Genomic DNA, 55871 nt, shown 5'->3' on the forward strand with positions numbered 1-55871 from the left:
AAATGCGCTCGACCTATCGCGCACTGGTCAGCGAAGGAAGGTTCAAGGCATGAACGCACCGACTGTGACGCTGGACGCCACCGCCACCCTACGCCGTGATTTGGCAGATGCGTTTCGTATCTGCCACATGCTGGGGTGGAGCGAGAGCGTCGGGAACCATTTCAGCGCGGCGGTTTCTGCCGATGGGCAAGAGTTCCTGTTGAACGCTAAATGGCAGCATTTTGCGACGATCAAGCCCGAAGACCTCTTGTTGCTCGACAGTCGGGATGAAGGGATCATGGAGCGCCCCAATGCCCCTGATGCATCGGCGTGGTGCGTTCATGGCACCTTGCATCGCCGTTTACCCAACGCCCGCGTGATCCTGCATGCCCATTCGCCCTACGCCACGGCCTTGGCCTGTTTGAAGGACCCTACGGTTGTTCCAATCGACAACAACACGGCGCGGTTCTACGGGCGCACCGCTTATGATTTGTCCTTCGGCGGTATTGCGGACGCAGAAGAAGAGGGGGAGCGGTTGGCAGAGTCCATCGGCGACAAATCGGTCCTCGTCATGGGGAACCACGGTGTGACCATCGTCGGCGAAACGGTGGCTGACGCGTTTGAGGACCTTTATTTCTTTGAAAAGGCCGCGCAGACGATCATCCTTGCACGGTCCAGCGGCCAGCCATTGGCTGTTTTGTCGGATGCGGTAGCCCAGAATACCGCGGACGGATGGAAGCCGTATCGCGGCATGGCGCAGAAGCACTTTGACTATCTGCGCAGCACCTTGCCGCCTTTATAAAAGGGTAGGGGCGCCTCAGGTTTTTGAGGGCGCCCCACCTTCGAACACGTTCTCTTCGTGATAGCTGATTGGCGCTTCCTGCATTTGAAGATGCAAGCCGTCACCGTCGTAGGCATTGGCACGAGCGAGGTCTTCATCCACGTCGATACCCAAGCCTGCGCCGTCCGGAACGGTCACAAAACCGTCCTCGACCGAGAGCGTGTTTCTAATCAGCGCCGCATGGAACGGGGTCTCAATCGTCTCTGCCATAAGAATATTCGGGATCGTCGCGGCGAGCTGGATATTCGCGGCCCATTCAATCGGCCCCGCATAGAGGTGTGGCGCCACTTGGGCGTTCCAAGCCTCGGCCAGCACAGCAATTTTGCGCGTTTCCCAAATCCCGCCAGATCGCCCAAGGGCAGGCTGCAGAATTTGAACGCCCGCGCGCAGTGCCTCCGCAAACTCACGGGTTGTCGTGAGGCGTTCGCCTGTCGCCACTGGGATGTTCACGGCCTCGGCCACCTTTTGCATTTCGCGCAGGGTGTCGGGCGGAATTGGTTCTTCGTACCAGAGCGGCGAATAGGCTTCGATTGCGGCCCCCATGCGGATCGCACCCCCCGTCGAAAACTGGCCGTGCGTGCCGAACAAAAGGTCAGCACGGTCACCAACGGCCTCTCGGATTGCGGCGCAAAACTCAATGGATCGACTGATGTCCCGCATCGCAGGCATGTGACCCGACCGAATGGTGTAGGGGCCTGCCGGATCGAATTTGACGGCAGTGTAGCCTTTGTTCACCATATCCAGCGCACTTTCAGCGGCCATCGCGGCATCAACCCAAAAGTCGGGCAAAGTGTGCGTGTCGCGGGTCGGGTAAAGGTAAGTGTAGGCGCGAATACGGTCGTTGAGTTTGCCGCCGATCAGGGCATGAACAGGGCGATCGCGATCTTTGCCAAGGATGTCCCAGCACGCGATTTCCAAACCAGACCACGCGCCCATGACCGTCAGATCAGGGCGCTGCGTGAACCCAGACGAATAAATGCGGCGGAACATCAGTTCGATATTTTCAGGATTTTCGCCCGCCATATGTCGTTCGAACACATCGCGGATGACGTGACGCATGGCCTCTGGTCCCACGGTGGAGGCATAACATTCGCCCCAGCCCACGATGCCTGTGTCGGTCGTGACCTTCACCAAAATCCAATAGCGCCCTCCCCAACCTGGCGCGGTTGGAGAGGTGACAATGATATCCAAATCGGCCAGTTTCATATCAGGCCCTCCAGTTTGTGGCTGGGATTAAAAGACGATGACGTTCCGTTTTGCGGTGCCCGTTTTCGTGGACTCGATCGCTTCGTTGATTTGATCCAAGCTGTATTTCTCAGAGATCAATTCATCTAGCTTTAGACGTCCTTGGCCATAGAGGTCGATCATCCATGGAATGTCGCGCTTTATCACCGCATCGCCCATTTTCGATCCGATCAACGACTGACCCGCAGCGGCAAAGTTGCCCGGCTCATATTGGCTCATGGCACCTGATGGCGGCATGCCGACCATCACGACCTTGCCGCCTTTTGCGATATAGCGGGGCGCATCGTTGTATGCGCCCGCAGCACCCACGGTGACAAAGACCGCGTCCGCGCCACGGCCCAATGCCTCTTTTGCGGCGCGCCATGGGTTCTCTTGGGTGCCGAGAACGGTATCGGTGGCGCCGAAATCCTTCGCGATTTCGAGTTTTTCGTCGGACATGTCGACAGCAACGATCCGACGGGCACCTGCGATCCGTGCGCCTTGGATTGCGTTCAGGCCCACGCCGCCAGCGCCGATCACGACGACATCTTGGCCCGCGCGAAGTTGCGCTGCGTTCACCACAGCACCGACGCCTGTGATTACGCCGCAAGCGAGCAGAGAGGCGGCCGCGAGGTCCATGTTTTCGGGGATACGAACGACCTGACTGTGGTCCACAACGACCTTTTCAGCAAAGCCGCCCGTCGCCATCGCCTGATGCAACTTGCCTCCATCCACCGTTTTCAGTGGCCCATGATCCCCGTCATAAGACGTGTCGCAAATCGTTGGCTTGCCCGAAGAGCAGGGCGCACAAGTCCCGCATGACCGGATCAGCGTAACGACAACGGGGTCGCCGACCTTGACCCCGTGGACACCGTCGCCAACCGCGGTGATGTGGCCAGCGGCCTCGTGCCCATACACAGCGGGGAGCGATCCACCCCAAGCGCCTGACGCGTATGTGATATCGGAATGGCAAATCGCACAGGCAGCAAGTGTCACCTCAACTTCGCCACTGATTGGGGCGCGGAGTTCAACTTTTTCGACTACCAGTGGTTTCCCAAACTCGTGACAAACGGCGGCTTTAATTTGTGGCATTTATTCGGCTCTCCTCATTCCTCCGACGCAGGGTTGCGCGGATTGTTTGAGTCGAACAAGGAAAAACTTGATCAAATTTTGATGTTGGTTCGAATTAGAATGAGGTCACGCCAAAAGAACTGTGATCTCACGCGGAAAAAGGTGTGAACTACCTGATTTTGCTGATGGTATATCGAAAGTTCGGCGCGCTTTCCAAAGGTAGATATCCCTTCGAAATAAACTGACAGATCAAAATAACTGTGAAACGCTGGCGCCAAAGAACCACCCTGCCATGCCAGAGGTGAAAACACCAAAATATGAGGGTGACGCAATGAAAGTCGGTTTTATCGGTTTAGGAAATGTTGGTGGAAAACTAGCGGGGAGTTTGATCCGCAACGGGTTTGATACCGTCGTTCATGACCTCAATAGCGATCTGAAAGAGGCGTATGAACAGCGTGGCGCATCGTGGGCCGATAGTCCGAAAGAGATGGCCGAAATCTGCGACGTGGTGATCACCTGTTTGCCGTCGCCTAAAGCCTGTTCCGTCGTGATGGAGGCCGACAATGGCGTGATTGCGGGGCTGTCTGCGGGCAAGGTTTGGATGGAAATGTCCACGACCGATGCGGATGAACTCAAACGGATTGCCCAGATCGTTCAGTCAAAGGACGCCTATGCGGTCGAATGTCCCGTGTCGGGCGGGTGCCATCGCGCGGATACCGGCAACATCTCGATCTTTGTGGGCGGGGATCGCGCCGCCTTTGACAAGGTTCTCCCGCTGACCACCACATTGGGTCGTCGGGTGCTGCACACGGGCGAATTGGGGTCCGCGTCGTTGTTGAAAGTGATGACGAACTACCTCGCCACGGCGAACCTTTTGACCTGCTGTGAGGCGTTGATCACAATGAAGGCCGCTGGGCTGGATATGGCGACGACCTATGAGGCGATTAAGATTTCGTCAGGCACCAGCTTTGTCCATGAAACGGAAAGCCAGCTGATCTTGTCGGGATCGCGGGATGTGAACTTCACTATGGACCTCGTCCAAAAGGACATCGGCTTGTTCCAGAAAATAGCGGACGACCACGGTGTGCCGCTCGAAATTTCACCACTGATGATCGACATTATGAGCGACGGTCAGCGACGGTTTGGCGATCGCGCTCAATCGGATCGGATCATTGAACGTCTAGAAGAGGCCACGGGGCTGAGCGTTCTGGCTGATGGGTTCCCACGCGAACTCATCGACGACGAACCCGAAGAAGCAGGCTACGAGGTTTTCCCTAGGGGACGATAACAATGCTGGGGAAAAGTGGCAGCCCGTAGGGGAATCGAACCCCTCTTTCCAGGTTGAAAACCTGGCGTCCTAACCGATAGACGAACGGGCCACTCTGTGCGTGAGGCGGCTTTTACGTATTGTGTGAACCGCCCGCAAGAGGCTTTTGTAAAAAATTATTTCCCAGCGGGTGCAGCGTCTTCGAGACGGAGCTGAACGCTCTGTCTGCCTTGCCAAATATTGATTTCTAACCGCCCAGCAAGGTGGAACCGCGCGCCGTTGTGGGCCTCGATCATCGGTCCGATCGGGCCATCAAACGCGCCAAAGGCAATCGCATCGATTCGTGCGCCAAGCCCGTCGCCGAATGTGGCCTTTAGGTGATTTGCGCCGACTCGTTTCGCGAAATGGATTTGCACGTCCGGGAAAACGAACCGAGGGGCAGAGGCCGATGCGCCGAACGGTCCAGCCTTTTCGATCTGTTCAACCAATTCAACCGTGGCAGCACCGGGCATGAGGATGCCATCGAGCCGTAGGTCAGCGGGTCCCAAGCGATCAGCACCTTGGCGCGCCATAAGTTCGGCCAGCCGTTCCATCGCAGCATCGAGTTTATCCCGATGCACCGTCAGGCCCGCCGCCATTTTGTGGCCGCCGCCCTTGATCAGTAGCCCTTCCATGGCAAGCTTTTGGATCGACGCACCGAGGTCGATACCCGTCACCGAACGGCCAGAACCTTTGCCAATGTCGCCGTCAAAACCAATCACGATGGACGGGCGGTTGGTGGCTTCTTTGAGACGGCTTGCCACGATGCCGACGACGCCCGGATGCCAGCCTTCGCCCGCGGCCCAAACCAGAGGGCTATCAAACCCTCGCTCTTCGGCCTGCAACAGCGCCAGATCACGCACTTCGTTTTCGATTTCGCGGCGTTCTCGGTTCAGCTGGTCCAGTTGTTTGGCAAGGCTTTCCGCCTCACGCGGGTCATCTGTCGCCAAAAGGCGCGCGCCCAGATCAGCAGCGCCAATGCGACCGCCCGCGTTGACGCGAGGGCCAAGGAGAAAACCGAGGTGATAGGACGTCGGTGCGCTGTCCATACCAGCGACATCCGCCAATGCTGTTAGGCCGATGCGATCGCGTTGCGCCATAACGGCGAGGCCTTGACGAACAAACGCACGGTTCACGCCGATCAGCGGGGCCACGTCCGCAACCGTCGCCAATGCGACGAGGTCTAGGAATGACATCAGGTTCGGCCCTGTAATGCCCTTTGCCCGCAGGCGGCGGTTTACATCGACAAGCATCATGAACACGACACCCGCAGCACAGAGATGCGCCAGTTCGCCCGTTTCATCTTGGCGGTTGGGGTTCACGACGGCGACACAGTCGGGCAGGGTTTCCGCGCCCAAGTGGTGGTCGAGGACCATCACATCCGCGCCCTTTGCGGCGGCAATTGGACCATGCGAGAGGGTGCCGCAGTCAACGCAAATGATCAGGTCGTGATCCTTGGCGAGCGCTTCCATCGCGGGCTCATTTGGGCCATAGCCCTCATCAATGCGGTCGGGAATATAGAGCGTCGCTCGGTGTCCCATAGCCTTTAACCACGTCAGAAGGAGCGCGGCAGAGGTGCCGCCATCCACGTCGTAATCAGCAAAAACGGCAATCTTTTCTCGGCGGTCGAGCGCAGCGATAAAGCGTTCGGACGCCTTTTCCATGTCGAGCAAGGTCAGCGGATCGGGGAGAAGATCGCGCAACGTCGGCGCCAGAAAACTGTCAGCTTCATGCGGTTCAACGCCACGGCGCGCCAATGTCCGACAAACCGGAGCGGGCAGGCCTGTCGCCTGTTCCATCGCTTCGGCAAGGCGGTCTTCTTGGATGCTGGGGCCAATCCAGCGGCGACCCGTTGCGGACTGTTCGACGTTGAGAAATGCTTTCATGCCTCGCTTATCGCCCAGAGAGCAAAGCGGCGCAATGATATGAAAAGGGCCAGAGCGATGCTCTGGCCGGATCAAGGTTTAGATGGGGTTGGTGTAGGTCATCCGACGGACCGAGCCCGTTTTGGAGCGCATCAGGATTGTTTCAGCGGTCAAATATCCCGGTTCGCGTTTGATCCCAGCCAAGAGGCTGCCGTCGGTCACGCCCGTCGCTGCAAAGATCACGTCGCCTTTGACCAGATCATCGCGGGTGTAGACGCGGTCAAAGTTGGTGATGCCTGCTTTGGCGGCGCGGCCACGTTCATCGTCATTGCGGAACAACAGTTTACCAAAGAACTGGCCGCCCATGCATTTCAGTGCCGCAGCAGCGAGAACTCCCTCGGGTGCGCCGCCAGAACCCATATACATGTCGATCCCTGTCTTTTCGGGTTCCGCGCAGTGCATAACGCCTGCAACGTCGCCGTCCGTGATCAGGCGAATTGCTGCGCCAGTGGTGCGCAGTTCTGCGATCATTTCGTCATGGCGCGGACGTTCGAGAACGCAAACGGTGATGTCTTCGGTCGAACAGCCTTTGGCGGCGGCCAGTGCAGAAACGCGCTCGGATGGGGACATGTCCATGGTCACGACGCCCGCTTTGAAACCCGGTCCAATGGCGAGCTTTTCCATGTAAACGTCAGGGGCGTGCAACATCGAGCCGCGCGGACCCATCGCAATGACGGTCAGGGCGTTGGGCATATCTTTTGCCGTAAGGGTCGTGCCTTCGAGTGGGTCAAGCGCGATATCTACCGCGGGGCCTTCGCCCGTGCCCACTTCTTCACCGATGTAGAGCATCGGAGCTTCGTCACGCTCGCCTTCACCGATAACGACGACGCCTTTGATGTCCAGTTTATTCAACTGATCACGCATCGCGTTTACAGCGGCTTGGTCCGCAGCTTTTTCGTCACCACGCCCGATCAGTTTCGCCGATGCGAGAGCCGCAGCCTCAGATACGCGGGCAAGCCCGAGCGACAGCATACGGTCGTGGAATTCAGTGGTCTGCGACATGTCAAAAGTCCTCAAGTAACATTCGGGTGCATCTACGCAGGGCAAGCCTATGGGGGCAAGGCTGTCGGCGCTAACAGTCAGTCGCTAAAATCGCTTTGGTTCAAAATTTCTTTTTTCTGATACAAAAAAGGCAGGGTTTTCACCCTGCCTTTGACATTTTGAACTGAAATTTGGGGTCAGACCTGTTCGATCCGCAGGGCGACGGGTGCCCCCGAAACGACACCCGTCGCAGCAAAGCCTTCGATCGCCTGATCGACAGCCTGACGGGTGGTTTTGTGGGTGACAATCACGACAGGAGCGTGGGTGCCATCATGGTCATGTTGGCGCATACGGTGAATTGATACGCCCGCATCGCCCAAAACGCTCGCCACTTTTGCCATCGCGCCGGGTTTGTCCAAGAGCGACAGGCGGAGGTAGTAGGGAGCAGGGATCGCGGCGCGTGCAGATTTCGCACACCGCAGCGTATTCGCGGGCTGCCCAAAGGTCGGGAGGCGCAGACCACGTGCAATATCACAAACATCACCCATTACCGCGCTCGCCGTTGGGCCTTCGCCAGCACCAGCGCCGCGAAGGACGATTTGTCCTACGGCGTCGCCTTCAAGGACGACCATATTCGTGCCGCCAACCAATTGGCCCAACGGCGAGGTTGCGGGCACGAGGCACGGGGACATGCGTTGTTCAAGCCCACGGCCTGTCATCTGCGTCACGCCGAGCAGTTTGATCTTATAGCCCATGTCGGCAGCGTTGCGGATGTCTTCGATGGTGATCGCGCCGATCCCTTCGAGTTCGACACCGTCAAAATCAACCTGTGTTCCAAAGGCGATGGCCGAGAGGATCGACAGTTTGTGACCCGCATCAATGCCGCCAACGTCCAAGTTCGGATCGGCTTCGAGGTAACCCAAACCATCCGCTTCGGCAAAGGCCTCTTCGTACGAGAGGCCGGCGTCTTCCATGCGGGTAAGAATGTAGTTGCAGGTGCCGTTCATGACCCCCATCACGCGGGTGATGCCGTTCGCAGCCAACCCTTCGGTCAGGGCTTTAATCACAGGGATGCCGCCTGCGACGGCGGCCTCATAGCGCACGACGCAGCCATTGGCTTCGGCTTGTTCTGCGATGGACTGGCCGTGATGTGCCAGCAACGCCTTGTTGGCGGTGACGACATCTTTGCCAGCGGCAATTGCTGCCTCGATGGATGCTTTTGCGGGGCCATTTTCACCGCCCATAAGCTCGACATAAACGTCGACGTCGTCGCGAGTAGCGAGAGCGACAGGATCGTCTTCCCATGCGTAGCCAGACAGATCGACGCCGCGATCTTTGTCTTTTGACCTTGCGCTTACAGCGCTGACGACGATCGATTTTCCAGTGCGCTGGGCCAGAAGTGCCGCCTGTTTTTCGACGATGCGGATGACGCCAACACCGACCGTTCCGAGACCGGCAATACCAAGGCGAAGGGTGTCAGACATATGGGATTCCGCTTTTTGTATTTTGAACACCCCGCTGTTACCGCGTCCTTGCGGTCACTGCAACGCGCAGGTGCTATTGAACTGCGCTGTTACGCAATTGTTCGGCCCGATTTTGCAGAACGGTTGCGCGAAGGGCTAGGTCATCGGCCATTTCTGCGGCGGTTTGGTCATCGCGCGTGGTGCCAAATGTCTCGAACGGAACAAAGTCGGGGAAAGCCGCTTTGGCCGCGGCGGGATCGATGGCCTTATCCAGCGCGGGAAAGGTTGCGCAGGCAGGCAAAAGCACCAAAAGCGAAAGGAGTACGAGGCGCATGGCCAATCCAATGGTTTGTGATCAGCGAACCTTACCTCTGGTTGCATTTGAGGGGCAAGGTCAGATCAGGCTTTTCAAATGAACATTTGTTCAGTTAATGTTGGCGAATGGCGCGCAAACAAGGCTCACATTCAGACATTACTGGACCCAAGGTTCGGGAGGCGGCGCTCAAGCTGATTGCGCAGCATGGCTATGCGGCTGTGTCGATGCGCCAGATTGCAGCTGAGGTCGGTGTGCAAGCTGGCGCACTGTATAATTACACCGCCGACAAACAGAGCCTCTTGTTTGATATCGTGCTGGATCATATGGACGATCTGGTGGAGTCACTGAAAGACGTCGATCTTTCTGGCCCGCCTTGGTCCGCGCTCGAGGCGTTTATTCGCTTTCACATCCTGTTCCACGTTCCGCGTGTTGAGCAGGTTTTCATTTCTTACATGGAATTGCGGAACCTCGATCCTGACAACTTTGCCGTGATTGAAGGTCGTCGCCGGGATTACGAGCAGATCCTTGCGGGTATCCTGAAGGCGGGCAAGGAAAGCGGCGATTTTACGATCACCGACCCGCGTATTACCTCTATCGCGTTGATCGGCATGTTGACCGCAATCCCGCAATGGTATCGCGAAGGCGGGCGTTTGCCGCTGAGCGAGATCGAAGAGATTTATTGGGGTATTGTGCGTCGGTCAGTAACGGCCTGACCGACGCATCCCCGCATCAGTGGGCGGGTTTGATGAAGGTGCCATTGCGCAAATCTGCCATGGCCTGACGGATTTCTTCTTTGGTGTTCATCACGATCGGGCCGTGCCATGCGACAGGTTCCTCGATCGGTGCGCCAGAGATCAGAAGGAAACGAATGCCTTCTTCGCCCGCCTGCACAGTCACTTCGTCACCAGTGCCAAAGCGGATCAAGGTGCGGTTGCCTGACATGTCGCGGATGTTCACCTCTTCGCCCATCACCTCTTTTTCGAGGAGGACCCCTTCGGGTTTTGACGCATCCGCAAAGGCGCCAGCACCTTGGAATACATAGGCAAATGCGCGGCGATAGGTGTCGACCTTAAACGTTTTGCGGACACCTGCGGGCACGAAAATATCCAGATACTGCGGGTCAGCCGCGATGCCATCAACAGGGCCGCGTTTGCCCCAGAATTCACCGATGATGACTTTGACGCGGGTGCCGTCGTCGTCGATGATTTCGGGGATTTCTTTGCCTTTAACGTCCTGATAGCGGGGCGCGGTCATCTTGAGGTGACTCGGCAAGTTCGCCCAAAGCTGGAAGCCATGCATTTGGCCCGCGATGTTCCCCTTCGGCATCTCTTGGTGGAGGATGCCCGATCCAGCGGTCATCCACTGAACGTCACCCGCGCCCAAAGTGCCCGTGTTCCCGAGGCTGTCGCCATGTTCGACGGTGCCGTTCAGAACGTAAGTGATCGTTTCGATACCGCGGTGGGGGTGCCAGGGAAAACCTCGGATGTAATCATCCGGATGATCGCCACGAAAATCATCGAACATCAAAAACGGGTCGAGCTCGCTCGGGTCGTGGAAACCAAAGGCACGGTGAAGGCGCACGCCCGCACCTTCCATATGGGGTGTCGCGCGACGGGCTTCTAGAGTGGGTCTGATGGACATGATGTATCTCCTTTGAGCAAGAGATAGTCCCGCTCAAAGCATCCATCAATCTGTCAGAGCCAATCCGCTTTGCACAGGACCCCTGCGCCAATTAGCAGGTCGCAGTCGTCACGCCGCCGTTCTCTTGGGAATTCCAGCAAAGCTGAGCTGAGTTAAAACGGGGACGGGTCACGATCAGGTTCTCGAACTCAAATGCGCTGAGGCCAACGCTGAACATCGGCTCGTAACTAAGCCAGTTCTGCAGGACGATGATAACCTCGTTGTTCGGCATCACGGGCAGTTTGTCCAGAATGTCAGCCAGACCCGCATTGGTGAGCGTGCCTGCACCACCGCGACCTTGGGACCACCGGACGTCATAGCCGTTGTCGTCGGTATACCGAACAACGCTCAACCGTAGCTTTGACGGGTGGTTGGACGAGGTTAAGAACTCGTGCAGATTATACAACGAAGTCATGTAGTTGGGGGTGATATAGCCCGTCTCACGGCTTACTTGATCGCTGATCGTGTAAGCGGCCTTGTTCGTTGTGCTCTGAATGCGGAAGGCATCGAAATACACGAACGTTGCAAGGTAAGCCCAGCACAGGATCGGAAAGATCAGGACGGTCTCGATCGCCATGCTGCCACGTTCGTCATCGCTGAACCGACGGAAAATATGGGACATGTTCATGGTTCCCTCACGAATGCAGAGCGCGACACGAGTGCGTATTCATTGCCAGTTTCGCGTGGGATTTGTGCGCCCAGACCAAGTGTCGGGAATACCGGATCAAACAGAGCGCAGGCCCGAACGACGACCATTTGGTTGGCGCCACCTTGTTGGAAGGCAACCAGAGGCGCGGCTGGGTCATTACGGTCGATACAATCCGCAGCGGCAGGAATGTTGGTCCAATTCAGCAGATCAACGCGACGCATCTCGATCTTCAACGCATCGGCGCAGTTCGGAATAATGCCCGCGTTGTTGCAAATCGCGTTCTTTAGCGTGTTGTGGGTGACAGGCGACATAGCCCCGATCCGCACGTCACGCATGGCCATTTCTAGCCCACGTTCAAGCATGACTTGGCGGGTCATCAACATGCCGGATTCAAACGCTGATAACAAAAGGACGATATAGACAGGAAAAATAAGCGCGAATTCAACTGTAGCTGTCCCACGGTCATCCCGTGCGAACCGCGAAAGCGGGCGCATCAGGCCAGACCAGAGATTTTGAAGCAGTCGTTTCATTAGTGTGTAAGCTTTAGATTGTTAATTTGGGTCGCGATTGCAGAGAACGCGTGCGAAATTTCGATGCCGTCCACGTCAAAGAAGTGGCTGGGTGAGGTCGCACAATCGGCCAAAACCTGATTGCCGACGGGGTCTGGGATCTCAAAGCCGATGGTCCAGATCACGATGCCTTGGGCTTTGGCGGCGTCGCAGATGTCGTCCATCAACTCGTTGCCGAGCGAACGGTTGTATTTAAGATAGGAATATTGATTGTGTTTCCAGCTCGACACGTAGTTGTCGAGATACCAGTTAAAGTTATAGCGGCTCCAGTGTGCGTAATCGCTGTCAGAGTCATAGGCCCAGCTTTGGATACGGCTGGATGTTGAGTTTTCGCCGTCGGTCATCAGAATGATGAACTTAACCGTTTCGGTGTCGGTGTAAGACGCTGGGCGACCGGCAAAATTGCTGTCTACTTTGTTGCTGCCCACCAAGCTGGTCAGCATAGGCCGGGTCGATGGGTCGAGCAGGGCAGCGCCCCATTTCAGGCCCAAAAAGATCGACGTACCAGCGCGGCCTCTGAGGTTGTTAATCTGCGTCACCAACTCGGTGCGGTTGGATTCCCATGGGTTGATCCGTTCGTAGTCCCAGCGAGGGCAAACAGTTTCCGATAGATCGTTCCCGTAGTAGTAGCTACCGTTATAGTTCCATTGGAAATATTGCATCTGTTGGTACTGGTGCGTCATGCTCAGCGTTGTGCTGCTGAACGCGCTATTGTCGAATTCGATGCAGTGCGAATAGTTGTGAACCTTGCGGACGTTCAGCAAGTTGAACAGGTCTGGCCCAGGATTCACATGTTCGGAATAGGGGATCAGCGACACGGATACGAGGTCTTCGTTTCCGTCCTTTAGAACGGTGTTTACGAACTCAGTCGCCGCCGTGTGCAAGTTGGTCATGCGGTTGTTGCTCTCCATCGAACCCGAGATGTCGAGGACGAGCGAAATTTCTACTTTGGACACACGTTCTTCGGCGACAGAAGAGGCAGGAACGGTCATCGATTCATGCACGGTCGCGTCGGCATCCAGAATCTTAGCAAGGCCAGAGAACATCATCGGGACCGTCGCTTGCGCAACGGCGGACACTTCGCGGAAGTTCAGTCCCTCGGTCACGGTTGGCGTGCCTTGAAGGGCGTCACCCAGACCTGCCTTGTCCATGTAGTCTTGGACAACTTGTTCACGCGGCAGAGTTTGGCCGAGGTCAGCAGCGGCCAGAACCGCGCGGTCAAGCGTGCCCTGCATGCGGGTGCGCGTCGATTCAATACGCATAAAGTCTACGGCCATGCCAGTCACGAGAAGCATCAAGATCAGCATGAAAACCGCGAAAATGACCATGGTGCCATCTTCACGGGTTTGGAATTTACGCAGGTGGCGGGCGATGCGAGATGCAATCGTCTGCGTCTGTGTTTCCAATGTCTTCATTATTGACCGACCTTTCGGGGGCTTCACTGCTTTTTGGTGGGATTACCACCTCTGTTGGCTTTCTTTATATCCTTTAGAGAGTGGCAGAATTTGGGCAGCAACTGGCCACTTTTGGTCCTATTGTGTGGTCAGGGTGGACGGTTGGGTCTCTGAACGCCCTTTGTTTCCTGATAATCGATGGAAATGTGGCGGTCGGCGGGCAAACCGACGTGCTACGCGCTAGGTGCAGGCGCGTTTGGTCGATAATTCATATGAGTGAGTCGCAATAAATGAGTCGCGTCACCGGGTCGGTGAGTGCGATCCCCGTCAAAAGCGGGCATTTACGGCGACCAGATTGGCGCAAATTTGTAAACAAACGGATAACGCCGTCGGAAAACTTACCCCCAACCTTCTGCGTCCGACCGCTGGACTTGCGCGGGTCCAGCGCCGATATTGGCATTATGAGTCTGCCCCCTGGTTTTTTGGATGAATTGCGCACACGCCTGTCGCTGACCCAAGTGGTTGGCCGCAAAGTGATGTGGGACAATAAGAAGTCCAACCCAGGCAAGGGTGACATGTGGGCGCCCTGTCCGTTTCACCAAGAAAAGAGCGCGTCGTTTCACGTCGATGACCGCAAGGGTTATTACTACTGCTTCGGATGCCACGCCAAAGGCGACGCGATTTCGTTTGTTCGAGAAACGGAAAACGTCAGTTTCATGGAGGCGATCGAGATTTTGGCCCGTGAAGCTGGGTTGCCGATGCCAGAACGAGACCCGCGTGCTCAGGTAAAGGCGGATCATCGGACCCAACTGGCCGAGGTCATGGAAGAAGCGGTAAAGTTCTACCGCCTTCAATTGCGCACAGGCGCTGCGGCCGAGGCGCGCGCCTATTTGACGAAACGTGGACTGTCCGAGGCGGCGCAGGAACGCTGGGAAATTGGTTTTGCACCGCAAGGGTGGCAAAACTTATTCGATGCGATGTCCGCCAAAGGGATTTCGCCCGATTTGCTGATCGGTGCGGGGCTCGCCAAACCCTCCGACAAAGGCAAAGCGCCGTATGACGTTTTCCGTCATCGGATCATGTTCCCGATCCGCGATGTGCGCGGGCGGGCAATTGCCTTTGGTGGTCGTGCGATGGACCCCAACGACAACGCCAAATACCTCAACAGTCCAGAGACGGATTTGTTCGACAAAGGGCGCAATCTGTTTAACCACAAGAACGCCCGCGAGGCTTCTGGCAAGGGGCAGCCGCTGATCGTTGCCGAAGGCTATATGGATGTGATTGCCCTGTCAGAGGCTGGGTTCACTGGGGCTGTTGCGCCCCTAGGTACGGCTGTCACGGATCACCAGTTACAACTCATGTGGCGCATGGCGGACGAGCCTATCATTGCGCTTGATGGTGATACGGCAGGTATTCGTGCTGCGATGCGCGTGATTGATCTTGCGCTTCCTGTGCTCGAGGCGGGTAAATCGCTGCGGTTCGCGGTGATGCCTGACGGGATGGATCCTGACGATCTGATCCGCGCCAAAGGGGCAGGGGCCGTTCAAAAGGTGCTGGACGGTGCCATGCCGATGGTGCGTTTGCTCTGGCAACGCGAAACGGACGGGAAGGTGTTCGACAGTCCCGAACGTCGGGCGGCTTTGGATAAATCCCTCCGTGAAAAGATTAGACTGATCCAAGATTCGTCGATCCGTCACCATTATGGCGAAGCGATCAAAGAGCTTCGGTATGAACTGTTTGGATCGAACAGACGGCCCGCGTTCCAGCCGCGCAAACCATGGCAGCCAGGCAAATCGGTCGTCATCGCGCCGAGCGCTTCTGCAAAACGTTCAGAGTTGGTTCAACGGGACGATCATCAAATTCACCTGCGTGAGACGGTGATCCTCGCCATTCTGATCGCCAATCCGACCGAAGTGCCTGCGTTCGAGATGCAGCTTGAACGGATGGAATGTCAGGACCAGCGCAACAGAACCCTGCGGGACGCTATTTTGCGGTTAGTCGGTGAAGATGATTTGCGCGACCGCATCGAAGATCAAATTGGGGCTGGCCCCCTTGAAAGCCTCTTTGCCGAGCGCCACGTAAAGATCACCCCTGCGATCCGACGCGCCGGCGATAGTGAGTTTGCGTATAACTCGGTCAAGGAAGAGTTCATGAAGCTTGAGGCCTTGCGTGGGCACTCCATGGAAATTTTGGAGGCTCAGGTTGAGATTGCTGAGGCTGAAGATAGAGAGGATTTGACGTGGCGGTTGGGTGTATCCGCGCTAGCTGTTGATCCCACAACGCAGCGTGATGTCGACGACACGACGGAAACGGTGACCGCAGACAATGGGCTGTCATTGTCAAAGGACGAACGGAACGACTTCCTCAAGGTGCTCGAATCGCTCGATCCTGCCAAATCGGGTCGTAAAAAGCCCAGAACCTAATTAATGGGTGAAAAATCGTGGCCAAGAGGTTGCGAATCACCCCGCGAAACCGTTGATTCGACTTAAACCGAATCAGCACAGACTTGCTGAACCGCTTAGGAGCATTTCATGGCCGCCAAAGATACCGACGACAACAAGGTTGACGACAAGGACGACGAGATCTCCATGGACGTTAGTCAGGCGGCGGTTAAACGGATGATCGCTGAGGCGCGCGAGCGTGGGTATATCACCTACGATCAGCTGAACGCTGTGCTCCCGCCGGATCAGGTTTCTTCTGACCAAATCGAAGACGTGATGTCGATGCTCTCTGAAATGGGCATTCAGGTCACCGAAGAAGAAGAATCAGAAGAGTCAGAGGACAACGCAGGCGGCACTGATCTGGTCGCTGTTGGTGGTAATCGTGACGTGGCTCTTTCGGGTGGTGAAACCGAAAAGCTGGACCGCACGGACGACCCTGTTCGTATGTATCTGCGCGAGATGGGCAGCGTTGAATTGCTGTCCCGCGAAGGCGAGATCGCGATTGCAAAACGGATCGAGGCTGGTCGCAACACCATGATCCTCGGGCTCTGCGAAAGCCCGCTGACATTCCAAGCGATCACCATTTGGCGCGACGAACTTCTGTCCGAAGACATTCTGCTGCGTGATGTGATCGACCTTGAGGCCACATTTGGCAACCAACTCGACGAAGACGGCGATGAGCCTGTCGTCGACACCTCGGCTGTGTCGTCCGAGGCTGGTTCGAAAGAAAAAGAAGAAGAATACGATGCGGACGGTAACCCGATCCGCTCTGACGACGATGACGATGATGACGAACAGGCCAACATGTCGCTGGCCGCGATGGAAACCGCGCTCAAACCGCGCGTCCTCGAAACGCTTGAAATCATCGCACGCGACTTTGCTGACCTGTCCGACATGCAGGACGCCCGTATGTCGGCGACCCTGAATGAGGATGGATCTTTCTCTGAGGCTGACGAAGATCGGTATCAGAAACTTCGTTCGGAAATCGTTGAACTGGTGAACTCGCTTCACCTTCACAACAACCGTATCGAAGCGCTGATCGACCAGCTGTACGGAATTAATCGCCGCATCATGTCGATTGACTCGAACATGGTTAAACTCGCCGACCAAGCGCGTATTAACCGTCGCGAATTCATCGACGAATACCGAGGCGCTGAACTCGATCCGACTTGGATGGATCGCATGAACGAAAAGCCGGGTCGCGGCTGGCAGATGTTCGTTGAGAAATTCACCGATAAGGTTGAAGAACTGCGTGCTGAGATGGCGCAGGTTGGCCAGTATGTTGGTGTTGATATCTCGGAATTCCGCCGCATCGTTCAGCAGGTTCAGAAGGGCGAAAAAGAAGCGCGTCAGGCCAAAAAAGAAATGGTCGAGGCGAACCTCCGTCTCGTTATCTCGATCGCGAAGAAATACACCAACCGTGGCCTTCAGTTCCTCGACCTCATTCAGGAAGGTAACATCGGCTTGATGAAAGCGGTCGATAAGTTCGAATATCGCCGTGGTTACAAATTCTCGACCTACGCGACATGGTGGATCCGTCAGGCAATCACCCGTTCGATCGCTGACCAAGCACGCACCATCCGTATTCCAGTTCACATGATCGAAACGATCAATAAACTGGTCCGCACCGGCCGCCAGATGCTCCACGAAATTGGCCGCGAACCGACGCCAGAAGAATTGGCAGAAAAGCTGCAAATGCCGCTCGATAAGGTTCGCAAGGTGATGAAAATCGCTAAGGAACCGATCTCGCTCGAAACGCCGATTGGTGACGAAGAAGATTCGCAGCTTGGCGATTTCATCGAGGATAAGAACGCGATCCTGCCGCTGGACTCGGCTATTCAGGAAAACCTGAAAGAGACCACGACCCGCGTTCTGGCATCGTTGACCCCGCGCGAAGAGCGTGTTCTGCGTATGCGTTTCGGTATCGGCATGAACACTGACCACACTCTCGAAGAGGTAGGTCAGCAGTTCAGCGTGACCCGCGAACGTATCCGCCAGATCGAAGCCAAGGCGCTGCGGAAACTCAAACACCCGAGCCGCTCGCGCAAGCTGCGCAGCTTCTTGGATCAATAAGAGCGAGGCGCCTTTCGGGGCGCCTTTTTCGTCTAAGGGGGGCGATATGATCGGTGGTTTGATCCTGATTGTGCTGGGCATCCTTGGGTTTATGGGCGTGACGCCGTGGATCATTCTACCGTTTGCTGCGGTTCTACTGACGATCTGCACGATTGGCGTGAAGTCCTACGATAGGCGCTTTTTCGTGATAAATGGCCTACGGACGGCGTTGACGGTTGTTGCCTATGGGATCGGCGCTTGGGCGCAGTCTGTGGTCTAAAAGGGGGCTATAGATGAGCCATACTTTGTTCCAGATTTCGACCAGCGGGCAGGGCCTCTACGAATTCACGCCGTACGTAAAACGCTGGTGCCATGGTCAAGGTGATGGGCTTCTGACGCTCTTTGTTCAGCACACCTCCTGTTCGATCTTGATCCAAGAGAACGCCGACCCCGAGGTGCAAACGGACCTCAAAGTGTTCTTCGCGCGGCTGGTGCCGCCGACAACGCATTCAACGATGTCTTATCTCACGCACACCTACGAGGGGCCGGACGACATGCCAGCGCATATCAAGGCGGCCTTGATGCCTGTCTCGATCAGCATTCCAGTTATCGCAGGCGTGCCGATGTTGGGGACGTGGCAGGGGATATATCTGTTCGAACATCGAGATCGGCCCCATGATCGTCGCGTTGTTGCGCAATTTTTAGGTGAGTCCTAATCGCCACATCATCTGGTGTGTCTAAATTGACTCTACCCAAATCTAGTTATCGGTCCTATAGTGCCTGTGGATAACTAGGGATTAACCCTAGAATGAGCGGTAAGAGGACAGGCCCATGCGTTGCCCGTTTTGTGGAAACGTCGACACTCAAGTAAAAGATAGCCGACCGGCAGAGGATCACGTTGCGATCCGTCGTCGTCGGTTCTGCCCAGCCTGCGGCGGGCGTTTTACCACCTATGAACGCGTGCAGCTGCGCGATCTGGTCGTCATCAAATCCAACGGTCGCCGTGAGGACTTTGATCGCGATAAACTAGAACGATCGATCCGTATCGCGCTGCAAAAACGCCCGGTTGAGCCAGAACGTATGGACCAGATGATCTCTGGCATCGTGCGCCGACTGGAGAGCATGGGCGAAACAGACATTTCGTCGAAAATCATCGGCGAGATCGTGATGGAGAGCCTCGCGCGGATCGACACTGTCGCCTACGTGCGTTTTGCCAGCGTTTACAAGAACTTCCAGGCTGCGGACGACTTTGACAAGTTCATCGACGAACTGCGTCCTGCGACTTCGCCTGAAAAGTGACGCCAGATAACGACGAAAGATACATGCGTCTCGCGCTGTCCTTGGGGCGGCGTGGGATGGGGCGTGTCTGGCCGAACCCCGCGGTCGGATGCGTTCTGGTAAATGACGGCATAATCGTTGGTCGTGGTCGAACTGCCGATGGCGGGCGTCCTCATGCAGAAACCGTAGCAATCGCCCAAGCGGGTGACAGAGCACGCGGCGCGACCGCCTATGTCAGCCTAGAACCCTGCGCACATCACGGTAAAACGCCGCCTTGCGCGAATGCCTTGGTCGAAGCGGGGATTGCGCGGGTCGTTGTTGCATGCACCGACCCAGACCCCCGTGTCGCGGGTCGCGGAATTGATATTCTAAAATCTGCTGGGATCGAGGTCACAACGGGCGTCTGTGAGGCAGAGGCCCGCCGTGATCATGCCGGGTTCTTTAGCCGAATTACTCAATCGAGGCCTTGGGTTACGCTGAAACTGGCCTGCACGCTGGATGGACGGATTGCGACGGCGACGGGTGAGAGTAAGTGGATCACTGGTCTCGAGGCCCGTCGGATGGTGCATGCGCAGCGTGCGCGGCATGATGCGGTGATGGTTGGGGCAGGGACTGTCCGCGCTGATGACCCGTCTTTGACCGTTCGGGATATGGGCGTGTCGGTTCAGCCTGTCCGCGTCGTGGTTTCGCGACGTATGGACCTGCCAGACGATTGTGACCTGACCCGCACCGCCAAGGATTTTCCTGTATGGCTGTGCCACGGAGAAGACGCCACATCGCGGCTTGCCCCGTGGCATGATGCGGGCGTGAAGATTTTGCCGTGCAAGGTCGAACAGGGGCGGGTATCCGTGACGTCGGCTCTTTCCGCACTGGCCGAAAACGGATTGACCCGCGTGTTCTGCGAAGGGGGCGGCACCTTGGCCGCATCGCTCCTGTTGGCGGATGTGGTCGACGAGTTGATCGTCTTTTCTGCGGGTATGGGCATCGGTGCTGAAGGCATGCCAGCTTTGGCGGCGATGGGCATTGATACTCTGTCAGATGCCCCGCGCTTTGACTTGATCGAAGTGACCCAAGTCGGCGCTGACGTCATGAGCCGCTGGTCGCGTCGGGCTTAGCGCCACAAATGCGCATAGCTCGCCAATAGCCCCTGTAATTTCGATAACGCCCTTAGACCTGCACTGCTGGTCGTGACCGTATCGTCCTTGATGCGGTCGAGGGCAACCTCGACAGGGCAGGGGCGTCCTGTCACGGGATCGAAATAGCGGGGGTAGTCGATCAGGCAGCAATGGACAAAGGTTGCCAAGTCGGGGCGCGCAATGCGGTGCGCGATAGGCATTCCGCGATCTTGGGTAAGGCCCCAGCTTGCGTAAAATGGCTGGCCAAAGGTGACGACGCGTTTGCCTCTTAGTAATGCCTCAAACCCGAGCGTCGAGGTCATGGTCCAAACCTCATCTACGGCTTCAATCGCGGTCACGGTGTCGATGCCAGATAGAACCACATCAGCAAAACATTCGGCGTCTGAAACCTGCCCAACGCGCAATCCCGCCTCCACATCTGGATGCGGTTTATAGAGGATCACGGCGTCGGGATTGGCGGCACGAACGGCGCTCAGTAAAGCGCGATTGGTGTTGATATCGCCCGCGCCCAATCGAATTGATGCGTCGTCTTCGACCTGTCCTGGAACGAGGATGCGCCGTCCTGCTGGCAGGTCAGTAGGCAGCGCAGTGCCGTTCAAATTATATTTGCTGACACCGTCAGAGGTGAGCCGCGCAATGAGGGCGTCTGCGCGGCGACGCTGTTCATCATTTAGAGCGGTCGTATTAATAACGGCATCGAGCCGCGATGGACGGCTCGGATCATAGTAAATCCCCTGATCATCCAGAACGAGGCTGAGCGGGGGGGTAAGGGCCGCGCCCAGTCCACGGGACCGAATGAACCCATCCTCGACACGCACAGCGCCTGCAGCGTCTAAGTCGGGAGTGGTTTTCCCTGCCCAGACCATCAGCGGACGGCCTGATTTTTGTGCCGCACGGACAGGGGCGTTGGAATTGAAGATCAATGGCTTGTGCAGACCAAAAGCCTTCTGCAGCGGTCCGCGCTTCCATAAGCGCATGCCTGCCGCGACCCAGCCTTGACCATCTTCGCGATAGGCGCGAACTTCGGCTTCCAGCGTGGTCAGGGCATCTTCAAACGAACAAAGCCGATTGCGGTAGGGATCAAACCAAATCGGATAAAGGATCATGGCAGCGGCAAAAAGCTGTGCCCGCGTGAGACGCCTTTGCCTCCGGTAAAACGGCGTATGATCGTCCGTCAGGCCCCAGCCCGCATAGAACGGTTGACCAAAGACTTGCGGGCGGTGACCCGCCAAGATCGCCTCGAACCCAAGCTGTGAGGACACTGTATAAACGGCGATCGCCCCATCCAGTAGCGCCCACGGCGAAACGGGCGCGTCGTATAGCTCCATCCCGTCCCGGCAATCGTCGGGACGGAAGTGTCCACCCCGATGCCCTGCCGCCGTTTCTGGGTGGGTCTTAATGAGGATGCGCGCGTTGGGGTGATCCTCGCGGGCCTGAAACAACATCTCTTGGAATGTGTGACGGTTCGCGCGGCTGGCGGTGACGCTTGCGTCGCCAGTGGTCTGATCAATGACCAGAACATAGCCTGGCTCTGGCGCAGAGAGCGTCAGATCGAAAGCGTTGTACTTCGACAGCTCATTACCGCGTATTCGTTCTATACCCGCCCTTGCACGGTTCAATAAGGCCGTGTCATCGAGAGGATGTTCCGCCAAAATCCGTTCCAGCCGCGATGGTTGTTCGGGATCGAAATGAATGCCGAGGTCATCAATGCAGAGGCCGAGCGGCGGTTCACCATCACGACCTGGATGGATTGAGCGCAGGAACGCATCCTCAACACGGATGATGGGAGTATCTGTGCGGGTAGCAATGGCCTCGCCACGCGGGGCAGTTGGGCTTTGCCCCCAGACGCCGACCAGATCACCCTCTGACGGTTTGCCGAGGCTGATGTCGTAACCTGCCAACTGCAGAATACGTCTGACGCGTTTTTGGGTGAAAAACCCGCCGTTGTAGACAAAAAGCCGCCGCAAGGTGTCCCCTGCGGCGGTGGGTGTCCAATCGGGCGCGTGCATTACTGCGTGAACGCAGAGCGCGCGGTGTCGGCTGCGGTGAGCGAGCCTGTCGCTGCCGCAATAGCCTTGTTGAACTGAACGAAGGGCGCTTCGGTGACGTAGACGGTGTCGCCATCACGGATCGCAAAGTCGCGAGCCATGAACATGCCATTCGGTTGGGTCAGGTCCAGAACGTAGACGACACGCTGAGTGCCGACCAAATCGGTCCGAGCCAAAAGCTGGTTCGCGATTTCGGCGGGTTCGTTGCGGAACACAAAGACGCCAGTTGGGTCGGCCGCAGCGGTTTGCAAGCCGCCGACCGTCGCCAAGGCCTCAATCGCAGAGATAGCTTTGGATTCGAACGGAACGCGGCTTTGACTGCCTGTCGCGCCAAGTGCGGTAAAGGTTCGGCTGTCTTCTTTGACGTAGATCTGGTCGCCAGCGCGCAATGCGATGTCCGCTGCTGGGTGATCAAAGAGGTCTTCGTACCAGATGGTACCGCTGGCCTCGCCGCGGATCACGGTGATCTGTGCGATTTCAGGCTGGATGGCAACGCCACCTGCGGCAGCGATCATTGATGAGAGCGTGCGGGTCGGGCGTTCAATCGGGTAGACCCCTTGGCCGCCGACGCGGCCCGAAACGGTCACAGTTGCACCGTCACCAGCCAGACGACGCACCTGAACTTGGGGTTCTGGTGTCTGCTCTGCGAGCTTTTCGGTGATGATCTGACGGATACGTTCTGGCGAGTTGCCAGCAGCGCGAACGCGGCCCGCGTAGGGCACGTAGATAAAGCCAGCGCCATCAACTTGAAGTTCGTTCAGAACGGTTGCGTTTTGTCCTTGGGGCACCAAAAGGCCATCATCGACGTTTTCCCAGATCGTCAGACCGAGAACATCGCCTGCGCTGATGACGTCGGACCCTAGGATCGCGGCGTTTTCAAGTGAGCTCGAAAATCCGAGCGCGGGCGAAACGCTTGCAATGCGGTTAACGCGGTCATCGACGATCAGCACAAAGGCATCTCCTTCGCGCATGACGGAACCCGCGAAAATTTCAGCTTTATTTGGGCCAGAACGCGGCAAACCACAGGCTCCCAAAAGGGAACATGCGGCGATAAGTGCCGCACCTCGGGCAAGGCGCAAACTTAGGGTGCTCACTGCTCGGTCTCCTCGACCTATTATTATCTGCCTCAAGTTTTGAGAGTAAGTTACCGAAGTCTGTGAATAAAATCCAGTCTGCAACACCAAAGCGTGCAACCTGTTGCCACCCTGCCGCGAGTGGGTGGCGGGCTACTAGGGGTAGTGGTGTTTAGTTCACAATCCGCAAGGACTGCCTCGGCGCGATCTTCCCCGACCGAAGCGCATCATAAGGATCTTCATCGTCGAGCATCATGTCCACAACCTGCCGTAGCAATTGACGGCGCCCGCGGGACGAATAAAACCCGCCGGGAATTTGGCTCGTTTCAAGTAAGAACTGACGATAATCACGGTAAGCTCGATTGTCTGGACGCCCCGGTTGCGCAAAGAAATCAGGCAGTGGCAGGGTCGAGACAAACTCTGGTTTGTCATAGACCGCGTTGCCAAACACCTTGAGCGGGATCGACCGCCAGAGAACCTGCTGGGCCGCAGTCGAATTGACCGTCACAGCCGTGCGAGCGTGATCCAAGAGCTTTGCCAGCTTTCCACCGCGAATGTAGTGAATGCGATCCTCAACGCCGAACTCTTTGGCGATGCGGTTGATGTTCTTGCGCGTGGGTGAGCGGTCGTTTTCGAGCGGGTGTGCTTTGAACACGAGGTGGTGGTGCCGTCCCGCGCCTTGGGCAAAACCTTCGATTACGACGCGCAGGAAATCCTCCATTGATGCAAAGGGCGAATGGCGGAGGAAATTTGAGTCGTGCTCTAGCTGAAGCAGGACAAGGTGATACGGAAAGCCGCCAAACCTCACGCGTGCAGTTGCCAGCATACGATGCAGAGAAATGAACGGCATGAGCAGCAAGCGGCGCGTATATAGTATCGCTTCATGCAGCGGGCTAAGGTCGCGATGGGGCGCAAACTCGCGGAACTGGCGATTTCGGAAAATCACGAACCAGTGGTAGAGCGCCCCGTAAAACACGTGCTGGCGCATGTCACCCCAATGCGCAGGCGGTTCTGGAACGTCCATGTCAGAGCGATCAAGGTCCTGACGCATTTGATCGATGGTCATGTCCATGAGGCGCGAATTCCCATTGGTCCCGCCGCGTTCGTAGGTGACCCAATAGGGCCGCATATAACCTTCTTCGAACACATGAACAGTGAGGCCCATGTCCTTTGCCGCCGCAACAGCCTGCGCGTGGATGGGGCGCACATCGCCATAGAGAACTATGTCGGTGATTTGATGCTCTGCGACGAGGGCTGCAAAGGTATCGGGCCAGTCAGATGGCGCCCCCGTGAACGGAATAAACCCGCGGTCCCCGAATGAAAACGCGCGGTCGCCTGCGTTAAAACCAACTCGCCATACCTCTGCCCCTGCACGACGGAGCATGAGCCCAAGCCTATGGAAGAAGGGCCCGTGAGGACCCTGCAAAAACAGGAAATGGCGGTTCGGTCTTTGGGTCACTTGAAAAAGGGTGCACTTCTATAAAATTACCTGCATCCGCGCAGATTACCCTGTGGATAAGGCATAAATAAGACCTTTTCCATGGGTGATGCTGGTCCGGTGGTTTTACGAGGCTACCCTTGCCCTTGTCTGGGACCTGATGGAACGATACCACTTGGTCAACTTTGGAAAGGCAGACCCATGTTTACTGGCATCATCACGGATATTGGCAAGGTTCTCGAACTGGAACAGCGCGGCGATTTGCGTGCGCGGATTGGGACATCCTATGACGTGGATGGCATCGACTTGGGCGCTTCGATTGCGTGCAATGGCTGCTGTTTGACGGTCGTGGCTTTGGGGCGTGAGCCACAGAACTGGTTCGACGTTGAAATCAGCGCGGAAAGCGTTGCTAAGACGAACATCGGTGGATGGGCCGTTGGAAAACGGATCAATCTAGAACGTGCGCTCAAGGTCGGTGACGAACTGGGTGGTCACATTGTGTCGGGGCACGTCGATGGCGTGGCTGACCTGATCGCCATGACGACCGAGGGTGATAGCACCCGCATGACATTCCGCGCGCCTGAAGAGCTGGCGAAATTCATCGCGCCCAAAGGATCGGTCGCCCTGAATGGCACTTCGCTCACCGTGAACGAGGTGGATGGCGCGACCTTTGGGATCAACGTCATTCCGCATACCAAAGAGGTGACGATTTGGGGCGATGTTCAGGTTGGAGACCGTATCAACCTAGAGATCGACACGATGGCTCGCTACGTGGCGCGTCTGCGGGAATGGGACTAACCGACCTGCGTTTGACCTACCGCAAAGTCTGGCCTCTGTTTCCAGCCTAACCCCTTATGATCGCCTAACAAGATCGGGAAGTACTATGTCGACCAAATTCGAAGCCGCAGGCCCAGTAGAACGCGATCTCAAAGATGCTATTTCGAGCATTGAAGAGATCATTGATGAGGCCCGCAACGGTCGGATGTTTATCCTTGTCGATCACGAAGATCGCGAGAACGAAGGCGATCTGGTGATCCCCGCGCAGATGGCAACGCCTGATGCGGTGAACTTTATGGCGACCCACGGGCGTGGCCTGATTTGCCTGACCATGACGAGCGAACGTATCGCGCAGCTCGGTCTGCCGCTCATGGCATCGACCAATTCGTCACGTCATGAAACAGCCTTCACGGTCTCGATCGAAGCGCGAGAGGGTGTGTCGACGGGCATTTCCGCAGGTGACCGTGCGCGGACGATTTCTGTGGCGATTGATGCCTCCAAAGGCCCTGCCGATATCGCGACCCCCGGTCACATTTTCCCGCTGCGTGCGCGTGATGGTGGCGTGCTGGTGCGTGCTGGCCATACAGAGGCTGCCACCGACATTTCCCGCCTTGCTGGTTTGAACCCATCGGGCGTGATTTGTGAGATCATGAAGGAAGACGGCGAAATGGCGCGTCTGCCTGATCTGGTTGCCTTTGCGCAGAAGCATAACCTCAAGATCGGGACGATCAGCGATCTGATCGCCTATCGTCGTCGCCATGATAACCTCGTCAAACTGCGGGACGAACAGCAAATCACGTCAGAGTTCGGCGGCGACTGGACTATGCGGATTTATACAGACCAGACACAAGGTGCAGAGCACATCGCCCTGATCAAAGGCGACATTAGCGGCGACGAGCCCGTTTTGGTGCGGATGCATTCGCTTGATCCGATGCTGGATATGGTCGGTGTCGGCCACGAGGGTCGCGCGTTCGAGTTTTCGCAGGCGATGAAAACCATTGCAGCTGAGGGGCGTGGGGCCGTTGTTTTGCTGCGTGATCTGCAGATGAAACTGGTTCCTGAGGAAGGCCAATCACCGCAAACGCTGCGTCAATATGGGCTGGGTGCACAAATTTTGTCGTCCTTGGGCCTGTCGCGTATTACACTGCTATCGAATTCGCCCCAACCTAAGGTGGTTGGCCTTGATGCCTATGGTCTAGAGATTGTCGGCACCCGCATGATTGATGGAGCAAACTGATGGCTGGCGCATCGCACTATATCCTTGATCGGCCTGAGTTCGACGACCCGATCAAGCTGCTGATCGTCGTCGCACCCTATTACAAAGACATCGCCGATGGTCTGGTCGCGGGCGCAAAGGCCGAGATTGAGGCCGCTGGTGGCACCTATGAGGTGATCGAAGTGCCAGGTGCGCTCGAAATTCCAACCGCGATCGGGATCGCCGCACGTATGTCGAACTTTGATGGATATGTCGCGCTGGGCTGTGTGATCCGTGGGGAAACCACCCATTACGATACGGTTTGTAATGATTCGAGCCGTGCCATCACTTTGCTCGGGCTTCAGGGCCATTGCATTGGGAACGGCATCCTAACAGTCGAGAATTATGAGCAAGCTGCCGTTCGGTCAGATCCTAAAGATCAAAACAAAGGGGGCGGTGCTGCCGCTGCGGCCTTGCACCTGATCGCCTTGGGCCGTAAGTGGGGCCGCGCCGGCAAGATCGGCTTCACCAACGATATATTGCTGGCCCAAAAGGCCTGAGGACTGCCCAAGCCATGAACGTTTCCAATAACGAACGCCGCAAGATGAAATCAGCCTCGCGTCTCTACGCGGTTCAGGCGCTGTTCCAAATGGAAGTTTCTGGCCAGACTGTCGAAGCGGTCGTGCGTGAATTTGCGAACTATCGGTTCGGCGAAACGATCGAGGGCGACACGCTGCAAGATGGCGACATCGAAGTCCTGCGTTCGATTGTCGACGTTGCTGTGAACGAACAGGCCAAGATCGACCAAATGACCGACCGCGCGTTGGTTGCGAAATGGCCGATTGATCGCATCGACCCGACCCTGCGTGCGTTGTTCCGTGCGGCTGGCTCTGAATTGGTGGCTGGCGATACCCCACCCAAAGTGGCCATCGTGGAATACGTTCAGGTTGCTGAGGCGTTCTTCCCAGAAGGTCGCGAACCTAAGTTCGTGAACGCTGTTTTGGACCACATGGCCCGCGAAGCACGCCCCGAAGCGTTCTAACAGGCGGTTCACCGCCGTTTCCTGCGACAACTCTACTCATTTTGGCGAATCCCCTTGCAGCGCGGGGGGAAGCGACTACGTTCAGAATTGTAACGGAGGTGCGACCATGCCCAAACTTATCAAGATGTATATCACTCAGGTGATCATCGGTTTCATCGTCTCGGCGGTGTTTGTGGGTCTGCTCCTCTGGTTCAATATCGCGAACCTCGCGCATCTCGTCACCAGCTCCAAAGAGGGCCTATTGGCCGTATTCCTGCTGTGGCTGTTCAACGGCATTGTCTTTGCGGGTGTTCAGTTTGCGATCCGCATCATGAATATGAATGACGATGATGACGAACCACGTGGTGGTCTGCGTCAGCACAGCATGATCCGCGAGCCTGCTTTGGTGCGCGTGCCTGTGCAGGCGAAACGCACCTACCGTGCGCGCAATCTGCGTCACTAAATCCCGCTGCAATTAGTTTAACGGGCGTCCAGTAGGGCGCCCTTAGTCTTTTGTGTGGGGGAAAGTGGCGAGAACCACAGCAACCGTGCACCCTTTATTCCCGAGGACCTGTTTTTACAGGTGGGCGCCAGATAACCAGGCCAGGGCAAGGACAGAGCCAGCTCCCTCGGATTTGCTTAAGGCCACTGGAATGTAAGGGCTTGCGCACGTGAAGAGCAGAAACTCGCCAAGGGTGCAAATAGTCCTCAGCGTTCCGTCAATCAAGCCCCGCAAGATGACTTGACCAATGTTCACCTATTGTTCATGTTTCCGGCATGACCCTAGAGATGCCAGATGACCGCCTGATGATGCCCGGACAATTGCTTGCCCGTGGGGTTTGTCGGCATTTGCTGACCTATGATTTCGTCACGGTCGAGGAATTGGTTCCGACCCGCGGTTTGCGCGTCGACGTTATGGCGCTGGGGCCTAAAGGCGAAATTTGGGTGGTCGAATGCAAATCCAGTCGCGCAGATTTTCAGTCCGACAACAAATGGCAGGGCTATCTGGAATGGTGTGATCGGTTCTTTTGGGCGGTCGATGCCGATTTCCCAACGGACCTTTTACCCGATGATACAGGTCTGATTATCGCTGACAGCTATGGCGGCGAAGTTGTGCGCATGGGACCCGAATCAAAGCTGGCCCCTGCGCGTCGTAAGGTCATGACCCATAAATTCGCCCGCCATGCAGCCCTGCGGCAGATGGCGGCGCGGGATCCGAAATTTAGCGCTTCTTAGACGCTGCGCGGGCAGCCATTGCGGCGGCGCGCATTTCTTCTGCGATTTCTTCTGCTTCTTCTGGTTCGAAATCCATCGGGATTTCCACCCCATCCGCTTCGATGAACAAACGGACCATACCTGCGTCGGTCGGCCCGATCTGGAGATTCGCTTCGATGTCGCGTTCGGTATTGATGCCCATGGTGGCCTCCTGTCTGTCGATGGTCGTGACTATCCCAGCGAATAAGAAACTTGCAAGGGGATGTGAGAAAAAGCGGTGTTAGCCGCTTGCAATCCGTCGGCACACGGTCTAAATCCCGCGCCAGTGCCGCCTTAGCTCAGTTGGTTAGAGCGCTTGATTGTGGATCAAGAGGTCCCCCGTTCGAGCCGGGGAGGTGGTACCATCCCTTACTTACAGTAGGTTAGCGGTCGATGGCGACAGTTTGCGTCAGCGCGTCCGTGCTACGGTCGTAAATGAGGATCGTATCCGCGTCGGTTACAACAGCGTACCAGTCCGTGCCTTGGGTAAATGCGACAGCAGAAACTCCGGCTGGAAGGGTGACGCGGTCGGGTAGGGGGATCGGATCTGCGTTCAAGCGGATGACAAGCGTGCCGATAAGGACTACGAACCCCGCAATCATCACAAAGGCCATCGCCGTGACCAATCGTTTCAGATAGGTGACGAGCGGCTGGTCGCTATCGTTTTCAGGAGCCTGATCCATGGCCCATACCCTTGTATCGTTTACCATCGCGGAAAATCCGCCTCCGCGTCTTGATAAGGCGCTTTCGCGCGATGTGCCAGCAGAGGCCGATCTGAGCCGTTCGCGTCTGGGGCGTTTGATCGAAACGGGGGCTGTGACAGTCAACGGTGCGGTGGTCGAAAACCCACGGTTCAAGGTCTCTGAAGGCGATGAGATCACTGTAACCGTTGAAGCGGCCATCGAGAGTGACATCGTTGGCGAAGATTTCCCGCTGGTCGTGGTTTATGAGGATGACGATCTGATCGTAATTGATAAACCCGCTGGCATGGTGGTTCATCCTGCACCAGGCACGCCCAACGGTACCGTGGTTAACGCACTGATCCACCATTGCGGCGATAGCCTATCGGGTGTTGGCGGCGAAAAGCGCCCCGGTATCGTGCATCGCATCGACAAGGACACGAGCGGTCTTTTGGTTGCAGCAAAGAGCGACCGCGCCCACCATGGCCTTGCCGCGCAGTTCGAGGATCACAGCGTTAATCGTCGCTACCTCGCAATCTGCTATGGTGCGCCTGACCAGAATGACCCGCGTATCCACGGCGTCAAAGGGACGAACTTTGAACCGGGCAATATCCTCAAGGTCCAAACCTTCCTCGGTCGCCATAAAACCGACCGCCAGCGGCAAGCGGTGAGCTTTACCCAAGGCCGCCATGCGGTAACACGCGCGCGGATCATCGAATCTCTTGGTGTGCCGCCTGTGGCTGCGCTGTTGGAGTGCTGGCTGGAAACAGGCCGTACGCACCAGATTCGCGTGCATATGGCCCACGTTGGTCATTCGCTGATCGGTGATCCTGTTTACGGTGGCCGTCGCAAACTGAACGTCAAAGCCATCGGCGAAGCTGGTGCCGAGGCGGCCGCTGCGTTTTCGCGTCAGGCGCTCCATGCGGCGACGTTGGGGTTTGAACATCCTGTCACAGGTGAATGGATCGAATTCGAATCCGATTTGCCCGAGGATATGCAGGCGCTTTTGACTGCTTTGGGCGGTTCATAATCGACTGAAACATCTTTCCCGACTGCGTGACTGCGCCGCTTTGCCCCTAGCAGAGCGACGGAGGCTTGCTACATTTGCGTAGAAGGATCGTTGTTGACCCCTTGAACGGGGGTGATAGCGCCACCATATGGATGTTAAGCCCTTAAACATCGAAGGGTTCGAGTGAATTGGGGGATTGGAATGAGTAGTTATACCAACCTGCCGGCACCGTCGCCGGAACAAGGATTAAACCGCTATATGCAGGAAATTCGGCGTTTTCCGATGCTGGAGCCTGAAGAAGAATACATGCTCGCCAAACGGTGGGTGGATCACGAAGACAGCGGTGCGGCACATAAACTTGTGACCTCGCACCTGCGCCTCGCGGCGAAAATCGCAATGGGTTACCGTGGTTATGGCCTGCCGCAAGCAGAGGTGATCTCTGAAGCGAATGTCGGTCTGATGCAGGCGGTCAAACGGTTTGACCCTGAAAAAGGCTTCCGTCTGGCGACCTACGCCATGTGGTGGATTCGTGCGTCTATTCAGGAATACATCCTGCGCTCGTGGAGCCTTGTGAAACTGGGGACAACCTCTGCGCAGAAGAAGTTGTTCTTTAACCTGCGTAAGGCAAAGAACCGCATTGGTGCGCTCGAAGAGGGTGATCTGCATCCCGACAACGTCAAACGGATCGCTACCGATCTGGGCGTGACAGAGGAAGAAGTGATCTCCATGAACCGCCGTATGTCGGGGGCTGACGCATCGCTGAACGCGACCGTCGGCACCGAGGACGGCAGTTCAACCCAATGGCAAGACTGGCTCGAAGACGAGGACGCCAATCAGGCTGTTGCTTATGAAGAGCATGATGAACTGACCGCGCGTCGCGAATTGTTGGCGCAGGCCATGGAGGTTCTGAACGACCGCGAAAAAGACATCCTCGTTCAGCGCCGCCTTGCTGACGAGACTGTCACTCTCGAGGATTTGTCGGCGCAATATGACGTCAGCCGCGAACGTATTCGCCAGATCGAAGTCCGCGCTTTTGAAAAGCTCCAAAAGCGGATGCAAGAACTGGCCATCGAAAAGGGTATGCTGATCCCAGCATAACCTACTGTTTCCTCCCTCGGCCTTGGCCGCACCTTGCCCTTGGGTTTGGTGCGGTCTAGGTTGTTTTTGTTAGCGCGAACAGGGAGGTCCGCAATGAAATCTGTAAAGTGGGGTATTTTGGGGGCCGCGAAATTCGCGCGCGAACACATGGCGCGGGCGATCCATGCTGCTGAGGGGGCGGAGTTCTACGCGCTCGCCACATCCAGCGCCGAGAAAGCCGCTGATTTTCAGGCCTTCAACCCGAACCTTGTGATCCATGACAGCTACGATGCGCTTCTCGCTGATCCCGAGGTCGAAGCCGTCTATATTCCGCTGCCGAACCACCTTCATGTCGAATGGACGCTCAAAGCACTGGCCGCTGGGAAACACGTTCTCTGTGAAAAGCCGATGGCGATGAAAGAGGCGGATTTTGACGCCATTATTGCTGCACGGGACGCGTCGGGTCTTTTGGCGGCCGAAGCCTATATGATCGTCCACCACCCGCAATTCACTCGCGCCAAAGAACTGCTCGCCAGCGGTGTGATCGGGGATCTGATGCTCGTGGATACCGTGTTCAGCTTTAACAATGCGGAGGACACCAACAACATCCGCAACAAGCCTGAAACAGGTGGCGGTGCGTTGGGTGATATTGGTGTCTATGCCTTCGGCTCTGCCCGTTTTGTGACGGGTGAGGAACCTGTCAGCATCCGCAAGGCACATATCGTCCGCGAAAACGGCGTCGACGTGTTTACCCAAGTCATGGCCGAATTCCCGTCGTTTGCCTATCAGGGCACCGTGTCGATGCGCATGGCGAACCGTCAGCACCTCACGTTCCACGGGACGGAAGGGCATATCACTCTCACGGCACCGTTCAACGCTGGCGTCTACGATATTGCCGAACTCATCCTCGAAGCACCTGCCACCGAACGCCACGTTGAACGCTGGCCGACGGTGAACCAGTATGTGCTGCAGGTCGAAAACTTTGGTAAAACCATCCGCACAGGCGCTGCTTATCCGTGTCCGCTAGAGTTTAGCCGTGGCACGCAGGCGATGACCGATATGGTTCTGGCGGCAGAGTAACGCTTAATTCAGACGGGCGCGCAGCACGCGGAGCATGTTGCCGCCCATCACCTTTGCGATGGTGTCATCGTCCAGACCACGGTTCAAAAGCGCCGTGGTCAATGCGGGCAGTTCGGACGTATCGAATGCCGTTTCAACTGATCCGTCAAAGTCCGAACCCAGCGATACGTGATCCTCTCCCACGGCTGCAATCGCCGCGACGATCATGTCCGCGATGCCCTCGGGCGTTATGTCCCCGCAGACCACATCTGCCCAATATCCCATCCCGATCACGCCGCCCGTTTCCGCAATTTGGCGCATCAAGGCATCAGGGAAGTTACGTTTGACAGGGCAATGACCATGAAGCCCGCCGTGGCTGACCACAATTGGCACATCGGTCATGGCGAGAACATCGCGGGCAACCTGTTCGGACGAATGGGCGAGGTCGATGATCCAGCCGTCAGCCACGGCTTTCTCCACCACCTGTTTGCCAAAATCGGTAAGGCCGTGGTTCCCTGTGCCATGCAGTGACCCGCCGAGTTCGTTGTCGAAAAAATGCTGGAGACCGATTAGGCGATAGCCCGCAGCATAGAGCACATCCATGTTTACCAATTCGCCCTCTAGCGGATGCCCGCCTTCGATCCCCAAAAGGCCAGCGGTGACCTGCGACCCTGCCGAACGTTCCGTGATCACAGCGTCCAGTTCGGCTTTTGTTGTCACAATATACAGCTGATCCGGGGCGGCTTCGGCAAATGCATGAAGTTTCTCAGACTGGTAAAGCGCCCGTTCTAATAGGCTGTTCCACGTGCGCGGCGGCCACAACTGACCGATGGCCAAGAGCGTGATGTTGTCGAGCGCGTCGCCCGAGTTTTCGTCGTAGTTCTGACCCGCTGGAGATTTCGTGACGGCGGTGAACATTTGGACCGCAACATTGCCTTCGGTCAAACGTGGCAGGTCAACTTGGCCATAGCTCCCACGTTCGGTCAGGTCACGGTTCCACAACAGGCTATCGGCGTGCCAATCCCCGATGATGAGGTCAGCGTGCAGTGCGGCACCTGCGTCAGACACAGGGTAGGGGGCGTGTGCGATCACGTTGTTGCGGGACTTTTCGACGTAGGCGGGCGCGAAAGTAAAAAATCCGACCGCACCAATGACGATCAAAACCAGCACGACGGCCAAGAGACGTTTGATGAACCGCAGCATAAGAAAACCCTCCCCCAAGTTGTGGAGGAGGGTGCGTTAGCCAACCCATTCGCGCAAGCGAAACCTTGGGGAAACTGTTAGCCTTCCATGGCTTCCAATTCGTCGATGAAGCCTTCGATCATCGACAGCCCCTTGTTCCAGAACTCAGGATCAGAGGCATCAAGGCCGAAGGGTTCGAGCAGTTCTTTATGGTGCTTGGAACCGCCAGCAGACAGCATGTCGAAATACTTGTCCTTAAACGCGTCGCCCTGTTCGGTGTAAGCCGTATAGAGCGCATTCACGAGGCTATCGCCAAAGGCGTAGGCGTAGACGTAGAACGGCGAATGCACGAAGTGCGGGATGTAGGCCCAGAAGGTCTCATACCCTGGCATGAATTCGAACACTGGGCCGAGGCTTTCGCCCTGAACGCTCATCCACAGCGCGTTGATGTCCTCGGGCGTCAGTTCACCTTCGCGACGGGCCGCGTGGAGTTTACATTCGAAGTCGTAGAAAGCGATCTGACGGACGACCGTGTTGATCATGTCCTCGACCTTACCCGCCAGCATCACCTTGCGTTCGGTATCATCCTTCGCGCCTGCCAGCAGTTTGCGGAAGGTCAGCATTTCGCCGAACACTGATGCGGTTTCCGCAAGAGTGAGAGGTGTGTCGGATAGGAATTCGCCTTGTTTTGCCGCGAGAACCTGATGGACCCCATGACCCAGTTCATGAGCCAAAGTCATCACGTCACGTGGCTTGCCCAGATAGTTCAGCATCACATAAGGGTGCACGGTCGTTACGGTCGGGTGTGCAAATGCACCGGGGGCCTTGCCCGCTTTGACGCCAGCGTCGATCCAGCCCTTGCTAAAGAATGGTTCGGCAATGTCGGCCATGCGCGGATCAAAGGCGGCGTAGGCATCCATGACGATCTTCTCAGCTTCGTCCCATTTGACGGTGCGATCTGCTTCCATCGGGAGGGGGGCGTTGCGGTCCCAAACTTGCAGTTTATCAAGGCCAAGCCATTTTGCCTTGAGCGCGTAGTAGCGGTGCGACAGGCGAGGGTAGGCTTCAACAACGGCGGTGCGCAGTGCTTCGACCACTTCGGGTTCGACGTGGTTCGACAGGTGTCGCGCCATCTGAGGGCTTTCGAACCCACGCCAGCGGTCGTCGATCTCTTTTTCTTTGGCGAGCGTGTTGTGAACGCGGGCGAAGGTTTTGATGTTCTCACCAAAGACACGCGCCAATTCACGCGCCCCTTTTTCGCGTTCATCACGGTTTTGATCGGACAGCAGGTCGAGCGTGGCTTCGATGTTTTTCTCTTCACCATCGATGGTGAATTTCAGGCCTGCGATGGTTTCATCGAACAGTTTGTTCCAAGCGGTCGATCCAACGACCGAAGCATCATGAAGGTATTTCTCCAACTCATCAGAGAGCTGGTAAGGCTTCATCGCCCGCATACGGTCGAGGACGGGTTTATAGCGCGCGAGGTCAGCGTTCGATTCCATCAGCGCGTCGTAATGGGCATCTTCAATACGGTTGAACTCAAGGCTCCAGAATACGAGCGGCGTGGTAAATGTCGTGATCTTGTCCTGACAATCGGACATGAATTTCGCGCGGCCCGCGTCGGTGGTCAGTTGATAATAGCGCAGCCCTGCATAAGACATGATGCGGCCCGCGATCTCACTGATCTTTTCGTTACGCTGGATGGCGGTCAGCAGTTCGTCTGCGGAAAGGGTGGCGAGCTTGCCTTCGTAGTCGGCTGCGAAAGCGGCGCATTCCCCTTCGAGCCAAGCCATATCCCGTTTCAATTCCGCGCTGTCGTCGGCGGTATAAAGGTCGGTCAGGTCCCATTCAGGCAATTGGCCAAGGTCTTTGCCGCCCGAAGGGTTGGCGTCGAAAACACGGGTCTTTGCGAACATGACGGATCCTTTTCTTCATCTGTTGATCAACAGATAGTCGCGGTTATCGACAGATGAAAGGCTCAGGCGGGTTCGGGAATGTTTGAATCGGTCAGATGTGCGTGAAAATGTGCGGCGAGCAGGGCAAAGGCCGCCTCGCGGATCGCAGGACGCTCCATCAGAATTTCGTGCTGTGCGCTGTCGAACATGTGCAGTGTGCCGTTGGCCCAATGTTGCATGATGGCTTTCACAGCGTTGGAATCGACGATTGATTCATCTGTGCCGAGCAGAGTGATCGTCGGGATTGGCGGCGGGGTCATGTCGCCGAGGGCGCTCATTTCCACCATTGCCTCGTGCAGCCATTGCATCGTTGGCCCACCCAACGCCAGATCAGGCATCAATTCCACCTGACGTTTCATGTAGTTAAACATCGATTTATCGGTGGTCAGGCTGTTGCCCTCAAACGGTGCGCGGGCAACGTATGTTTCCTCGAGCTGCCCAGGTGCTAAGGTGCGTGACAGCCCAATCGGCCGAGCGAGCGAGGTCAGCCCCCACGCAACGGTTTTGATAAATGGTGCGAATTTGATGCCCCACATTGGGGCAGAGAAAACGGCAGCCTTTACCGGCAGCCTGTTGTGCAAGGCGCGGAGGCCAATGCATCCCCCCATTGAATGGGCTAATAGAAAGAAGGGTTCAGGGCAGGATTGTGCGCGAGCATAGGCAACGACCGCATCCACATCGTGCTGATAGTCCGTGAATTTCTCTACATGCCCCAAGAGGCGGTTCGTTAAGGGGCGGTCTGATAGACCCTGACCGCGCCAATCAATGGCAATAACGTCGAGCCCCTGATCCAGCAGAAGCCCAGCGTCCTTGCCATATTTTTCGATGTATTCAGTGCGCCCCGGAAATAGCAGAACGGTGCCCTTTGATCCCGCGCGCTGCCAATGGCCCACGCGAATCGTGACATCGTCTTTGGTGGTTAGCCAAGCGGCGGATCCGCCCTCGGGGCCTTCCGCCAAATCGTTAAAAAGGGGCGCAATCTGAGACATATTAGGCGAGCACGCCTGCGAGCTTCATCGCGGTGCCCATATCACCGTCCACCGACAGTTTGCCTGTCATGAACGCGGTCGTTGCGTTCTCTTCACCGTCCAAGATCGCTTTGAATGTTTCTGCAGAAGCGGTCAGGGTCACATCTGTGTCATCGTCGCCCGCGTGAACGCCCGATCCGTCAATAACCAGTGCGCCTTCGCCTTCGATGACGAATTTCGCCGAACCGTCAAAGCCTTCAGATCCCAGTTTTTCGGTTAGGGCTGCTACGGCCTCGGTCACGATGTCGCTCATTTTAATACCTTTCGTCGATGTGTTCACGCCGCCACTGGCGGACGGCGGTGTTTCCGCTACAGTATTGTTATGAGCGTATTGAAACAGTCTAGCAAACTTACCGTTGCGGCACTGATGGTTGCAGTCGGGATTTCCGGACCCGCTTGGTCGGATTCGGCGGTCGTGGATGATTTGTTTGAACAGCTTCAGGACGCTGATCCGTCGGATTGGGCTCGAATTGAGGGGCAAATCTACGAAGAATGGAGCAAGAGCGGCTCTACCACGATTGATTTGCTGGTGCGTCGTGGTGGTGAAGCAATCGAGGCGGGCGAATTCGCAGCCGCGATTGAACATTTCACAGCGGCCATTGACCATGATCCGACCTTTGCGGAGGCATATAATGGTCGCGCAACAGCCTATTATTTGATGAACCAGATCGGTCCCTCGCTCGATGATATTCGGGAGACGCTCGTTCTCAATCCACGTCACTTTGGGGCGATGAGCGGGTTCGCGGTCATCCTCGAAGAACTCGACCGACCGAAAGAGGCGCTTGAGGTCTATGAGCAGATTCTTGATCTGGTCCCTGCCGCTACAAATGTGCAAGAAGCCATTGAGCGACTGAAACTCGACCTCGAAGGCCAGACCCTCTGACCTTCCGCACCGCCGGGGATGCACATGACGACGCCTTCGCGCATCACGGCCGTTTTAGGCCCCACCAACACGGGTAAAACGCATTACGCGATTGAACGGATGTTGGCCTATCCGACAGGTATTATCGGCCTGCCGCTGCGTCTTTTGGCGCGCGAGGTCTATGATCGGATCGTTGAAAAACGTGGGGCGATGGTGGTGGCATTGATCACGGGCGAAGAGCGTATCGTGCCGCCCCGTGCCAAATATTGGGTCTGCACCGTCGAAGCGATGCCCCCCGGAATGGGCTGTGATTTTCTGGCCGTCGATGAGATCCAGCTCTGCTCTGATCCTGAACGTGGTCACGTCTTTACCGACCGTTTGATGAACGCCCGTGGGTTGAAAGAGACTGTTTTCCTTGGCTCTGAAACCATGCGCAACGCGATTGCCGCTATGGTGCCAGAGGCACAGTTCATGAAAAAGGACCGTTTTTCGACTCTCACCTACGCAGGTTCGAAAAAGATAAGTCGGATGCCTGCTAGGACGGCAATCGTCGGATTTTCAGTTGAAAATGTGTATGCGATTGCAGAGCTGTTGCGCCGGACCAAAGGTGGGGCCGCTGTTGTCATGGGCGCATTGTCGCCGCGGACCAGAAACGCTCAGGTTGAAATGTACCAGAACGGGGATGTGGACTACCTCGTTGCGACTGATGCGATTGGCATGGGACTGAACCTCGATATCAATCATGTCGCGTTCTCTGCCCTGACCAAATTCGACGGCCAGCGGATGCGGTATCTCGAACCTGACGAGCTGGCTCAGATCGCGGGTCGTGCTGGGCGCCACATGACGGACGGCACCTTTGGTGTGACGGGAGAAGCACACGACCTAGACGATGAGGTCGTGAAGGCGATTGAGAACCACCAGTTCCGTCCGATCAAAAAACTCCAGTGGCGAAATGGGCGGCTACAGTTCGGATCAGTGACACGGCTCATTCAGACGCTTGAGCAGCGCACCGATGATCCTTGGCTGACGCGGGTGCGGGAATCAGATGACCTCGCCGCGCTGCGAAACCTGTCACAGGACGCTGAGGTTGTCGCGCGAGCGTCAGATGGGCCGTCCGTTCAATTGCTCTGGGATGTTTGCCGTATTCCTGATTTCCGCGGAATTTCGCGCAATGAACATGCGAACCTATTGCGTGAGATTTTCAACTTCCTTCACCAGCATGGACAGGTGCCTGATGATTGGTTTGCGCGGCAGGTAAAGCGCATTGATCGGACGGACGGGGACATTGACACGCTGTCAAAACGATTGGCCTATATCCGCACTTGGACTTATGTGGCGCAACGCCGCGAGTGGCTGAGGGACGAAACCCATTGGCGTGACGCGACTCGCGCTGTAGAAGACCGACTATCTGACGCGTTGCACGACGCGTTAACGCAAAGATTTGTGGACCGGCGGACCAGCGTTTTGCTTCGCCGGCTCAAGCAGAAGGAGGGCCTTGTGGCCGAAGTAAACGATCAGGGTGAAGTAACTGTTGGCGGTGAATACGTCGGCAAGTTGGAAGGCTTCCGTTTCCGTATGGACAAAACTGGCAGCCCGGACGAGGCCAAGACCCTGCGTCAGGCGTCGGTTCAGGCATTGGCACCGCAGTTCCATCTGCGCGCAGACCGTTTCTACAACGCGCCGGACACCGAAATCGACTATACCGAACAGGGTGGTCTGATGTGGGGTGAACACGCGGTTGGTAAACTGGTCGCGACCCAAGACGCGATGAAGCCGCAGGTCGTTGCCTTTGTTGACGAAGAAGCTGGCGATGACGTGGCCCAAAAGGTTCAGCGCCGTCTGCAACACTTCATCGACCGCAAGATCGCTGCTCTGTTCGAGCCGATGCTGAACATGCAGCGCGATGAGGCTCTGTCTGGCATGGCCAAAGGCTTTGCGTTCCGTTTGGCCGAAGGTTTCGGTATTTTGCCGCGTGGCGAAGTTGCCGATGACGTTAAACAACTCGACCAAGATGCCCGTGGCGCGCTGCGCAAACACGGCGTGCGTTTTGGTCAGTTCACTATTTTCATGCCTCTTCTGCTGAAACCTGCGCCGACCCGTCTGCGTTTGGTTCTGTGGTCGCTGGCGAACAAACTCGACGAATTCCCCGAAGCTCCGCCTCCGGGTCTGGTGACTGTGCCGGCGTCCAAGGATGCGGTTCCGGGTTACTATGCGATGGCGGGTTATCGTGCGGCTGGTGAACGCGCTGTGCGCATCGACATGCTAGAGCGCCTCGCAGACATGCTGCGCGACAAAGACAGTCGTGGTGGGTTCGAAGCGAACCCCGACATGCTGTCAATCACGGGTATGACGCTCGAACAGTTCGCTGACCTGATGCAGGGTCTGGGCTACAAAGCTGAACGTGGTGAGCGTGCAAAGGTTAAAGCAGCAGATGCTGCAAAGCCTGAAGCCGAAGCGACCGAAGAAGCCGTTGCTGAGGTTGCTGAAACCCCAGCAGATGCTGCGCCCGAGGAAATGGAAGTTTTCTTCACATTTACTTGGGGTGGTCGTCCAGCTGGCGCGCGTCGTCAGGGCGGCAAGCCGCAGGGCCAGCAGGGCAAACCGCGCCGCGAAGGTGGCAAAGGTGGCCCGAAAGGCAAAGGCGGTAAAGGTGGCAACAAGCCTCAGTCGTTTGAGGCGAAACCTCGCAAAGAAAAACAGATCGACCCGAACAACCCGTTCGCGGCTGCTTTGTTGGGCTTTAAGGCCAAGTAAGGCGTGGACGATCCGCGGCCCACTATCCGCATCGACAAATGGCTCTGGCATGCGCGTTTTTTCAAGACGCGCACGCTAGCCGCCGATGTGGTGAAACAGGGCAAGGTGCGGATCGACAGCCAACCCATTTCCAAACCAGCGCGTATGGTCGGTCCGGACAACGTTCTGACCTTTGCCCAAGGGCATGATATCCGTGTCGTCCGAATCCTCGCGATCGGCGAACGGCGTGGTCCTGCCCCCGAAGCGCAGGCGCTTTACGAAGATTTGGCGCCAATGACCAAGGATGCGACGGAAAAAGCTCCCAAAAATCCCGCATTTGATGGGAAAGGACGCCCCGGAAAACGCGAGAGACGGAACATGGCGTCGCATCTGGGCTCTGACGATCCATTCGCGCTTGAATGATTGGGCAGGGCGGTCTAGCAAGGCGCCCGAACATCATAGGACCGATCCATGACCTACGTCGTTACGGAAAACTGCATTGCCTGCAAATACACAGACTGCGTTGAAGTCTGCCCAGTAGACTGTTTCTACGAAGGCGAGAATTTCCTCGTCATCCACCCTGATGAATGCATCGATTGCGGCGTGTGTGAGCCAGAGTGCCCTGCAGACGCAATCCGTCCGGACACTGAGCCGGATATGGAAAAATGGGTTGAATTCAACCGCAAGTATTCGGAACTTTGGCCTGTTATCACGGCCAAGAAAGACCCGATGCCGACCGCAGAAGATATGGACGGCAAGCCTGGCAAGATGGAGCTTTTCTCTGAGGCTCCCGGCGAAGGCAACTGATCTGATTCGACCAAATTGATTCGAGGCGATTCTATCCGCGCGATAGAATCGCCTTGTTTTATATGGGGCTATTGGGTTTGCCCCTGCTGCGGTGCGGCGCTTCCAAGAAGTCGGATTTTGTGATATAAGTTTTACAAATGCTGCCGGAAAACTGACCCATCCCTATATCCAACTTACTCCGACGGAGGCTTTTGCCCCGCCGGATTTTGTGACTGTTTGGGGTCGGTCCATAGGAAGGACAAAAATGACTAAATCCAAGAAGAACGACTTCAGCCCGAACGAATTTGTGGTCTATCCCGCTCATGGCGTTGGCCAGATCGTGAACATCGAAAAGCAGGAAGTCGCTGGGTTCGAACTCGAAATGTTCGTGATTTCCTTCGAAAAAGACAAAATGACCCTTCGCGTGCCGACAAACAAAGCAACCGAAGTGGGTATGCGTAGCCTGTCGTCGCCTGACGTTGTCGCTCATGCGATGAAAACCCTGAAGGGTAAGGCGAAGGTGAAGAAAGCGATGTGGTCGCGTCGCGCTCAGGAATATGAACAGAAGATCAACTCTGGCGATCTGATCGCGATTGCTGAGGTTGTTCGTGACCTTCACCGTGCGGACGATCAGCGCGAGCAGTCCTATTCTGAGCGTCAGTTGTACGAAGCTGCGCTTGAGCGCCTGACCCGCGAAATCGCGGCTGTTGGTGGTCACAACGAGCAAGACGCTGCAAAAGAAATCGACAGCGTTCTGGTTGGTCGCGCCGCCTGATTGGTTGAAGTTTTGATTAAGGAAAAGCCGCGCAAGTTGCGCGGCTTTTTCGTTTTAGATCATGGGGGCGCTGCCCCCAAACCCCCGGGATATTTTGGGCACAAAGGCAGGTTAAAAGAGGCTGCCTTGTTCTGGAGGTTTTGGTCTCTTGGCCTTGGGGGCGGCTTTTGGGGTGTCGTCGAGCGTGATCCGTCCGTCCGCGAACTGGATTTCGAGGGCGCTCGCGGACTTGGCTTCTTTGGTGGTTGTGATGACTTTGTCGCCGTCGCGGATAACGGCGTAGCCCCGTTGCAGCGTGGATTCGTAGCCGAGGGTCAGGCGCAAGCGGTCTAATGCGGTCAGCTTTGCCTTACGATCTGCGAGATCGCGGTTCGCGTGTTCGGTCAGTCGGCGGGCAAGCGGGATTAGCCGTTCCGACAAGAGCGCGGTTTTCTCTTTGAGAGCCGCAGGGCGGATACGGCTGGTCAGTGCCGTGAAATCACGGCGGTGCTGGCGCGTCCCCCGTGCAAGGGCAGGTGCTAGTCGAGCCGAACGATCATCGAGGCGGCGGTTTTGTTCGGCGATCCGATTTGTCAGGACCGACGGGCGGAGATGACCAGACGCCTCAGTTAGTTTGAGCCGCTTTTGGCGGGTGAAGTCGCGCAAAGCGTTGTCGAGTTTATCGGACAAGATGTCCAATCGCTGACTGGGCCCTTCGAGAAGCTCGGTCGCTTTGGGCATGGCGCGGGACAGGTCAGACAAGCGTTGTTGGCGCAATGTGACGGCCTGCGTGCCCGAACGGGTGAGGCGCATGCCCTGATTTTCGACCCAATTCAAAAGTTCGAGGCGTACAGGCACAGCCAATTCAGCCGCTGCCGTCGGGGTCGGCGCGCGCATGTCCGAAGCATAGTCGATCAGCGTCGTGTCGGTTTCGTGGCCGACAGCAGAGATCAATGGGATCTTGCTCGCGGCAGCAGCGCGAACGACGATTTCCTCGTTAAAACCCCAGAGGTCTTCGATGCTACCACCGCCACGGGCGACGATGATGACGTCTGGTCGGGGGAGCGCGCCACCCGGGGTCATCTGGTTGAACCCTTCGATGGCGTGGGCCACCTGAGGAGCGCAGTCTTTGCCTTGGACGGCGACGGGCCAAACGAGCACTTTGCGCGGGAAACGATCCCGCAGACGGTGAAGGATATCGCGAATGACTGCGCCAGTTGGGGACGTCACAACGCCGATGACTTCGGGCAAATAGGGCAGGGGGCGTTTGCGTTCGGTCGCGAACAGTCCTTCGGCAGCGAGAGCGGCCTTACGTTTTTCCAACATCGCCATAAGTGCACCAGCACCCGCAGGGCGAATATCTTCGACGTTGAGCTGGTATTTCGATTGCGGGCCAAAGGTCGTCAGGCGGCCAGTGGCGACAACTTCCATCCCTTCTTCGGGCATGTGGGACAGTTTGGAAACTTGGCCTTTCCAGCTGACCGACGCAATTACGCTTCGGTCGTCCTTGAGGTCGAAATACATGTGACCCGTGCGGGCAATGACCACGCGGCCAACCTCGCCTTTGACACGGACGTTGCCAAATTCACCTTCGAGCGTGCGTTTGATCGCCCCAGAAATTTCCGAGACGGAAAATTCATGTGCGTTGTCGTTCGGCTCTTCGAAAAGGTCCATCTGCTCGCCCTTGTTATATTCGTCCTGCAACCTTAGAACGCCCGCAAGCAAAGGCCAAGCGGAGGGCGCAATGAACATCCTGATTTTGGGTAGTGGTGGACGTGAACATAGTCTTGCTTGGGCTGTGAAACAGAACCCGAAATGTGATCGACTGATCGTTGCGCCAGGGAATGCTGGTATCGCGCAGATTGCTGAATGTGCGGCAATCGACATTCTGGACGGCGATGTTGTTGCGACGTTCGCCGAAGAAAACGCGATTGATTTCGTTATCATCGGGCCTGAGGCCCCTCTGGCCGCTGGCGTCGCTGACCGTCTGCGCGAAGCTGGCCTAAAGGTGTTTGGCCCGTCCAAGGCCGCAGCGCAGTTGGAAGCGTCTAAAGCCTTTACCAAAGCGATCTGTGACGCCGCGAATGCACCGACGGCGGCTTATGCGCGCTTTACCTCGGCGGCCCCAGCGAAGGATTACATCCGCGAACAAGGCGCGCCGATTGTCGTGAAGGCCGATGGTCTGGCTGCGGGCAAGGGCGTGATCGTTGCGATGAACGAACAAGACGCGCTGGATGCCATCGACGATATGTTCGGCGGCGAATTCGGCGAGGCTGGCGCTGAGGTCGTGATCGAAGAGTTTATGGATGGCGAAGAAGCGTCCTACTTCCTCCTCGTGGACGGTGAAAATGTGCTGCCGATTGGCACCGCGCAAGACCACAAACGTGTTGGCGACGGTGACACTGGTCCGAATACGGGCGGGATGGGAGCCTATTCGCCAGCGCCGGTTCTGTCGGATGAGGTTGCTGCCAAAGCACTGAACGAAATCGTCATTCCGACCATGAAAGCGATGAAAGATCAGGGCATGCCCTATCAGGGCGTCCTTTATGCGGGTCTGATGATCAAAGACGGTCAGCCTCGACTGGTTGAATATAACTGCCGTTTCGGTGACCCCGAATGTCAGGTTTTGATGATGCGTTTGGGAGGTCAGGCTCTCGACCTGATGCTTGCCTGCTCTGAGGGCCGTTTGAACGAAGTTCAGGCGCAATGGGCAGATGATCACGCGCTCACCGTCGTGATGGCATCGAACGGCTATCCGGGCACCTATCAAAAAGGTACGGTCATTAAGGGTCTAAACGACTTGCCTGAAACCAGCAGCGAATATTGCTTCCACGCGGGCACCGCCGAAAAAGACGGCGCGATTGTTGCGACGGGTGGCCGTGTTCTGAACGTGACCGCGCGTGGCGAGACCTTGGCCGAGGCGCGTGCGCGTGCCTATGCGATGGTTGAGCAGATCGATTGGGCCGAGGGGTTCTATCGCAGCGATATCGGTTGGCGCGCGCTCTGAAATCTCAGACTCAAGCGAGGTTGAAGTCAGCCTCGCTTGGCACTTGAAGCCCTTGTTTCGGTGACCCTAGTGGGTCATTGAGTGCCGCAACCACGGCCTCGGCTAGAAACGCGCCAGCGCGTGCTGCATCCTCCCGCAGGGTGAGGATGTTGGGGCTGCAGAACCTTAGGATCGACGTTGCCTCTTTGCCAAAAATGTCGACTTCCCGCCCTGCCTCTTTTGCACCAGCGGCAGCGGCCATCGCAGCAACGCCCGAAGCGGTTATCAGCGCATCGACATCAGGGTTGTCCTTTAGCCGCAGCGCAATCGCGGCCCGAATTTCGTCAATCCGTGCGTCACTATCGACATCATCCAAAACTGTCAGCGATACGCCGCAATCCGTGGCGGCAGCCAAAGCCCCTTCGATCATGTGAGTTGCGTAAAGCTGGTCCTGTTTCGGTGCGAGGAGTGCGATGCATTTGCGCCCACGCGCGACCAAGTGGCGAACGGCAAAGTCCCCAAATGCCGCGTTGTCATAGTCAAAGTAGGCATGTCGATCGGACATATTCGTGCGTCCGTGCGTGGCAAATGGAAATTGCTTTTCCAATAGATAAGCGACACGAGGATCGTCCGCTTGGGTTCTGTTCAGGATTACCGCATCTGCCAGTCTATTTTCGACGATCTGCCGAATGGGCTTCATCGGGTCATCGTCAGGTAAATAAGGCGTGACGTTTAGGTGATAGGGTGTCTCTCGCAAGGCGCGGGCGATTGATCCGATAAGTTGCGCGGTATGGGGCATCAATTCGGAATCTGGTGCGAGGATCAAGCTGATCACCAGCGTCTTGCCTGTCCGCAGTCGAACGCCAGCACGATTTGGCACATAGCCAATCTCTGCTGCGATTTCGCGGATCTTCTTCTTTGTTTTTTCGCTAATGTCGGGTGCGTCGCTCAGCGCACGAGACACCGTGGGAACAGCCAATCCACTCAGTTTTGAGATCGTTTTGAGTGTGGGCTTCTCTGTGACCTGCGCGGCAATAGTGTTGGTGTTCTTTCCCGCGTCGGTCATGTTTAAAACGTTCCTTTTATTCCTATTGTTGGACCCTACATAAACGTTATAGAAAAATCTATAACGTTTTAGATTTTAGATTCCCACTGACGGAGCACTCAAAATGGCGACCCAATCGATTGAAGCTATCGTGGATGAAATGACGCTGGAAGAACAAGTCGCCATTCTGGCGGGGGCAGATTTTTGGTCGACACCAGAGATCGAACGCCTCGGGATAGCTAAAATCCGCGTCACCGATGGCCCGAACGGGGCGCGTGGGGGCGGATCTCTGTTCGGTGGCGTCACGGCTGCAGCGTTTCCTGTCGGTATCGCGATTGGGGCGTCGTGGGACCCTGAACTGGCCGAACAAATCGGCAGTGCCATCGCGGATGAGGTGAAATCGAAATGCGCGCACGTCGCCTTGGCGCCGACGATTAACCTACATCGTGGTGTGACGAACGGGCGGAATTTCGAATGTTACTCTGAGGATCCAGAGCTGACCTCGGCTCTCGCGGTCGGGTATATTCGGGGCCTGCAGTCCAAAGGTGTCGCCGCATCGCCCAAGCATTTCGTTGGCAACGAAAGCGAGATTGAACGTACGACCATCAGTTCAGATATCGACGAACGCACCATGCGCGAGCTTTATCTGCGCCCGTTCGAGGACGCTGTGAAAAAGGCGGGCACATGGGCGATCATGTCGTCCTACAACCGTTTGAACGGCACCTATACGGCTGAAAACGAATGGCTGCTCACGGATGTGCTGCGCAAACAGTGGGGCTACGATGGTATCGTCATGTCCGATTGGTTCGGGTCACGCAGCACCGCGCCGACCGTGAATGCGGGGCTCGATCTAGAAATGCCTGGGCCGACCCGTGATCGTGGCGACAAACTGGTCGCTGCGGTTCACGCGGGCGAGGTCAGCCGTGAAACGGTGCGCACTGCAGCGCTGAACATGCTGCGCCTGATGGATCGGGTGGGGAGCCTTACCGACACGACACCGTTCAAAGAGCGTGCGGATGATCGCCTCGAACACCGCGACTTGATCCGCAAGGCGGGGGCAGACGGCATGGTCATGCTCAAAAACGATGGTGTTCTGCCACTGTCGCCCGAGGCCAAGGTCGCTTTGATCGGTCCAAATGCCAAAGAGGTTAAGATCATGGGTGGCGGCTCTGCCCAGCTGAACCCGCACTACATGGTCTCGCCCTTTGATGCGCTTCTGGCCCGCATTGGGGCTGAAAACCTTAGCTTTGCCAAAGGCTGCACCAACCACCGTTGGGAACCGATCCTTACCGGCGATTTCGGACTTTCGTTCTATCGCGGTCACGACCTCACGTCTGACCCCGCTCACACTCAATCGATGGACAGCGTAAATGCCTTCTGGGTCCCGCCGTTTGCGGGCGGACAGGTCGATCCGACCAACTTTGCGGCCAAGATCACGGGCACTTTTACGCCGACTATATCGGGCATCCATCATATCGGTGCACATGCTGCGGGCTATGCGCGTGTTTATGTCGATAACAAATTGATTGTGGATTGTTGGGAAGAGACATGGACCAAAGGGCGCACGTTCTTTGAGGAAGGGAACGATGAAGTCGTCGGTGCAGTCGAACTAACGGCGGGTCAGGCGCATGACATTCGGATCGAGTTCCGTTCGAAAACGCCTGACAATCTGAACCATTCGGCTTTGCGTGTCGGTATTTCGGTGCCGATGACTGAGGCTGATATTGCGCAGGCGGCTGAGATCGCAGCGCAGGCTGATGTGGCTGTCGTAGTGATTGGGCGTTCGGGCGAATGGGATACCGAGGGTTGGGATATGGAGGATATCCACCTCCCCGGTCGTCAAAATGAATTGGTCGCTGCGGTAGCGGCGTCCAATCCGAATACGGTCGTGGTTCTACAAACGGGTGGGCCCGTCGAGATGCCTTGGGTCTCTGATGTCGCAGCTATTTTGCAAGCGTGGTATGGCGGGCAAGAAGCGGGCAACTCTATCGTTGATGTGCTCTACGGGGACGCGGAGCCCGCAGGGCGTTTGCCCCAGACCTTCCCGATCAAGCTGTCGGACAATCCAGCCCACTCGCAAGATCCTGAAATCTATCCGGGTCTCGCTGGGCATGTTCGATACGCAGAAGGGGTGATGACTGGATACCGCCACTACGACAAACACGGTATCGCACCGATGTTCCCGTTCGGCTTTGGCTTGTCCTACACTGACTTTGACCTTGGACAGATGGACCTGTCAGAGGATGGTCACGACATCATCTGCACGATCCCTGTCACCAACACAGGGGCGCGGCGTGGTTCAACGGTGGTGCAGGTCTATGTTGGCGATCTTGAGGCCTCGGTTGAACGGCCAGCGCGAGAGTTGAAAGCCTTTGCGAAAGTTGACCTAGACGCAGGTGAAACAACGACCGTTCGGATGGCGCTCCCACCACGTGCCTTCGCGTTCTTTGACGTGACCGTCGGGCATTGGCGGATCGAGGCGGGCAGCTTTACAATTGAAGCAGGGTTGTCTGCGGCAGACATCCGAAGTGTCGCGACCGTTCAGCGCGATGATGCGTTGATCCCTGTCTGATCACATACCAAAGTTATCGCAAATCAGTTCACGGGCCACGGGTGAGAGTTCATAGACAACCGTGCCCGTGGCTGTGTCGATGTCATTCATAAAGACCGCCATGAGACGACCGTCCATGTCGTAGTAGGTCCAGCATTGGGGTGTGGGGTCAAAGTCATAGACGAAACAAATCTCGCCGTCATTTTCATACCACTTTCCGGGCTCACAGGTGTTGTCATCCCAACTCCATAAAACGCGGCGGTCGGGCAGGTAGCGTTCCAATCCGTAGGGCGTTTCGCCGTCATAGCCAAAGTCGAGCGTTTTGCCTTCGACGCGGGCTTCGAATTGCTCGGCGGTGAGGGCCGTTTGTGCCGAAACGGGCAGGGCGCAGAGGGAAAGGATAATTGTGATGGTCCGCATGATGGGAGTGTCCCCTGTTTTCCGTCCGCGCTCAATTCAGGTTTTGGTGACCGACCGCCATTTTGCTGTGCGTGGATCCATGACCTTGCGCCAGAACCGTGGATACAGCGCGACGCAGGCCATAACGGGGAGCGATCGCGGTAGCATCGGGTTTTCGCCCAACTCCAAGGCAGGGTAGGGGCGGGCAGGGTGCGCGTGGTGGTCCGAATGGCGCGGCGCATTGAGCATCAGAGCGGATGAAAACCAATGCGGGCTGTTCCAACTGTGACGACCCGCAACAGGTTCAGCTTTACCATCCTCGGACACATAACGTTGGAGGCCGTAGTGCTGAACATAATCCGACATCAGTAACTGCACTTGGGCGAAACCTGCGATGGCGAGATACCAAAGGAGGCCGATCTTACCGCCAATCAAATAGGCCGCGCAGATCATCAAAAGCGCCCCGCCGATATAGATGATGTAGGGATGCCTCCACGAGCCCCGTTCCGCACGTTTCAGCCGCTCTGATTCCGCTTTGAGGCCCGCTCGGAACGATCCGACCCATGCCCGAGGAGCAAATCGGTAGAAACTTTCACCTTTTCGGGCGGAATTGGGGTCAGATTTGGTTGCGACAAACCGGTGGTGGATCAGAACATGTGCAGAGGTGTGATGCCCAAAGAGGACCGAAATATAGGCCCACATGCCCAAGTCATGCAGGAATCGGCTGCCGCGATGGATCAGTTCATGAGCATTCGAATTGCCAACCTGCCCGAGGTAGAGCCCTGTTGCCACGAACACCCCGACCTTTTCCCAACCGCTCAAGCCGTGACCCATCCCGTAAGTGACTGCACCCAATAAACAAAACTGACCAAGGGCGATTGCGACTGACAGTCGATCTGCCACAGGAAATTCGGCCTCGGGCACGGTGGGAGTGATCCGCTTCACCATTTGGTCCAGCGATGCGGTCATCAGGGTCATGTAAAGTGGCGCCAGAAGCGCCCACCATCCGCCCGTCAGTGCAGCAAGCATGATCAAGGGCAGCGGTGTCAGTGTCGCAATCGTAAAAAGGGTCATCGGACGCATGGGACTCTCCTGTTGGTGCAGTGATATGCCCCCTAATCGCGACTGACCAGTGGCGCAGGTCTTTCCATCGCCCTCCGTTGCCATTAGGTGATGGTAAAACCGGTTCAGGGCTTACTTATGTCGTTCTTCAAGAAACTTCGTGACCGTTTGACCAAATCTTCGTCGAAAATCGATGAGGGGCTGGAGGCTATTGTCGAAGAGGCAGAGGATCATCTGCCAGCCGAGGAAGAGCTTGATCCCATCGTTGAAGAGGTGATCGAAGAGCAGTCCGTTGAAGTCGAAGACGACGAGCCTGAGGTTGAGGTAGAGGACGAGCCTGAGGTTGCACCTGCGCCTGTCGCTCCGGTTCAGTTGACCGTCACGCCGATGCCATTGATCGAAGACGCGCCCACCGAGGAATCCGCGAAGCCCGGCATCTTGGGTCGTATGCTCGGTCGCAAGCCTGATGCGCCGCGCCGGACGCTTGACGATGATATGCTCGAACAGCTCGAAGAGTTGTTGATTGCCGCTGATATGGGGGTCGATACCGCGCTCCGTGTCACGTCGAGCATGGCCGAAGGTCGTATGGGCAAAAAGCTGTCGGTTGAAGAAATCAAACAGCTTCTCGCCGATGAAGTCACCCGCATCATGGAACCCGTGGCCCGTCCCCTGCCGATCTATGCAAAGAAACCGCAGGTGGTTTTGGTGGTCGGCGTGAATGGGTCGGGCAAAACCACGACCATCGGCAAATTGGCGAGCCAGTTTAAGGCCGCTGGTAAATCGGTGGTGATCGCAGCTGGCGATACGTTCCGTGCGGCGGCTGTTGAACAATTGCAAGTTTGGGGGCAGCGCGCTGGCGTGCCTGTCCTGACCGCACCCGAAGGGTCGGACCCTGCGAGTCTCGCTTTTGACGCGATGACAAAGGCACATGAGGATGGTGCTGACCTGCTGATGATTGATACAGCGGGCCGTTTGCAGAACCGTCAGGATTTGATGGAAGAACTGTCGAAAATCGTCCGCGTGATCCGTAAGAAAGACCCCGATGCGCCGCATAACACGCTGTTGGTGTTGGATGCGACTACGGGTCAAAACGCGATCATGCAGGTCGATGCGTTCCAGAAACTCGCGGATGTATCGGGCCTAGTGATGACGAAACTCGATGGCACGGCAAAAGGCGGCGTTCTGGTCGCGCTTGCTGATAAATTCGGCCTGCCGATCCACGCGATCGGCGTCGGTGAACAGATCGACGATCTTGCGCCCTTCGATCCCGAAGACTTTGCCAAAGCCTTGGTTGGTCTGAACTAAATGCCGATATTGGTCCGTCTGTCCAATGGGTGAGTGGCTCGTTTCTCTCGAAGGCACGGACCAAGGTCGGCAACTGGCGACACTGTTGGTTTTGACGGCGGCCTTGGCACATGCGGCCTTTGGTGCGTTGCAAAAGGGCAAACACGATCCTTGGGTGGCGCGTGGGTCAATTGACCTATGGTTCACGCTCGTCTCAGCCCCTGTCGCGCTGTTCGTTGTTCCGTGGCCTGAAGGCGCGATGTGGGGTGTCCTCGCTGGCGCTATGGTGATCCATTTCATCTACAAGGTGACGATGGCGCTGGCCTATGAATACGCGGCTTACACCGTGGTCTATCCCGTTGTGCGCGGCTCTGGCCCGCTGGTCACAGTGATCTTTGCCTCGGTCGTGTTTCATGAACATTTCACACTGGTTCAATGGCTCGGCGTGGCGTGCCTGTCGGGGGGGATCCTCCTTTTGGCGCTGCGTAACCTGAGCGAAGAAGTGATCGATCCGTGGCGGGTCAAAGTCGCTCTTGTTTGGGCGGTCCTTTGTGGTTTGATGGTTGCGGTCTACACGACCTATGACGCGTGGGGCATTCGTCAGGCGACCGATCCGTTCACATTCCTTGCGTGGTTCTTTTTCCTATCGGGCGTCGATATGCCCATCATCGCGATTCTGAAGCTGCGCAAATCTGGTGAACGTCCCCAAATCGGCCCGCTGATGTGGCGTGGATTTGCGGGGGCTGTGATTGGGTGGATCAGCTTTGGCGGCGTGATGATCGCGACGCGGTTGGACAAGGTCGGCGAAGCAGCGGTGCTTCGTGAAACTTCTACCGTTTTTGCGGCCTTGATTGGATGGTTCATCTTGGGTGAAAAGGTGGGGCCGCGCCGTTTGGCGCTGATGACTTTGATCGCCATCGGGGCAATCATTGTGGAAATGGGAGGCTAGAATGTCAGCAAAACCGATCAATCCGATCCTGAAACAGGTGCTGGAACTGGGGCCGACATTGGCGTTCTTCCTGCTCTACATTAAGATCAAAGATAACACCTATACTATTGCAGGCACTGACTATTCCGGCTTTATCGTCGCGGCGGTCGTGTTCATTCCCGTGCTGCTGGCAGCCATGGCCGTGCTTTGGTTTCTCACGAAAAAACTATCGCGGATGCAGGTCTTCACCGCGATCATGGTGATCTTCTTCGGTGGGTTGACCGCATGGTTCAATGATGAGGCCTTCTTTAAAATGAAGACCTCAATTGTTTACGGGCTCTTCTCGCTGCTGCTCGGTATCGGGTTGCTACGTGGTCAGAGCTGGCTCGAATATGTGATGGGAGAGTTTCTGCCTATGCAGCGCGAAGGGTGGATGATCCTCACCCGCCGTCTGACTGTGTTCTTTGCAGGTCTGGCAGCCGCTAATGAATTCATCTGGCGTACGCAGAGCGAGGAACTTTGGGTCACGCTCGAAACCTTTGCGTTCCCCGTGGTCCTGTTCTTGTTCCTCTGGTCGCAGATTGTGACGCTCCAGCGGTTCTTGATCGAAGAGCCTAAGTAAAAAAATCCGCAGCGATCCGCATGTCGCGCAGAGGGCGCACAATGCGGATCGATTCAGCGTAGAGCGGGTCAGCCTTGTAGGCCGCTAGCTGTTCGGCATCGTCAAATTCAGCATAGACAATGAAATCTGGGCCATTGGGGCTGATGGGATCAGAGTTCAGGTTTTCACCGATTTCGATATGGCGGCACTCTTTGATGTTTTCCAAGAGTTTGAGCCCTTGGAAAACGGTGTCGCGATCATCTGGTGACTTCGCTGTGAAAAAGACGATGTGACGTATCATTTTTGTTTGAACAGCCGTTCCATTTCTTCATTGGAGAAGGCCTTTTGGCGCAGTTCGGCTCCGACTTCCATCCCTTTTGCAACTTCGGGACGTGCCGCCATACGCGCCAACCACGCGGCAAAGTTCGGTTTGTCGTCAAGCGTTTGCTGCTGACCTTCCCATCCCGCAGCCCAAGGGTAGATCGCGATGTCCGCGATTGAATATTCGCCGCAGACGTACTCTTTGTCCTGAAGCTGCTTGTCCAAGACGCGATAGAGGCGGCCAACCTCTTTACGGTAACGGTCTTGCGCGTAGGGGAGCACTTGGGGCGGGGACATATCGGGCGCGTATTTTAGGAAGTGATGCGCCTGACCTGCCATCGGCCCCACGCCGCCCATTTGCCACATCAGCCACTGTTCGATCATCACCCGTTCGCGTTCTGTCGTGCCGCCGAATTTTCCTGTTTTCCGCGCGAGGTATTGCAGGATCGCCCCCGATTCAAAAATAGAGATCGGTTCGCCGTCGGGGCCATCACGGTCAACGATGGCGGGCATGCGATTGTTCGGCGCAATGGCAAGGAAGTCTGGCGCAAACTGATCGCCCGCCCCGATGTTGATTGGGATCAGGTTGTAGTCCAAGCCCATCTCGCCCAAGGCTATGGTGATCTTTTTGCCATTTGGCGTCGGCCAGTAGTAGAGATCGATTGCAGCGGTCATCTGAAACTCCTGTTCGCAAGGTGGGGTCACAATGCGCGTTTCGCGCTGGGCCGCAAGGCCGTTTTCCTTGACCAGAATGTCACAACGGCGTAACCACTCCGCCGTGGCGATTTGAACCGGATTGCGGGCCACGTTAAACAAACCGCTAAAAAGGAAACAGGCCAACCCCTGCTCCCTTTATTCGGTGTAGGGGTTTTTTAATGGCCGTAAGGAACAAAGACATGGACAAACTTTCCAAACGCACTCGCGCCGTGCATTCGGGCACCCGCCGCAGCCAGTATAACGAACTGTCCGAGGCGATTTTTCTGACGCAGGGCTTTGTCTACGAAACCGCAGAACAGGCAGAGGCCCGTTTTGTGAAACTCGGCGAAGACGAATTTATCTATGCGCGCTATGGCAACCCGACCGTTGCTATGCTCGAAGATCGTATGGCCGACCTTGAGGGTGTTGAGGCAGGCTTTGCCACCGCTTCGGGTATGGCTGCTGTCAACGGCGCGCTGATGTCCATGCTCAAGGCTGGCGATCACATCGTGTCGAGCCGCGCGTTGTTCGGATCGTGCCTCTATATCCTCGAGGACGTGCTGCAACGGTTTGGGGTCGAACTGACGCTGGTCGATGGTCGTGATCTGGATGCGTGGAAGGCTGCGATCCGTCCCGACACCAAAGTTGTCTTCTTTGAATCGATTTCGAACCCGACGCTCGAAGTGATCGACATGAAGTCTGTTGTCGAACTGGCGCATGCCAATGGCGCGATTGTTGTGTGTGACAACGCAATGGTCACGCCAGCTTATTCAATCGCTGGCGAGTTGGGCGTTGATCTCATTGTCTATTCGACCACGAAACACGTGGACGGTCAGGGTCGCTGCCTTGGCGGTATGGTTCTGGGCAAGAAAGAGCTCGTTCGGGGGCCTGTCGAGGCATACCTCAAACACACGGGCGGCGCGATGAGCCCGTTCAACGCTTGGGTCATGCTGAAATCGCTCGATACGCTATTCCTGCGCGTGGGGCAGCAGTCTGAAACCGCGTTGAAATTGGCTGATGCGCTTGCCGGTCATGCAAAGCTGAACTCGGTGAGCTACCCTCTTGATCCGCGTCATCCTCAGTTTGAGCTGGCGAAGTCCCAATATGAGGGCGTCGGCACCGTTCTGGCCATCGACGTGAAAGGCGGCAAAGAAGAATGCTTCCGTTTCCTCAACGCGCTCAAGATTTTCACGATCACCAACAACTTTGCGGACAGCAAGTCGCTGGTGACCCACCCTGCGACCACAACGCACCAGCGTTTGCCGCAGGATCAGAAAGACACGTTGGGTATCACACCTGGTTTGGTGCGTGTGTCCTGTGGCCTCGAGGATGCTGACGATCTGTTAGCAGACCTGAAACAAGCATTGGATGCCATCTGATGAGTGATCCGCGCGACGGTTCCAAGCGTATTCCCTTCGCATTTGATGGAAAACTGTCGCGCGCATCCCATATAGTGGGGCGTGCTGCACCTGCGGGAGGCTCCGACATGAATATCCACTCGTCTGACATGGACCGCGAACCGTCGCGCGAAGAAGCCGAGGCGGCGCTGGCGCTTTTGCGGCGCTGGGCAGGCGATGCCACACCCGAAGAGGTGGCAACGCTCGATCCTCTCGTGTCGCGCCTGATCCCTGGGCAAGAAGTTTCAAACTACCCAGCCCTCGCACGGGCGTACCCCGAAGATTTCGTGGTGGATGAGGACTACAAGGCGTCGATGCCTGACCTCCAGAACGGGCCAAGCAGCCTGATCAAAGGGGCAAAACAA

Annotated in this window: 56 protein-coding genes, 2 tRNA genes and 1 riboswitch (2 of these 59 cut by a window edge); of the genes, 32 read left to right on the forward strand and 26 right to left on the reverse strand. The window is 56.6% G+C overall.

All coding sequences use genetic code 11. The annotated features are described in order from the left end of the window. Both AC07ED_RS02850 and AC07ED_RS02855 read left to right on the forward strand, forming a co-directional pair. Positions 1-53: the end of a TauD/TfdA family dioxygenase gene (locus tag AC07ED_RS02850; RefSeq protein WP_105234484.1), read on the forward strand. The gene continues 1096 nt to the left of window position 1, outside the view; 53 of the gene's 1149 nt are visible here — the last part of the coding sequence; its start codon lies beyond the left edge, outside the window; its stop codon occupies positions 51-53. Next, positions 50-781 (forward strand): class II aldolase/adducin family protein, encoded by a 732-nt coding sequence (locus AC07ED_RS02855; protein WP_105234485.1) that lies wholly within the window; start codon positions 50-52, stop codon positions 779-781. Before AC07ED_RS02850 ends, AC07ED_RS02855 begins: the two co-directional genes overlap by 4 nt. A gap of 15 nt (positions 782-796) precedes the next feature. Here the strand turns inward: AC07ED_RS02855 and AC07ED_RS02860 are convergent, their stop codons facing one another. Together AC07ED_RS02860 and AC07ED_RS02865 are read right to left on the reverse strand one after the other, a co-directional pair. After that, positions 797-2026 carry a mandelate racemase/muconate lactonizing enzyme family protein gene (locus AC07ED_RS02860; protein WP_105234486.1) on the reverse strand — a complete coding sequence of 410 codons (1230 nt, stop codon included), beginning with the start codon at positions 2024-2026 and terminating at the stop codon, positions 797-799. Between the two features lie 27 nt (positions 2027-2053). Then, positions 2054-3136, reverse strand: coding sequence for a Zn-dependent alcohol dehydrogenase (locus AC07ED_RS02865; RefSeq protein ID WP_105234487.1), 1083 nt, complete (start codon positions 3134-3136; stop codon positions 2054-2056). A 271-nt stretch (positions 3137-3407) separates the two neighbouring features. Between AC07ED_RS02865 and AC07ED_RS02870 the strand changes: the two genes are divergently transcribed. Next, complete coding sequence (locus AC07ED_RS02870; protein ID WP_478241796.1) at positions 3408-4403, forward strand: NAD(P)-dependent oxidoreductase; 996 nt, start codon at positions 3408-3410, stop codon at positions 4401-4403. 16 nt (positions 4404-4419) lie between these two features. On the opposite strand, the gene AC07ED_RS02875 is transcribed toward AC07ED_RS02870, so the two are convergent. The 5 genes from AC07ED_RS02875 to AC07ED_RS02895 all read right to left on the reverse strand — a co-directional run bounded on the left by AC07ED_RS02875 (position 4420) and on the right by AC07ED_RS02895 (position 9124). Beyond that, positions 4420-4494 (reverse strand) — tRNA-Glu (locus AC07ED_RS02875). A gap of 64 nt (positions 4495-4558) precedes the next feature. Next, entirely contained in the window at positions 4559-6307 is a 1749-nt protein-coding gene (gene recJ / locus AC07ED_RS02880) for a single-stranded-DNA-specific exonuclease RecJ (protein ID WP_105234488.1), read from the reverse strand. Between the two features lie 78 nt (positions 6308-6385). Further along, complete coding sequence (gene glpX, locus AC07ED_RS02885; RefSeq protein WP_105234489.1) at positions 6386-7348, reverse strand: class II fructose-bisphosphatase; 963 nt, start codon at positions 7346-7348, stop codon at positions 6386-6388. Between the two features lie 176 nt (positions 7349-7524). Then, entirely contained in the window at positions 7525-8811 is a 1287-nt protein-coding gene (locus AC07ED_RS02890; RefSeq protein WP_105234490.1) for a homoserine dehydrogenase, read from the reverse strand. Positions 8812-8884: 73 nt separating this feature from the next. Next, positions 8885-9124 carry a hypothetical protein gene (locus AC07ED_RS02895; RefSeq protein ID WP_105234491.1) on the reverse strand — a complete coding sequence of 80 codons (240 nt, stop codon included), beginning with the start codon at positions 9122-9124 and terminating at the stop codon, positions 8885-8887. A 107-nt stretch (positions 9125-9231) separates the two neighbouring features. Between AC07ED_RS02895 and AC07ED_RS02900 the strand changes: the two genes are divergently transcribed. After that, positions 9232-9819, forward strand: a complete 588-nt coding sequence (locus AC07ED_RS02900) for a TetR/AcrR family transcriptional regulator (protein ID WP_105234492.1) — start codon at positions 9232-9234, stop codon at positions 9817-9819. A 16-nt stretch (positions 9820-9835) separates the two neighbouring features. On the opposite strand, the gene AC07ED_RS02905 is transcribed toward AC07ED_RS02900, so the two are convergent. The 4 genes from AC07ED_RS02905 to AC07ED_RS02920 all read right to left on the reverse strand — a co-directional run bounded on the left by AC07ED_RS02905 (position 9836) and on the right by AC07ED_RS02920 (position 13419). Continuing rightward, positions 9836-10747, reverse strand: a complete 912-nt coding sequence (locus AC07ED_RS02905) for a pirin family protein (RefSeq protein ID WP_105234493.1) — start codon at positions 10745-10747, stop codon at positions 9836-9838. 91 nt (positions 10748-10838) lie between these two features. Continuing rightward, positions 10839-11408 (reverse strand): hypothetical protein, encoded by a 570-nt coding sequence (locus AC07ED_RS02910; protein ID WP_158664485.1) that lies wholly within the window; start codon positions 11406-11408, stop codon positions 10839-10841. A gap of 2 nt (positions 11409-11410) precedes the next feature. Beyond that, positions 11411-11965 carry a TadE/TadG family type IV pilus assembly protein gene (locus AC07ED_RS02915; RefSeq protein ID WP_105234495.1) on the reverse strand — a complete coding sequence of 185 codons (555 nt, stop codon included), beginning with the start codon at positions 11963-11965 and terminating at the stop codon, positions 11411-11413. After that, on the reverse strand, positions 11965-13419 hold the full coding sequence (locus AC07ED_RS02920; RefSeq protein WP_105234496.1) for a TadE/TadG family type IV pilus assembly protein: 1455 nt from the start codon (positions 13417-13419) through the stop codon (positions 11965-11967). The genes AC07ED_RS02915 and AC07ED_RS02920 overlap by 1 nt, the downstream gene beginning before the upstream one ends. A gap of 440 nt (positions 13420-13859) precedes the next feature. On the opposite strand from AC07ED_RS02920, the gene dnaG reads away from it, so the two are divergent. The 6 genes from dnaG (at position 13860) to ribD (ending at position 20284) form a co-directional block, all read left to right on the forward strand. Beyond that, positions 13860-15821, forward strand: a complete 1962-nt coding sequence (gene dnaG / locus AC07ED_RS02925; protein WP_105234497.1) for a DNA primase — start codon at positions 13860-13862, stop codon at positions 15819-15821. A gap of 108 nt (positions 15822-15929) precedes the next feature. Then, positions 15930-17912, forward strand: a complete 1983-nt coding sequence (gene rpoD / locus AC07ED_RS02930; protein WP_105234498.1) for an RNA polymerase sigma factor RpoD — start codon at positions 15930-15932, stop codon at positions 17910-17912. Positions 17913-17958: 46 nt separating this feature from the next. Beyond that, positions 17959-18171: a hypothetical protein gene (locus AC07ED_RS02935; protein WP_105234499.1), complete on the forward strand. Its 213-nt coding sequence runs from the start codon at positions 17959-17961 to the stop codon at positions 18169-18171. A gap of 13 nt (positions 18172-18184) precedes the next feature. Continuing rightward, positions 18185-18607, forward strand: a complete 423-nt coding sequence (locus AC07ED_RS02940) for a secondary thiamine-phosphate synthase enzyme YjbQ (RefSeq protein ID WP_105234500.1) — start codon at positions 18185-18187, stop codon at positions 18605-18607. 115 nt (positions 18608-18722) lie between these two features. Next, positions 18723-19190, forward strand: coding sequence for a transcriptional regulator NrdR (gene nrdR, locus AC07ED_RS02945; RefSeq protein ID WP_067551134.1), 468 nt, complete (start codon positions 18723-18725; stop codon positions 19188-19190). 23 nt (positions 19191-19213) lie between these two features. After that, positions 19214-20284: a bifunctional diaminohydroxyphosphoribosylaminopyrimidine deaminase/5-amino-6-(5-phosphoribosylamino)uracil reductase RibD gene (ribD, locus tag AC07ED_RS02950; protein ID WP_105234501.1), complete on the forward strand. Its 1071-nt coding sequence runs from the start codon at positions 19214-19216 to the stop codon at positions 20282-20284. Here ribD and AC07ED_RS02955 read toward each other — a convergent pair. From AC07ED_RS02955 to AC07ED_RS02965, 3 genes are all read right to left on the reverse strand, one after another. Beyond that, positions 20281-22314 carry a capsular polysaccharide biosynthesis protein gene (locus AC07ED_RS02955; protein WP_105234502.1) on the reverse strand — a complete coding sequence of 678 codons (2034 nt, stop codon included), beginning with the start codon at positions 22312-22314 and terminating at the stop codon, positions 20281-20283. The two genes, ribD and AC07ED_RS02955, sit on opposite strands and share 4 nt — an antisense overlap. Beyond that, positions 22314-23447, reverse strand: a complete 1134-nt coding sequence (locus AC07ED_RS02960; RefSeq protein WP_105234503.1) for a polysaccharide biosynthesis/export family protein — start codon at positions 23445-23447, stop codon at positions 22314-22316. The genes AC07ED_RS02955 and AC07ED_RS02960 overlap by 1 nt, the downstream gene beginning before the upstream one ends. A gap of 151 nt (positions 23448-23598) precedes the next feature. Then, entirely contained in the window at positions 23599-24810 is a 1212-nt protein-coding gene (locus AC07ED_RS02965; RefSeq protein ID WP_105234504.1) for a capsule biosynthesis protein, read from the reverse strand. Positions 24811-25065: 255 nt separating this feature from the next. Here AC07ED_RS02965 and AC07ED_RS02970 point away from each other — a divergent pair, with 255 nt between their 5' ends. The 6 genes from AC07ED_RS02970 to AC07ED_RS02995 all read left to right on the forward strand — a co-directional run bounded on the left by AC07ED_RS02970 (position 25066) and on the right by AC07ED_RS02995 (position 29093). Continuing rightward, on the forward strand, positions 25066-25662 hold the full coding sequence (locus AC07ED_RS02970) for a riboflavin synthase (RefSeq protein WP_067551119.1): 597 nt from the start codon (positions 25066-25068) through the stop codon (positions 25660-25662). 85 nt (positions 25663-25747) lie between these two features. Next, complete coding sequence (gene ribB, locus AC07ED_RS02975; protein WP_105234505.1) at positions 25748-26878, forward strand: 3,4-dihydroxy-2-butanone-4-phosphate synthase; 1131 nt, start codon at positions 25748-25750, stop codon at positions 26876-26878. Continuing rightward, the gene (locus tag AC07ED_RS02980; RefSeq protein WP_105234506.1) at positions 26878-27396 is read left to right on the forward strand and encodes a 6,7-dimethyl-8-ribityllumazine synthase; all 519 of its coding nucleotides are present in this window, start codon (positions 26878-26880) and stop codon (positions 27394-27396) included. The genes ribB and AC07ED_RS02980 overlap by 1 nt, the downstream gene beginning before the upstream one ends. A 14-nt stretch (positions 27397-27410) precedes the next feature. Next, the gene (gene nusB, locus AC07ED_RS02985; RefSeq protein ID WP_067551110.1) at positions 27411-27878 is read left to right on the forward strand and encodes a transcription antitermination factor NusB; all 468 of its coding nucleotides are present in this window, start codon (positions 27411-27413) and stop codon (positions 27876-27878) included. 106 nt (positions 27879-27984) lie between these two features. Further along, a complete protein-coding gene (locus tag AC07ED_RS02990; RefSeq protein WP_105234507.1) occupies positions 27985-28320 on the forward strand; it encodes a hypothetical protein in 336 nt (111 codons plus the stop codon). A 326-nt stretch (positions 28321-28646) separates the two neighbouring features. Further along, a complete protein-coding gene (locus tag AC07ED_RS02995; protein WP_105234508.1) occupies positions 28647-29093 on the forward strand; it encodes an MmcB family DNA repair protein in 447 nt (148 codons plus the stop codon). Here the strand turns inward: AC07ED_RS02995 and AC07ED_RS03000 are convergent. Beyond that, positions 29080-29274: a DUF6324 family protein gene (locus AC07ED_RS03000; RefSeq protein WP_067551101.1), complete on the reverse strand. Its 195-nt coding sequence runs from the start codon at positions 29272-29274 to the stop codon at positions 29080-29082. The two genes, AC07ED_RS02995 and AC07ED_RS03000, sit on opposite strands and share 14 nt — an antisense overlap. A gap of 125 nt (positions 29275-29399) precedes the next feature. On the opposite strand from AC07ED_RS03000, the gene AC07ED_RS03005 reads away from it, so the two are divergent. After that, positions 29400-29476 (forward strand) — tRNA-His (locus AC07ED_RS03005). 18 nt (positions 29477-29494) lie between these two features. Here the strand turns inward: AC07ED_RS03005 and AC07ED_RS03010 are convergent. Further along, positions 29495-29794 carry a DUF6476 family protein gene (locus tag AC07ED_RS03010; RefSeq protein WP_105234509.1) on the reverse strand — a complete coding sequence of 100 codons (300 nt, stop codon included), beginning with the start codon at positions 29792-29794 and terminating at the stop codon, positions 29495-29497. Here AC07ED_RS03010 and AC07ED_RS03015 point away from each other — a divergent pair. From AC07ED_RS03015 to AC07ED_RS03025, 3 genes are all read left to right on the forward strand, one after another. Beyond that, positions 29793-30821: an RluA family pseudouridine synthase gene (locus AC07ED_RS03015; RefSeq protein ID WP_105234510.1), complete on the forward strand. Its 1029-nt coding sequence runs from the start codon at positions 29793-29795 to the stop codon at positions 30819-30821. The genes AC07ED_RS03010 and AC07ED_RS03015 overlap by 2 nt on opposite strands. 180 nt (positions 30822-31001) lie before the next feature. Next, on the forward strand, positions 31002-31898 hold the full coding sequence (rpoH, locus tag AC07ED_RS03020; RefSeq protein WP_067551092.1) for an RNA polymerase sigma factor RpoH: 897 nt from the start codon (positions 31002-31004) through the stop codon (positions 31896-31898). Positions 31899-31991: 93 nt separating this feature from the next. Next, the gene (locus AC07ED_RS03025; RefSeq protein WP_105234511.1) at positions 31992-32957 is read left to right on the forward strand and encodes a Gfo/Idh/MocA family protein; all 966 of its coding nucleotides are present in this window, start codon (positions 31992-31994) and stop codon (positions 32955-32957) included. 3 nt (positions 32958-32960) lie between these two features. Here AC07ED_RS03025 and AC07ED_RS03030 read toward each other — a convergent pair whose 3' ends face one another. The 4 genes from AC07ED_RS03030 to AC07ED_RS03045 all read right to left on the reverse strand — a co-directional run bounded on the left by AC07ED_RS03030 (position 32961) and on the right by AC07ED_RS03045 (position 37354). Further along, a complete protein-coding gene (locus tag AC07ED_RS03030) occupies positions 32961-34139 on the reverse strand; it encodes a dipeptidase (protein WP_105234512.1) in 1179 nt (392 codons plus the stop codon). Between the two features lie 77 nt (positions 34140-34216). Beyond that, positions 34217-36034 (reverse strand): M3 family oligoendopeptidase, encoded by a 1818-nt coding sequence (locus tag AC07ED_RS03035; RefSeq protein WP_105234513.1) that lies wholly within the window; start codon positions 36032-36034, stop codon positions 34217-34219. Between the two features lie 62 nt (positions 36035-36096). After that, positions 36097-37062, reverse strand: a complete 966-nt coding sequence (locus AC07ED_RS03040) for an alpha/beta hydrolase (protein WP_105234514.1) — start codon at positions 37060-37062, stop codon at positions 36097-36099. 1 nt (position 37063) lies between these two features. Beyond that, positions 37064-37354, reverse strand: a complete 291-nt coding sequence (locus AC07ED_RS03045) for an SCP2 sterol-binding domain-containing protein (protein WP_105234515.1) — start codon at positions 37352-37354, stop codon at positions 37064-37066. Between the two features lie 69 nt (positions 37355-37423). Here AC07ED_RS03045 and AC07ED_RS03050 point away from each other — a divergent pair, with 69 nt between their 5' ends. The 5 genes from AC07ED_RS03050 to AC07ED_RS03070 all read left to right on the forward strand — a co-directional run bounded on the left by AC07ED_RS03050 (position 37424) and on the right by AC07ED_RS03070 (position 42257). Further along, complete coding sequence (locus tag AC07ED_RS03050) at positions 37424-37984, forward strand: tetratricopeptide repeat protein (protein WP_167668766.1); 561 nt, start codon at positions 37424-37426, stop codon at positions 37982-37984. Between the two features lie 24 nt (positions 37985-38008). Continuing rightward, positions 38009-40717 carry a helicase-related protein gene (locus AC07ED_RS03055; RefSeq protein WP_105236294.1) on the forward strand — a complete coding sequence of 903 codons (2709 nt, stop codon included), beginning with the start codon at positions 38009-38011 and terminating at the stop codon, positions 40715-40717. Between the two features lie 3 nt (positions 40718-40720). After that, positions 40721-41119 carry an RNA-binding S4 domain-containing protein gene (locus AC07ED_RS03060; RefSeq protein ID WP_105234516.1) on the forward strand — a complete coding sequence of 133 codons (399 nt, stop codon included), beginning with the start codon at positions 40721-40723 and terminating at the stop codon, positions 41117-41119. Between the two features lie 48 nt (positions 41120-41167). Next, entirely contained in the window at positions 41168-41503 is a 336-nt protein-coding gene (fdxA, locus tag AC07ED_RS03065) for a ferredoxin FdxA (protein WP_105234517.1), read from the forward strand. A gap of 244 nt (positions 41504-41747) precedes the next feature. Next, positions 41748-42257: a CarD family transcriptional regulator gene (locus AC07ED_RS03070; protein WP_067551068.1), complete on the forward strand. Its 510-nt coding sequence runs from the start codon at positions 41748-41750 to the stop codon at positions 42255-42257. A gap of 111 nt (positions 42258-42368) precedes the next feature. On the opposite strand, the gene xseA is transcribed toward AC07ED_RS03070, so the two are convergent. Beyond that, entirely contained in the window at positions 42369-43910 is a 1542-nt protein-coding gene (gene xseA, locus AC07ED_RS03075) for an exodeoxyribonuclease VII large subunit (protein ID WP_105236295.1), read from the reverse strand. Between the two features lie 70 nt (positions 43911-43980). Here xseA and purD point away from each other — a divergent pair, with 70 nt between their 5' ends. Further along, a complete protein-coding gene (gene purD, locus AC07ED_RS03080; protein WP_105234518.1) occupies positions 43981-45243 on the forward strand; it encodes a phosphoribosylamine--glycine ligase in 1263 nt (420 codons plus the stop codon). A gap of 10 nt (positions 45244-45253) precedes the next feature. On the opposite strand, the gene AC07ED_RS03085 is transcribed toward purD, so the two are convergent. After that, a complete protein-coding gene (locus AC07ED_RS03085; protein ID WP_105234519.1) occupies positions 45254-46288 on the reverse strand; it encodes a LacI family transcriptional regulator in 1035 nt (344 codons plus the stop codon). Positions 46289-46391: 103 nt separating this feature from the next. On the opposite strand from AC07ED_RS03085, the gene AC07ED_RS03090 reads away from it, so the two are divergent. Beyond that, positions 46392-48839 (forward strand): beta-glucosidase, encoded by a 2448-nt coding sequence (locus AC07ED_RS03090; RefSeq protein WP_105234520.1) that lies wholly within the window; start codon positions 46392-46394, stop codon positions 48837-48839. Here the strand turns inward: AC07ED_RS03090 and AC07ED_RS03095 are convergent, their stop codons facing one another. After that, positions 48840-49238, reverse strand: a complete 399-nt coding sequence (locus tag AC07ED_RS03095) for a hypothetical protein (RefSeq protein WP_105234521.1) — start codon at positions 49236-49238, stop codon at positions 48840-48842. Positions 49239-49274: 36 nt separating this feature from the next. Beyond that, on the reverse strand, positions 49275-50300 hold the full coding sequence (locus tag AC07ED_RS03100) for an alkane 1-monooxygenase (protein ID WP_105234522.1): 1026 nt from the start codon (positions 50298-50300) through the stop codon (positions 49275-49277). Positions 50301-50417: 117 nt separating this feature from the next. Here AC07ED_RS03100 and ftsY point away from each other — a divergent pair, with 117 nt between their 5' ends. The 3 genes from ftsY to AC07ED_RS03115 are packed head-to-tail and all read left to right on the forward strand — an operon-like array spanning position 50418 to position 53113. Next, the gene (gene ftsY, locus AC07ED_RS03105) at positions 50418-51584 is read left to right on the forward strand and encodes a signal recognition particle-docking protein FtsY (RefSeq protein ID WP_105234523.1); all 1167 of its coding nucleotides are present in this window, start codon (positions 50418-50420) and stop codon (positions 51582-51584) included. A gap of 25 nt (positions 51585-51609) precedes the next feature. After that, a complete protein-coding gene (locus AC07ED_RS03110; protein WP_105234524.1) occupies positions 51610-52512 on the forward strand; it encodes a DMT family transporter in 903 nt (300 codons plus the stop codon). A 1-nt stretch (position 52513) separates the two neighbouring features. Then, on the forward strand, positions 52514-53113 hold the full coding sequence (locus tag AC07ED_RS03115) for an inner membrane-spanning protein YciB (RefSeq protein WP_105234525.1): 600 nt from the start codon (positions 52514-52516) through the stop codon (positions 53111-53113). Here the strand turns inward: AC07ED_RS03115 and AC07ED_RS03120 are convergent. Continuing rightward, positions 53106-53393: a Dabb family protein gene (locus AC07ED_RS03120; RefSeq protein WP_105234526.1), complete on the reverse strand. Its 288-nt coding sequence runs from the start codon at positions 53391-53393 to the stop codon at positions 53106-53108. The two genes, AC07ED_RS03115 and AC07ED_RS03120, sit on opposite strands and share 8 nt — an antisense overlap. Continuing rightward, positions 53390-54088, reverse strand: a complete 699-nt coding sequence (locus tag AC07ED_RS03125; RefSeq protein WP_105234527.1) for a glutathione S-transferase N-terminal domain-containing protein — start codon at positions 54086-54088, stop codon at positions 53390-53392. Before AC07ED_RS03125 ends, AC07ED_RS03120 begins: the two co-directional genes overlap by 4 nt. Before the next feature lie 93 nt (positions 54089-54181). Further along, a riboswitch (SAM riboswitch) is annotated at positions 54182-54258 on the forward strand. Between the two features lie 51 nt (positions 54259-54309). Between AC07ED_RS03125 and metZ the strand changes: the two genes are divergently transcribed. Together metZ and folE2 are read left to right on the forward strand one after the other, a co-directional pair. Next, on the forward strand, positions 54310-55488 hold the full coding sequence (metZ, locus tag AC07ED_RS03130) for an O-succinylhomoserine sulfhydrylase (protein ID WP_105234528.1): 1179 nt from the start codon (positions 54310-54312) through the stop codon (positions 55486-55488). A 107-nt stretch (positions 55489-55595) separates the two neighbouring features. After that, positions 55596-55871: the 5' portion of a GTP cyclohydrolase FolE2 gene (gene folE2 / locus AC07ED_RS03135; RefSeq protein WP_067551638.1), read on the forward strand. It continues 825 nt past the right edge of the window; only the first 276 of its 1101 coding nucleotides appear in the window; it begins with the start codon at positions 55596-55598; its stop codon lies off the right edge, out of view.

The organism is Aestuarium zhoushanense (assembly GCF_056431045.1).

Bases quoted from the DNA above. Each gene is read 5' to 3' on its own strand.
- AC07ED_RS03040 (WP_105234514.1), bottom strand. From the start codon at position 37,062: ATGTCTCAGATTGCGCCCCTTTTTAACGATTTGGCGGAAGGCCCCGAG.
- AC07ED_RS03010 (WP_105234509.1), bottom strand. From the start codon at position 29,794: ATGGATCAGGCTCCTGAAAACGATAGCGACCAGCCGCTCGTCACCTAT.
- ribB (WP_105234505.1), top strand. From the start codon at position 25,748: ATGTCGACCAAATTCGAAGCCGCAGGCCCAGTAGAACGCGATCTCAAA.
- rpoH (WP_067551092.1), top strand. From the start codon at position 31,002: ATGAGTAGTTATACCAACCTGCCGGCACCGTCGCCGGAACAAGGATTA.
- AC07ED_RS02915 (WP_105234495.1), bottom strand. From the start codon at position 11,965: ATGAAACGACTGCTTCAAAATCTCTGGTCTGGCCTGATGCGCCCGCTT.
- xseA (WP_105236295.1), bottom strand. From the start codon at position 43,910: ATGGACCTTTTCGAAGAGCCGAACGACAACGCACATGAATTTTCCGTC.
- AC07ED_RS02895 (WP_105234491.1), bottom strand. From the start codon at position 9,124: ATGCGCCTCGTACTCCTTTCGCTTTTGGTGCTTTTGCCTGCCTGCGCA.
- AC07ED_RS02965 (WP_105234504.1), bottom strand. From the start codon at position 24,810: ATGCTCCGTCGTGCAGGGGCAGAGGTATGGCGAGTTGGTTTTAACGCA.
- AC07ED_RS02855 (WP_105234485.1), top strand. From the start codon at position 50: ATGAACGCACCGACTGTGACGCTGGACGCCACCGCCACCCTACGCCGT.
- dnaG (WP_105234497.1), top strand. From the start codon at position 13,860: ATGAGTCTGCCCCCTGGTTTTTTGGATGAATTGCGCACACGCCTGTCG.
- AC07ED_RS03015 (WP_105234510.1), top strand. From the start codon at position 29,793: ATGGCCCATACCCTTGTATCGTTTACCATCGCGGAAAATCCGCCTCCG.
- purD (WP_105234518.1), top strand. From the start codon at position 43,981: ATGAACATCCTGATTTTGGGTAGTGGTGGACGTGAACATAGTCTTGCT.
- AC07ED_RS02900 (WP_105234492.1), top strand. From the start codon at position 9,232: ATGGCGCGCAAACAAGGCTCACATTCAGACATTACTGGACCCAAGGTT.
- AC07ED_RS03090 (WP_105234520.1), top strand. From the start codon at position 46,392: ATGGCGACCCAATCGATTGAAGCTATCGTGGATGAAATGACGCTGGAA.
- AC07ED_RS03120 (WP_105234526.1), bottom strand. From the start codon at position 53,393: ATGATACGTCACATCGTCTTTTTCACAGCGAAGTCACCAGATGATCGC.
- AC07ED_RS02920 (WP_105234496.1), bottom strand. From the start codon at position 13,419: ATGAAGACATTGGAAACACAGACGCAGACGATTGCATCTCGCATCGCC.
- recJ (WP_105234488.1), bottom strand. From the start codon at position 6,307: ATGAAAGCATTTCTCAACGTCGAACAGTCCGCAACGGGTCGCCGCTGG.
- nusB (WP_067551110.1), top strand. From the start codon at position 27,411: ATGAACGTTTCCAATAACGAACGCCGCAAGATGAAATCAGCCTCGCGT.
- AC07ED_RS02995 (WP_105234508.1), top strand. From the start codon at position 28,647: ATGCCAGATGACCGCCTGATGATGCCCGGACAATTGCTTGCCCGTGGG.
- AC07ED_RS02905 (WP_105234493.1), bottom strand. From the start codon at position 10,747: ATGTCCATCAGACCCACTCTAGAAGCCCGTCGCGCGACACCCCATATG.
- AC07ED_RS03095 (WP_105234521.1), bottom strand. From the start codon at position 49,238: ATGCGGACCATCACAATTATCCTTTCCCTCTGCGCCCTGCCCGTTTCG.
- AC07ED_RS02990 (WP_105234507.1), top strand. From the start codon at position 27,985: ATGCCCAAACTTATCAAGATGTATATCACTCAGGTGATCATCGGTTTC.
- AC07ED_RS03110 (WP_105234524.1), top strand. From the start codon at position 51,610: ATGGGTGAGTGGCTCGTTTCTCTCGAAGGCACGGACCAAGGTCGGCAA.
- AC07ED_RS02955 (WP_105234502.1), bottom strand. From the start codon at position 22,314: ATGCACGCGCCCGATTGGACACCCACCGCCGCAGGGGACACCTTGCGG.
- AC07ED_RS02935 (WP_105234499.1), top strand. From the start codon at position 17,959: ATGATCGGTGGTTTGATCCTGATTGTGCTGGGCATCCTTGGGTTTATG.
- AC07ED_RS03100 (WP_105234522.1), bottom strand. From the start codon at position 50,300: ATGCGTCCGATGACCCTTTTTACGATTGCGACACTGACACCGCTGCCC.
- AC07ED_RS03085 (WP_105234519.1), bottom strand. From the start codon at position 46,288: ATGACCGACGCGGGAAAGAACACCAACACTATTGCCGCGCAGGTCACA.
- AC07ED_RS03050 (WP_167668766.1), top strand. From the start codon at position 37,424: ATGAGCGTATTGAAACAGTCTAGCAAACTTACCGTTGCGGCACTGATG.
- fdxA (WP_105234517.1), top strand. From the start codon at position 41,168: ATGACCTACGTCGTTACGGAAAACTGCATTGCCTGCAAATACACAGAC.
- AC07ED_RS03000 (WP_067551101.1), bottom strand. From the start codon at position 29,274: ATGGGCATCAATACCGAACGCGACATCGAAGCGAATCTCCAGATCGGG.
- rpoD (WP_105234498.1), top strand. From the start codon at position 15,930: ATGGCCGCCAAAGATACCGACGACAACAAGGTTGACGACAAGGACGAC.
- AC07ED_RS03115 (WP_105234525.1), top strand. From the start codon at position 52,514: ATGTCAGCAAAACCGATCAATCCGATCCTGAAACAGGTGCTGGAACTG.
- AC07ED_RS03025 (WP_105234511.1), top strand. From the start codon at position 31,992: ATGAAATCTGTAAAGTGGGGTATTTTGGGGGCCGCGAAATTCGCGCGC.
- AC07ED_RS03055 (WP_105236294.1), top strand. From the start codon at position 38,009: ATGACGACGCCTTCGCGCATCACGGCCGTTTTAGGCCCCACCAACACG.
- glpX (WP_105234489.1), bottom strand. From the start codon at position 7,348: ATGTCGCAGACCACTGAATTCCACGACCGTATGCTGTCGCTCGGGCTT.
- nrdR (WP_067551134.1), top strand. From the start codon at position 18,723: ATGCGTTGCCCGTTTTGTGGAAACGTCGACACTCAAGTAAAAGATAGC.
- AC07ED_RS02980 (WP_105234506.1), top strand. From the start codon at position 26,878: ATGGCTGGCGCATCGCACTATATCCTTGATCGGCCTGAGTTCGACGAC.
- AC07ED_RS02970 (WP_067551119.1), top strand. From the start codon at position 25,066: ATGTTTACTGGCATCATCACGGATATTGGCAAGGTTCTCGAACTGGAA.
- AC07ED_RS02870 (WP_478241796.1), top strand. From the start codon at position 3,408: ATGCCAGAGGTGAAAACACCAAAATATGAGGGTGACGCAATGAAAGTC.
- AC07ED_RS03030 (WP_105234512.1), bottom strand. From the start codon at position 34,139: ATGCTGCGGTTCATCAAACGTCTCTTGGCCGTCGTGCTGGTTTTGATC.
- AC07ED_RS03035 (WP_105234513.1), bottom strand. From the start codon at position 36,034: ATGTTCGCAAAGACCCGTGTTTTCGACGCCAACCCTTCGGGCGGCAAA.
- AC07ED_RS03045 (WP_105234515.1), bottom strand. From the start codon at position 37,354: ATGAGCGACATCGTGACCGAGGCCGTAGCAGCCCTAACCGAAAAACTG.
- AC07ED_RS02860 (WP_105234486.1), bottom strand. From the start codon at position 2,026: ATGAAACTGGCCGATTTGGATATCATTGTCACCTCTCCAACCGCGCCA.
- AC07ED_RS02910 (WP_158664485.1), bottom strand. From the start codon at position 11,408: ATGTCCCATATTTTCCGTCGGTTCAGCGATGACGAACGTGGCAGCATG.
- AC07ED_RS02865 (WP_105234487.1), bottom strand. From the start codon at position 3,136: ATGCCACAAATTAAAGCCGCCGTTTGTCACGAGTTTGGGAAACCACTG.
- ribD (WP_105234501.1), top strand. From the start codon at position 19,214: ATGCGTCTCGCGCTGTCCTTGGGGCGGCGTGGGATGGGGCGTGTCTGG.
- AC07ED_RS02940 (WP_105234500.1), top strand. From the start codon at position 18,185: ATGAGCCATACTTTGTTCCAGATTTCGACCAGCGGGCAGGGCCTCTAC.
- AC07ED_RS03125 (WP_105234527.1), bottom strand. From the start codon at position 54,088: ATGACCGCTGCAATCGATCTCTACTACTGGCCGACGCCAAATGGCAAA.
- AC07ED_RS02890 (WP_105234490.1), bottom strand. From the start codon at position 8,811: ATGTCTGACACCCTTCGCCTTGGTATTGCCGGTCTCGGAACGGTCGGT.
- metZ (WP_105234528.1), top strand. From the start codon at position 54,310: ATGGACAAACTTTCCAAACGCACTCGCGCCGTGCATTCGGGCACCCGC.
- ftsY (WP_105234523.1), top strand. From the start codon at position 50,418: ATGTCGTTCTTCAAGAAACTTCGTGACCGTTTGACCAAATCTTCGTCG.
- AC07ED_RS03070 (WP_067551068.1), top strand. From the start codon at position 41,748: ATGACTAAATCCAAGAAGAACGACTTCAGCCCGAACGAATTTGTGGTC.